General features: G+C 43.7%; 50 protein-coding genes, 2 tRNA genes and 1 riboswitch (2 of these 53 running past the window's edge). Of the genes, 26 read left to right on the top strand and 26 right to left on the bottom strand.

The genetic code is table 11. The features are described 5' to 3' along the window. Positions 1–628 carry the final stretch of a BspA family leucine-rich repeat surface protein gene (locus EO130_RS09290; protein WP_127141235.1) on the top strand. It extends 2,201 nt beyond the left edge of the window, so only the last 628 of its 2,829 coding nucleotides appear in the window; the start codon falls outside the window, past its left edge; its stop codon occupies positions 626–628. A 164-nt stretch (positions 629–792) separates the two neighbouring features. On the opposite strand, the gene EO130_RS09285 is transcribed toward EO130_RS09290, so the two are convergent. Beyond that, on the bottom strand, positions 793–1,563 hold the full coding sequence (locus EO130_RS09285; RefSeq protein WP_127141234.1) for a CDP-alcohol phosphatidyltransferase family protein: 771 nt from the start codon (positions 1,561–1,563) through the stop codon (positions 793–795). Positions 1,564–1,827: 264 nt separating this feature from the next. Here EO130_RS09285 and EO130_RS09280 point away from each other — a divergent pair, with 264 nt between their 5' ends. Then, a complete protein-coding gene (locus EO130_RS09280; protein ID WP_127141233.1) occupies positions 1,828–2,559 on the top strand; it encodes an N-formylglutamate amidohydrolase in 732 nt (243 codons plus the stop codon). Between the two features lie 234 nt (positions 2,560–2,793). Here EO130_RS09280 and EO130_RS09275 read toward each other — a convergent pair. From EO130_RS09275 to mutS, 3 genes are all read right to left on the bottom strand, one after another. Continuing rightward, a tRNA-Leu gene (locus EO130_RS09275) sits at positions 2,794–2,878 on the bottom strand. Between the two features lie 58 nt (positions 2,879–2,936). After that, positions 2,937–3,009 (bottom strand) — tRNA-Gly (locus EO130_RS09270). A gap of 76 nt (positions 3,010–3,085) precedes the next feature. Beyond that, complete coding sequence (gene mutS / locus EO130_RS09265; RefSeq protein ID WP_127141245.1) at positions 3,086–5,668, bottom strand: DNA mismatch repair protein MutS; 2,583 nt, start codon at positions 5,666–5,668, stop codon at positions 3,086–3,088. A gap of 225 nt (positions 5,669–5,893) precedes the next feature. On the opposite strand from mutS, the gene EO130_RS09260 reads away from it, so the two are divergent. After that, positions 5,894–6,433, top strand: a complete 540-nt coding sequence (locus EO130_RS09260) for an RNA methyltransferase (protein WP_127141232.1) — start codon at positions 5,894–5,896, stop codon at positions 6,431–6,433. A 115-nt stretch (positions 6,434–6,548) separates the two neighbouring features. On the opposite strand, the gene folK is transcribed toward EO130_RS09260, so the two are convergent. Further along, on the bottom strand, positions 6,549–7,694 hold the full coding sequence (gene folK, locus EO130_RS09255) for a 2-amino-4-hydroxy-6-hydroxymethyldihydropteridine diphosphokinase (RefSeq protein ID WP_127141231.1): 1,146 nt from the start codon (positions 7,692–7,694) through the stop codon (positions 6,549–6,551). A 69-nt stretch (positions 7,695–7,763) separates the two neighbouring features. Between folK and sppA the strand changes: the two genes are divergently transcribed. Genes sppA through EO130_RS09240 form a run of 3 tightly spaced genes read left to right on the top strand, consistent with a single transcriptional unit; the run spans position 7,764 to position 13,009 of the window. After that, positions 7,764–9,524 carry a signal peptide peptidase SppA gene (gene sppA / locus EO130_RS09250; protein ID WP_127141230.1) on the top strand — a complete coding sequence of 587 codons (1,761 nt, stop codon included), beginning with the start codon at positions 7,764–7,766 and terminating at the stop codon, positions 9,522–9,524. Positions 9,525–9,560: 36 nt separating this feature from the next. Further along, on the top strand, positions 9,561–10,268 hold the full coding sequence (locus EO130_RS09245; protein ID WP_127141229.1) for a queuosine precursor transporter: 708 nt from the start codon (positions 9,561–9,563) through the stop codon (positions 10,266–10,268). Between the two features lie 35 nt (positions 10,269–10,303). After that, entirely contained in the window at positions 10,304–13,009 is a 2,706-nt protein-coding gene (locus tag EO130_RS09240) for an AsmA family protein (RefSeq protein ID WP_127141228.1), read from the top strand. A gap of 59 nt (positions 13,010–13,068) precedes the next feature. Here EO130_RS09240 and EO130_RS09235 read toward each other — a convergent pair whose 3' ends face one another. Both EO130_RS09235 and EO130_RS09230 read right to left on the bottom strand, forming a co-directional pair. Further along, positions 13,069–13,836 carry a DUF6090 family protein gene (locus EO130_RS09235; RefSeq protein WP_127141227.1) on the bottom strand — a complete coding sequence of 256 codons (768 nt, stop codon included), beginning with the start codon at positions 13,834–13,836 and terminating at the stop codon, positions 13,069–13,071. A gap of 15 nt (positions 13,837–13,851) precedes the next feature. Continuing rightward, positions 13,852–14,646, bottom strand: a complete 795-nt coding sequence (locus tag EO130_RS09230; RefSeq protein ID WP_127141226.1) for a DUF2797 domain-containing protein — start codon at positions 14,644–14,646, stop codon at positions 13,852–13,854. 97 nt (positions 14,647–14,743) lie between these two features. On the opposite strand from EO130_RS09230, the gene EO130_RS09225 reads away from it, so the two are divergent. Together EO130_RS09225 and EO130_RS09220 are read left to right on the top strand one after the other, a co-directional pair. After that, on the top strand, positions 14,744–16,258 hold the full coding sequence (locus tag EO130_RS09225) for a GH3 auxin-responsive promoter family protein (protein WP_127141225.1): 1,515 nt from the start codon (positions 14,744–14,746) through the stop codon (positions 16,256–16,258). A 171-nt stretch (positions 16,259–16,429) separates the two neighbouring features. Continuing rightward, entirely contained in the window at positions 16,430–16,969 is a 540-nt protein-coding gene (locus EO130_RS09220; RefSeq protein WP_127141224.1) for an alpha/beta fold hydrolase, read from the top strand. Here EO130_RS09220 and clpX read toward each other — a convergent pair. From clpX to EO130_RS09185, 7 genes are all read right to left on the bottom strand, one after another. After that, positions 16,966–18,201, bottom strand: a complete 1,236-nt coding sequence (gene clpX, locus EO130_RS09215) for an ATP-dependent Clp protease ATP-binding subunit ClpX (protein ID WP_127141223.1) — start codon at positions 18,199–18,201, stop codon at positions 16,966–16,968. The two genes, EO130_RS09220 and clpX, sit on opposite strands and share 4 nt — an antisense overlap. Positions 18,202–18,286: 85 nt before the next feature. Further along, a complete protein-coding gene (clpP, locus tag EO130_RS09210; RefSeq protein WP_127141222.1) occupies positions 18,287–18,967 on the bottom strand; it encodes an ATP-dependent Clp endopeptidase proteolytic subunit ClpP in 681 nt (226 codons plus the stop codon). Positions 18,968–19,057: 90 nt separating this feature from the next. Next, on the bottom strand, positions 19,058–20,380 hold the full coding sequence (tig, locus tag EO130_RS09205) for a trigger factor (RefSeq protein ID WP_127141221.1): 1,323 nt from the start codon (positions 20,378–20,380) through the stop codon (positions 19,058–19,060). A 99-nt stretch (positions 20,381–20,479) separates the two neighbouring features. Continuing rightward, on the bottom strand, positions 20,480–20,824 hold the full coding sequence (locus tag EO130_RS09200) for a phage holin family protein (protein ID WP_127141220.1): 345 nt from the start codon (positions 20,822–20,824) through the stop codon (positions 20,480–20,482). A gap of 78 nt (positions 20,825–20,902) precedes the next feature. Further along, a complete protein-coding gene (locus EO130_RS09195) occupies positions 20,903–22,429 on the bottom strand; it encodes an SGNH/GDSL hydrolase family protein (protein ID WP_127141219.1) in 1,527 nt (508 codons plus the stop codon). Positions 22,430–22,564: 135 nt separating this feature from the next. Next, positions 22,565–23,338: an alpha/beta fold hydrolase gene (locus EO130_RS09190; RefSeq protein WP_127141218.1), complete on the bottom strand. Its 774-nt coding sequence runs from the start codon at positions 23,336–23,338 to the stop codon at positions 22,565–22,567. A gap of 46 nt (positions 23,339–23,384) precedes the next feature. Beyond that, positions 23,385–24,101, bottom strand: coding sequence for a pyridoxine 5'-phosphate synthase (locus EO130_RS09185; RefSeq protein WP_127141217.1), 717 nt, complete (start codon positions 24,099–24,101; stop codon positions 23,385–23,387). Between the two features lie 86 nt (positions 24,102–24,187). Here EO130_RS09185 and EO130_RS09180 point away from each other — a divergent pair, with 86 nt between their 5' ends. The 8 genes from EO130_RS09180 to murI all read left to right on the top strand — a co-directional run bounded on the left by EO130_RS09180 (position 24,188) and on the right by murI (position 32,239). Further along, positions 24,188–24,844 carry a CBS domain-containing protein gene (locus tag EO130_RS09180; RefSeq protein ID WP_127141216.1) on the top strand — a complete coding sequence of 219 codons (657 nt, stop codon included), beginning with the start codon at positions 24,188–24,190 and terminating at the stop codon, positions 24,842–24,844. Between the two features lies 1 nt (position 24,845). Next, positions 24,846–25,727 carry an NAD kinase gene (locus EO130_RS09175; protein WP_127141215.1) on the top strand — a complete coding sequence of 294 codons (882 nt, stop codon included), beginning with the start codon at positions 24,846–24,848 and terminating at the stop codon, positions 25,725–25,727. A gap of 112 nt (positions 25,728–25,839) precedes the next feature. Next, positions 25,840–26,523: a type IX secretion system protein PorG gene (porG, locus tag EO130_RS09170; RefSeq protein WP_127141214.1), complete on the top strand. Its 684-nt coding sequence runs from the start codon at positions 25,840–25,842 to the stop codon at positions 26,521–26,523. 1 nt (position 26,524) lies between these two features. Then, entirely contained in the window at positions 26,525–27,265 is a 741-nt protein-coding gene (locus EO130_RS09165) for an isoprenyl transferase (RefSeq protein ID WP_127141213.1), read from the top strand. Continuing rightward, the gene (bamA, locus tag EO130_RS09160) at positions 27,237–29,900 is read left to right on the top strand and encodes an outer membrane protein assembly factor BamA (RefSeq protein ID WP_127141212.1); all 2,664 of its coding nucleotides are present in this window, start codon (positions 27,237–27,239) and stop codon (positions 29,898–29,900) included. Before EO130_RS09165 ends, bamA begins: the two co-directional genes overlap by 29 nt. Positions 29,901–29,997: 97 nt before the next feature. Beyond that, positions 29,998–30,819: an OmpH/Skp family outer membrane protein gene (locus EO130_RS09155; protein ID WP_127141211.1), complete on the top strand. Its 822-nt coding sequence runs from the start codon at positions 29,998–30,000 to the stop codon at positions 30,817–30,819. A gap of 49 nt (positions 30,820–30,868) precedes the next feature. Then, the gene (locus EO130_RS09150) at positions 30,869–31,378 is read left to right on the top strand and encodes an OmpH/Skp family outer membrane protein (RefSeq protein WP_127141210.1); all 510 of its coding nucleotides are present in this window, start codon (positions 30,869–30,871) and stop codon (positions 31,376–31,378) included. 81 nt (positions 31,379–31,459) lie between these two features. Further along, positions 31,460–32,239, top strand: a complete 780-nt coding sequence (murI, locus tag EO130_RS09145) for a glutamate racemase (RefSeq protein WP_127141209.1) — start codon at positions 31,460–31,462, stop codon at positions 32,237–32,239. A gap of 45 nt (positions 32,240–32,284) precedes the next feature. On the opposite strand, the gene EO130_RS09140 is transcribed toward murI, so the two are convergent. Both EO130_RS09140 and EO130_RS09135 read right to left on the bottom strand, forming a co-directional pair. Next, positions 32,285–32,776: a dihydrofolate reductase gene (locus tag EO130_RS09140; RefSeq protein ID WP_127141208.1), complete on the bottom strand. Its 492-nt coding sequence runs from the start codon at positions 32,774–32,776 to the stop codon at positions 32,285–32,287. Next, positions 32,773–33,165 carry a 2TM domain-containing protein gene (locus EO130_RS09135; RefSeq protein ID WP_127141207.1) on the bottom strand — a complete coding sequence of 131 codons (393 nt, stop codon included), beginning with the start codon at positions 33,163–33,165 and terminating at the stop codon, positions 32,773–32,775. Before EO130_RS09135 ends, EO130_RS09140 begins: the two co-directional genes overlap by 4 nt. 54 nt (positions 33,166–33,219) lie before the next feature. On the opposite strand from EO130_RS09135, the gene EO130_RS09130 reads away from it, so the two are divergent. Further along, on the top strand, positions 33,220–34,314 hold the full coding sequence (locus EO130_RS09130) for an aminotransferase class V-fold PLP-dependent enzyme (RefSeq protein WP_127141206.1): 1,095 nt from the start codon (positions 33,220–33,222) through the stop codon (positions 34,312–34,314). A 141-nt stretch (positions 34,315–34,455) separates the two neighbouring features. Further along, complete coding sequence (locus EO130_RS09125; protein ID WP_127141205.1) at positions 34,456–34,752, top strand: isoamylase early set domain-containing protein; 297 nt, start codon at positions 34,456–34,458, stop codon at positions 34,750–34,752. A 177-nt stretch (positions 34,753–34,929) separates the two neighbouring features. Here EO130_RS09125 and EO130_RS09120 read toward each other — a convergent pair whose 3' ends face one another. Then, on the bottom strand, positions 34,930–35,355 hold the full coding sequence (locus tag EO130_RS09120) for a Dabb family protein (protein ID WP_127141204.1): 426 nt from the start codon (positions 35,353–35,355) through the stop codon (positions 34,930–34,932). A gap of 16 nt (positions 35,356–35,371) precedes the next feature. Further along, positions 35,372–35,590 (bottom strand): helix-turn-helix domain-containing protein, encoded by a 219-nt coding sequence (locus tag EO130_RS09115; protein WP_241244329.1) that lies wholly within the window; start codon positions 35,588–35,590, stop codon positions 35,372–35,374. 111 nt (positions 35,591–35,701) lie between these two features. Here EO130_RS09115 and EO130_RS09110 point away from each other — a divergent pair, with 111 nt between their 5' ends. Continuing rightward, on the top strand, positions 35,702–35,905 hold the full coding sequence (locus tag EO130_RS09110) for a hypothetical protein (protein ID WP_206513142.1): 204 nt from the start codon (positions 35,702–35,704) through the stop codon (positions 35,903–35,905). Positions 35,906–36,054: 149 nt separating this feature from the next. Here the strand turns inward: EO130_RS09110 and EO130_RS09105 are convergent, their stop codons facing one another. The 6 genes from EO130_RS09105 to EO130_RS09080 all read right to left on the bottom strand — a co-directional run bounded on the left by EO130_RS09105 (position 36,055) and on the right by EO130_RS09080 (position 42,066). Next, complete coding sequence (locus tag EO130_RS09105; protein WP_127141202.1) at positions 36,055–36,870, bottom strand: energy transducer TonB; 816 nt, start codon at positions 36,868–36,870, stop codon at positions 36,055–36,057. A 26-nt stretch (positions 36,871–36,896) separates the two neighbouring features. Beyond that, a complete protein-coding gene (locus EO130_RS09100) occupies positions 36,897–37,721 on the bottom strand; it encodes a thymidylate synthase (RefSeq protein ID WP_127141201.1) in 825 nt (274 codons plus the stop codon). Between the two features lie 357 nt (positions 37,722–38,078). Then, entirely contained in the window at positions 38,079–39,539 is a 1,461-nt protein-coding gene (locus EO130_RS09095) for a NupC/NupG family nucleoside CNT transporter (protein ID WP_127141200.1), read from the bottom strand. A gap of 13 nt (positions 39,540–39,552) precedes the next feature. Continuing rightward, positions 39,553–40,185, bottom strand: a complete 633-nt coding sequence (locus tag EO130_RS09090) for a bifunctional nuclease family protein (RefSeq protein ID WP_127141199.1) — start codon at positions 40,183–40,185, stop codon at positions 39,553–39,555. 89 nt (positions 40,186–40,274) lie between these two features. Continuing rightward, positions 40,275–41,243 (bottom strand): electron transfer flavoprotein subunit alpha/FixB family protein, encoded by a 969-nt coding sequence (locus tag EO130_RS09085; RefSeq protein ID WP_127141198.1) that lies wholly within the window; start codon positions 41,241–41,243, stop codon positions 40,275–40,277. A gap of 76 nt (positions 41,244–41,319) precedes the next feature. Then, positions 41,320–42,066 (bottom strand): electron transfer flavoprotein subunit beta/FixA family protein, encoded by a 747-nt coding sequence (locus EO130_RS09080; RefSeq protein WP_127141197.1) that lies wholly within the window; start codon positions 42,064–42,066, stop codon positions 41,320–41,322. 167 nt (positions 42,067–42,233) lie between these two features. Here EO130_RS09080 and EO130_RS09075 point away from each other — a divergent pair, with 167 nt between their 5' ends. From EO130_RS09075 to EO130_RS09060, 4 genes are all read left to right on the top strand, one after another. Continuing rightward, a complete protein-coding gene (locus EO130_RS09075) occupies positions 42,234–43,214 on the top strand; it encodes a pyruvate dehydrogenase complex E1 component subunit beta (protein WP_127141196.1) in 981 nt (326 codons plus the stop codon). A gap of 158 nt (positions 43,215–43,372) precedes the next feature. After that, positions 43,373–45,868, top strand: coding sequence for a DUF5686 family protein (locus tag EO130_RS09070; RefSeq protein ID WP_127141195.1), 2,496 nt, complete (start codon positions 43,373–43,375; stop codon positions 45,866–45,868). 76 nt (positions 45,869–45,944) lie between these two features. Next, a complete protein-coding gene (locus EO130_RS09065; RefSeq protein WP_127141194.1) occupies positions 45,945–46,472 on the top strand; it encodes an inorganic diphosphatase in 528 nt (175 codons plus the stop codon). Positions 46,473–46,588: 116 nt separating this feature from the next. Beyond that, the gene (locus tag EO130_RS09060) at positions 46,589–48,991 is read left to right on the top strand and encodes a sodium-translocating pyrophosphatase (RefSeq protein WP_127141193.1); all 2,403 of its coding nucleotides are present in this window, start codon (positions 46,589–46,591) and stop codon (positions 48,989–48,991) included. Between the two features lie 102 nt (positions 48,992–49,093). Here EO130_RS09060 and EO130_RS09055 read toward each other — a convergent pair whose 3' ends face one another. Both EO130_RS09055 and EO130_RS09050 read right to left on the bottom strand, forming a co-directional pair. Then, positions 49,094–49,810, bottom strand: a complete 717-nt coding sequence (locus EO130_RS09055) for an energy transducer TonB (RefSeq protein WP_127141192.1) — start codon at positions 49,808–49,810, stop codon at positions 49,094–49,096. A gap of 204 nt (positions 49,811–50,014) precedes the next feature. Next, complete coding sequence (locus EO130_RS09050; protein WP_127141191.1) at positions 50,015–50,632, bottom strand: deoxynucleoside kinase; 618 nt, start codon at positions 50,630–50,632, stop codon at positions 50,015–50,017. A 321-nt stretch (positions 50,633–50,953) separates the two neighbouring features. Here EO130_RS09050 and metK point away from each other — a divergent pair, with 321 nt between their 5' ends. The 3 genes from metK to thrA form a co-directional block, all read left to right on the top strand. Next, positions 50,954–52,207: a methionine adenosyltransferase gene (gene metK / locus EO130_RS09045; RefSeq protein ID WP_127141190.1), complete on the top strand. Its 1,254-nt coding sequence runs from the start codon at positions 50,954–50,956 to the stop codon at positions 52,205–52,207. Positions 52,208–52,309: 102 nt separating this feature from the next. Continuing rightward, positions 52,310–54,244 carry a CocE/NonD family hydrolase gene (locus EO130_RS09040; RefSeq protein ID WP_127141189.1) on the top strand — a complete coding sequence of 645 codons (1,935 nt, stop codon included), beginning with the start codon at positions 52,310–52,312 and terminating at the stop codon, positions 54,242–54,244. A 109-nt stretch (positions 54,245–54,353) separates the two neighbouring features. Beyond that, positions 54,354–54,457: riboswitch (SAM riboswitch) on the top strand. A gap of 79 nt (positions 54,458–54,536) precedes the next feature. After that, positions 54,537–57,671: the 5' portion of a bifunctional aspartate kinase/homoserine dehydrogenase I gene (gene thrA, locus EO130_RS09035; protein WP_127141188.1), read on the top strand. 249 nt of this gene lie beyond the right edge of the window; 3,135 of the gene's 3,384 nt are visible here — the first part of the coding sequence; its start codon is at positions 54,537–54,539; the stop codon falls past the right edge of the window.

The raw sequence follows: 57,671 nt of genomic DNA, 5'->3' as shown, positions 1-57,671 counted from the left end.
ATCCCCATTTAATGCAGACATTGGCAACTGGAATGTTAGTAATGTGACCATTATGTCTGCTATGTTTGCAGACTCTCTATTTAACCAGGATATAGGAAATTGGGATACGAGCAGTGTGACCCATATGGATAGTATGTTCAATGGATCCCCATTTAACCAAGACATTGGTAGTTGGGATGTTTCTAATGTTTTTGACATGAGAAGCATGTTCTCTTTAACTTTTTTTAGTCAAGATATTGGGGATTGGGACGTAAGCGGTGTAACTTATATGAGCGGAATGTTCAATGGTTCAACTTTCAACCAGGACATTGGTAATTGGGATGTTGGTAATGTTGTAGATATGTCAGGTATGTTCTCCAACTCCCAATTCAATAAGGACATTGGCAATTGGAACGTGAGTAATGTGACGAACATGGGCAGTATGTTCAATGGTTCAACATTCAACCAAAACATTGGTAATTGGGATGTGAGCAGTGTAATCGATATGTTTTATATGTTCGACTCCACACCGTTCAATCAAGATCTCTCAAATTGGAACGTGGGCAATGTTACGTCTTGCTCTAACTTTAGCTCCAACACCCCCCAATGGACCTTGCCCAAGCCTAATTTTACGAACTGTACGCCTTGAATATTATGAATTTCGCGGTTTTCTGGAAAGGGTATCTACAGAAAGAGCACCAAATTCAAAAGTTGAAACTATGACTTAACTTTAAACTTGGTCAGTTCAGATTTCTTTGAAGACTTACAAGTGGTGCTTATAAAAATATGGTGCTCTGTTTTTATCATACATTTTCATTTCTTGAAAGATAACTTTCTAATACCGATAAAAATAAAAACCATAACCGTATAAACCATAAAGAAAGGCAGAATAATGGCTTTTAAACCTAAAACAAGCATAACCGCAATAATCAGCAATTGAAAACCCAGGCCAAGAGCGGAAACAGCTGTCATCAACCACTTCGGAAGAACTGAAAATTTGGCCGCATCGCTGTCCAGGACATAAATGGCCTTATCAAAAACACTGTAACACAGTCTATACAGCCTGAAAAGGATATTGACATGTTTTTGATTTTCACCTTCTAAGGCTATTGGTGTTTTGGTTTCAAACACACGGCTAGTGGTATCTCCATCAAAAGTGTTTCTCAAAATAACATAGTAGTAATTGTATAGTGTACCTTGTAATTGCAGGCCCAAGAATGCACTCAAATATATCCAAATGGAAACGTCGGTAATATACCAGATGGAAAAAAGAAACAAAGCATTTAATACAATATCTGCTATGGAATCCAAATAACGACCCGTGTAGGATGGTTTTTGTTTTACACGAGCAAGCTCACCATCTGCAGCATCGAGGATAGATTTACAAATTAAAAAGAATGCGGCTAGCCAGAAATAACCTTGAATAATACAATAAAAAGCAATGAGACCTGATGCTATAAATGCAATCGTAACCTGAATAGGAGTTACGGAAGTGTTCTTTAAAGAGTTTACAATAATTTTGGCTATCGGTCTTCCATAGTCTGAAAGGTCTAAAAATTTATGCTCATTCGGTAATTTGGACATTCTAAGAATTTAACACGTTCGAATCATGTAAAAATACTATTAAACTATATCTTACGATGACATATAATTGAAACCCTGTTCGTTCTGTCAATGCACATGGGAATGGATTCACATTATAAGGTTAAGATTGCAGAGGTTAATTTCGCAATTGTTAAAAGCTGTATTGGATAAGTGGCTTCTTTTTTTACGTCAGCTAAACATGTCAAAGGTGGTATTATTAATCACTAAAGTCTTTATTCGAGAAACTTTCAATATTTTGCTGTCATGAAGAAAATGATTCTGCACATCCCCCACTCATCCACCCATATTCCCTTTTACGATGGATTTGTTGAGGACAGGGAGAAAATCGATAATGAGCTTATAAAACTGACGGATTGGTACACGGACGACCTGTTTGCCAATGGAACGGACGACCATATCATAACACCCTTTTCAAGGCTGTTCTGTGACGTGGAACGTTTTACCGATGATGATCTGGAACCCATGTCCAGATTTGGGATGGGGGCACTGTATGAAAAATTCGATGATGGTGCAACCCTGCGAACCGTCACCCCTGGGCTTCGCAAAAGGATTCTAGAGGATTACTATCAGGTGCACCACGATAAGCTCACAGACCTCGTTGAGGAGCACTTGGAGGAGCATAATGGCTGTTTGATCGTGGATTGCCATTCCTTTCCCGAAAAGGCGCTGAAAAGGGCGTTGGACAGGTCTACGATACGCCCAGACTTCAACATAGGGACCGACCCCTTCCACACGCCGAGGGAACTCGTGGACATGGCGGTCAGTTTCTTTGAAGAATCGGGGCACAGTGTGCTGGTCGATAGGCCCTACTCTGGCAGTATGGTTCCCCAGGCCCATTACAGGAAGGACAAAAGGGTCGGCTCCATCATGTTGGAGATCAATAGGGGGCTTTATCTGGACGGGGACAAAAGGACGGAGGGCTATGAACGGACCAGGACAACGGTACAGTCCTTCCTCAACCATATCCGAGGCTAGTCAATGGAATTCAGGTGTGCGGAGAATTTGGGCCATATATAGGTTTTGCGGAGCAGTGCCCAAAAAGAAAGTGGGAATAAAAAAGATAAGGGGGGGTCTGTTTTGATATGATGCGACCGAACTTTTTGAGGTTTTTTGACAGCCTGACCAAAATATTCTGTACAAATACTGTACAAAATAAAACACTTAAAAACTAAAAACCTCTGAAAATCAATTGATTAACAGAGGTTTACGTACTCGAGGCGGGACTTGAACCCGCACGGGCAAAATGCCCACAGGATTTTAAGTCCGGCGTGTCTACCAATTCCACCACTCGAGCAGGACTTGTATGTAAAAAAAAAAACTCCACCCGTGGTGACTGAGCGGAGTCGAAGTCGAGCGAAAAACGGGATTCGAACCCGCGACCTCCACCTTGGCAAGGTGATGCTCTACCAACTGAGCTATTTTCGCATTTTTAAAGAACGCTTCACTTTTCCCAAGCGCGGATGCAAATTTATAATATTTCTATTAAAATAAAAGAATTTTTTTAGGAAGATGCCTTTTTCTTTTTGCTCAACAACCGCTTGATCTCGTTCAGCTTCATCAATGCCTCCACAGGTGTCAGTGTATCAATGTCCAAGTGCAAAATTTCTTCCTTGATCTCTTCCAGTAAGGGGTCGTCCAAATTGAAAAAACTCAATTGCATCTCGTTTTGGGAAGCTTGCAGTTTGTCAGTCATCTCTTCGCTCGAGTGCGATTTTTCCAGTTTTTTAAGGATTTTGTTTGCCTTTTGAATCACCTGTTGCGGCATTCCGGCCATTTTGGCCACATGGATTCCAAAACTATGTTCGCTGCCTCCGGGCACCAATTTCCGTAAAAAAAGCACATTGTCTTCCAATTCCTTGACCGAAACGTTGTAGTTTTTGATACGAGGAAAGGTGTTGGTCATTTCATTGAGCTCATGGTAATGTGTGGCAAACAGTGTTTTTGCTTTGGTAGGGTGCTCGTGCAAGTACTCGGAAATGGCCCAAGCGATTGAAATACCATCGTAGGTACTGGTACCACGACCTATTTCGTCCAAGAGCACCAAACTGCGTTCCGATAGGTTGTTCAAGATGGAGGCGGTCTCGTTCATCTCTACCATAAAGGTCGATTCGCCCATCGAAATATTGTCACTGGCCCCAACGCGGGTAAAAATTTTGTCCACCACGCCCAAACGGGCTTCGGCCGCAGGCACAAAACTTCCCATCTGTGCCAAGAGTACAATCAATGCGGTCTGACGCAAGAGAGCCGATTTACCGCTCATGTTAGGACCCGTGATCATAATGATTTGTTGCTCTTCGCGGTTCAAAAGCACATCGTTGGTCACATAGGCATCACCAATGGGCAATTGCTTTTCGATTACGGGATGCCTACCTTCCTTGATGTCAATAGTGGTTGAATCGTTTACGGTAGGCTCCACATAATGGTTCTCTTTGGCCAACTGCGCAAAGCCACAAAGACAATCCAATTGGGCAATCAGGTGTGCGTTTCGCTGTACGGGGGCAATGTACTCCTGCATCCATACCAATAACTGTTCAAAAAGCTGCTGTTCCAAATGGTAGATGCGTTCCTCGGCACCCAAGATCTTGGACTCATATTCCTTGAGTTCTTCCGTAATGTACCGCTCCGCATTCACCAAGGTTTGTTTGCGAATCCAACCCTCGGGAACCTTGTCCTTGTGGGTGTTCCTCACTTCAATGTAGTAGCCAAATACATTGTTGGACGCTATTTTTAAGGAGGTGATACCCGTTTCCTTGGTTTCCCGTTCCAACATTTTATCCAGATAATCTTTGCCGGAAAACGCAAGGTGGCGCAATTCATCCAATTCTTCCGAGTACCCCTCAGCAATGGTGTTGCCTTTGGCAATGTTCACCGGGGCCTCCTCGTTAAGCAACTCTTTTATTTTTGACCGAAGGGCTTCGCAATCGTCCAAACCATTCCCGATTTGCTTTAGGGACCCGTTGGAGCTGTTTTGTGCCAATTGCTTGATGGGAACCACCGCTTCCAATGAATTTTTGAGTTGGATCACCTCTTTTGGGTTGATTTTTCCCGTGGCCAGTTTGGAAATCAAACGTTCCAGATCGCCCATCTGCTTAATATGGCCCTGAATCCTGTTCAATTGGGACTCCTCACTTTTTAAATGGGCAACCACTTGATGGCGTTGCTGTATCTTTTCCACATGCTTCAACGGCAGGGCCAACCATCTTTTTAAGAGACGTCCGCCCATGGGCGATAGGGTCTTGTCGATTATGTCCAACAAGGTCACCGCATTTTGATGGGAGGAATGATAAAGTTCCAGGTTACGAATGGTGAAACGGTCCATCCATACATATTCCTCCTCGGCAATGCGCTGTATGCTATTGATATGCTGAAGACGGCTGTGTTGGGTCTCGAAGAGATAGTGCAGCACCGCCCCAGAGGCAATGATACCGTGGTTGAGATGGTCTACGCCAAAACCCTTTAGGGTTTTAGTGCCAAAATGTTGGTTCAAGCGCTCCTCGGCATAATCCTCTTGGAAAATCCAATCTTCCAAAAAGAAACTGTGAAAGTGCTTGCCAAAGCATTCCACAAAATCCTTTTTATGGTTTTTGGAAACCAATACTTCATTGGGCGAAAAGTTTTGAAGCAATTTGTCCACCTGTTCCACCGAACCTTCCGAACACAAGTATTCCCCGGTAGAAATATCCAAAAAGGAAACCCCCAACTTGTTGCGCCCAAAATGGACGGCACATAAAAAGTTGTTGTTCTTGGCCGTGAGGATATCGTCGTTTAGGGCAACTCCGGGAGTGACCAATTCGGTTACGCCCCGTTTTACAATGGTTTTCGTTTGTTTAGGGTCTTCCAACTGATCGCAAATGGCCACGCGTTGTCCCGCTTTTACCAATTTGGGTAAGTAGGTATTGAGCGAATGGTGTGGAAACCCGGCCAGTTCGGTCTTGTCTCCTCCATTGTTCCTGTGGGTAAGGATAATGCCCAATATCTTGGCAGCCTTGACCGCATCTTCCCCGAAGGTCTCATAAAAATCCCCAACACGGAACAGCAACAGCGCATCCGGGTGTTTTACCTTAATGGCATTGTACTGCTGCATTAATGGGGTAACCTTCGTATTTTTCTTCTTGGCTGCCAAAGCGATTTAATTCTGTTATTTTTGCCCTGCTCGGGAATCTTTAGTCACATCGGGCGCAGTCGAGATGTTATGATAAATCTTTTGTTTGCGCTCAAGATGACATTAAATGTATCGTTGCAAACGAATATATTGTTTTCAGCAACCATCAAAAATTTTTGTTGATATTTTCACCCCAATGTTTAAAAAATGAACCGAAAACTGGAAAATAGCGAGCTGAACCGATTGGATGTCAGCAGTTTCAAGGAGGCGGAAAAATCGTCCATCATCATCATTTTGGACAATATCCGAAGTTTGAACAATATTGGCTCCGTATTCCGCACGGCCGATGCCTTTTTGGTCCAAAAAATCTATCTCTGTGGCATAACGGCCACACCACCCCACAAGGATATTCGCAAAACGGCCTTGGGTGCTACCGAGAGTGTGGATTGGGAATACAAAAAGGACATTTTGGAGGTGGTGAAGGAGCTCAAGCAACAAGGGGTAAGCATCGTAGCTGTGGAGCAAGCGGAAAATGCCGTCATGCTGAACCATTTTGAAGTTGGCCCCACTGAAACCATAGCCTTAATTTTTGGGAACGAGGTGAAAGGAGTTTCACAGGATGTGGTAAACGCAAGCGATACTGTGTTGGAGATTCCGCAGTTCGGCACCAAACACTCTTTGAATATTTCGGTGAGTGCGGGGGTAGTGGTTTGGGATATTTGGTACAAACAGCATAGGGGGAAATAAAAAAAGGCCCTGAAAACAGGGCCATATGTAAAGTCTGAGTTAGTTAGTTTCTCGAATTGAGGGTGCTAATAAAATAAAACCATTCGTTATATCCAAACATTTTCTAAAAATTCTCTTAAAAGTTTGAGGAAAGGATATGATCTTCCAGCCTTTGTATGATGAATTCATAATCGGCTGGATTGCTCACAAAATCTAGTTCGCCCACATCAAGGATAATACTGTTCTGCGTGGGACTACTTTTGATAAAATCCAAGTACCCCCGATTGATTTTTTCCAAATAGTCCGGTGCTATGTTCTGTTCGTAGGCACGCCCCCTTTTTTTGATATTGGCCAGCAACCGTTCGGTATTTTGGTAGAGGTACAGATAAATTTCGGGCTTTTTGACCTCTTTGTACATAAAGCTAAAAACCTTTCGGTATAGGTTGAACTCCTCCTTTTGCAAGGTGACCTTGGCGAATATCAACGATTTAAAAATATCGTAGTCACTCACCATAAAGTTCTTAAAAAGATCAAACTGGGAAGTATCGTCCATAAACTGTTGGTACCTGTCCGCCAAAAAGGACATTTCCAAAGGAAAGGCATAGCGGGCCTGGTCCTCATAAAATTTGGGTAGAAAAGGATTGTCCGCGAAGCGTTCCAGAACCAATTTGGCGTTAAAATCATCCGAGATCATCTTGGACAGGGTAGTTTTTCCGGCGCCAATATTGCCCTCGATGGCAATGAGCTGTAATTGCGAAAACAGCCCCGACCTGTCCTTGAACAAATTGTACTTGGTCTTGGTAAGTTGGCTTCGGTCACTACATTCCTGCAATAGGTTGCGGGTATCCTTATACAGTACCGGATGGTAAAATTGGGGCGCAATATCGCCCAAAGGCTTCAACACAAAGTTTCGGTGCTGCATGTGCGGATGGGGAACCACCAAATCTTCATTATTGATGACCTCCGTACCATAATAAATGATGTCAATGTCCAACGTTCTTGACCTATAGCCACCACCATCACTACGGACCCTGCCAAAATCCCTTTCAATGTCCAAAATGGTGTCCAATAGTTGCTTGGGCGTTAATGGTGTCAAAACGGATACCACGATATTTAGAAAGGGATCTCCATCAAAACCGACCGCAGGATTTTCGTAAACGGACGAAATGTCCAATAAGGAGCCTGCTTTTTGTTCAATACGGAAAATGGCTTTTTGGAGGTTCGCATGCCGATTTCCCAAATTGCTTCCCAATGAAAGATATACCTTTTGCTTTCTGCCCATAATCGAAGAAACAAAGTAAACAAAACATTCCTACATTGGTTATCTTTGGAACGTATTAAATTTTATTGCATGAAGTTTTTAAGAAACCTACTTGCCTCAATTTTGGGGAGCTTAATGGCGTTTATGATCATTGTTGGCATGTTCTTCATTTTTATGGTCCTTGTGGGCAGTGCCGAAGATGGTGTAGTGGTAAAAAGGAATTCAGTGCTGGAAATCAGTTTTATGGCCCCTATCCTTGATTACACGGGAAAGGATGCCAATGATCCCTTTGCTGGTTTGTGGACGGAGGAGCTTGGATTGGATGAGATACTGCACGCCATAGAAGTAGCGAAGAATGATGAGCATATAGAGGGTATAAGCATTACTACTGGATTTTTGCAGGCTGGAATGGCCCAGGCCAGGGAAATCCGAAACGCCCTAATCGACTTTAAGTCTTCAGGAAAGTTTGTGGTGGCGCACGCCGATGTGTACGCACAGCGCGATTATTACCTAGCCACTGCAGCGGACGAAGTCTATATCAACCCTGTGGGAGCCATGGATTTTAAGGGACTGGCCACGGAAGTGCTTTTTTATAAAGAGCTACAGGAAAAATCAGGGATCAAAATGGAGGTCATACGCCATGGCAAGTATAAAAGTGCTGTTGAGCCTTTTTTATCCGATACCATGAGCGAGGAGAACCGAACACAAATCAAGGAATTGATCACTTCCATTTGGAATGTGATGGTAGATGATATTTCTGAATCCAGAAAGTTATCGCCCCAAGACCTGAACCAAATTGCCGACACCCTCGGCGGCAGAACCCCAGAATATGCCGTTGCCTCAGGGCTGCTGGATGGCGCCTTGTATTTTGACGAATACGAAGACTTGATGAAGGAAAAGATCGGTCTTTCCGAAGACGAAGAAATCGAGTATGTTGGCTTAAGGGACTACATACAAAACACCAACAAAAGAACCATCCGTACAGGGTCGGACAAGATTGCCGTTATTTATGCGCAGGGAGAGATTCTCGGAGGTGAAGGCGGAAAGGATTATATAGGGCAGGGCCTTATTGTGGAAGCCCTGCATAAGGCTTTGGACAACAAAAGTGTCAAGGCCATTGTGCTCCGCGTGGATTCTCCCGGGGGCAGTGCCTTGGTCTCGGATATTATCTGGAGAGAAATGCAATTGGCCAAGGAGGAAAAACCCATTGTGGTTTCCTTTGGAAATATAGCGGCATCGGGTGGTTACTACATTGGCGTTGGAGGGGACAAGATTTTTGCTGAGCCCACCACGATTACAGGTTCCATTGGAGTTTTTGGCACCATTCCCAACATCAACCAGTTGGCGGATAATGTTGGAATCAATGCCGAACAAGTGGGGACCAACAAAAATTCAGTGGACTATTCCTTTTTTGAGCCTATGACCGATACCTTTAGAGCGGCGATTGAGGAAAGCATCGAAGAGACCTATGAAACCTTTTTGGATCGTGTGTCCAAAGGGCGAAACATGACAGTGGAGCAGGTAGACCAAATAGCCCAAGGCAGGGTTTGGAGCGGTGTGGATGCCAAGGCTCTTGGTTTGGTGGATGAATTGGGAAGTTTGGACGATGCCATCGCAGCCGCAGCAGAGATGGCAGGGCTGGAATCCTATGGAGTGCGCAAGTATCCAAATTATAAATCCGATTTTGAACTGTTTATGGAAGACTTTGGTTCCGCAAAGGCCAAGATAGGGGAGTCCATCATACAGGAAGAAATTGGGAGCGAGGCCTACCAAATTTTGAAAGAGTTCAAGCAATTTACCAAACAAGAGGGCATACAGGCCAAAATGCCATTCAGTTTAAACATTCAGTAGGCCCAGGTAAAGGCTCTAAGGACTTTAAAACCTCATATGACACCAAAGGACAAGAAGTTAGCATTTTCCATATATCTGTATCTCGGGGCGTTGTTCATCACCTCACTGGTGGTGTCCAACTTGATTTTCCAAAAATTTTTTTCTTGGGCTCCTTTTGGGGAGGTTACCGTTTTTGGAGCGCCCCTATTTGAGCTGTCCGTGGGAATCTTGCCCTATCCCATCACATTTTTGATCACCGATTTGATTTCCGAAATCTACGGTCAAAAAAAGGCCAATCAAGTGGTTACCGCGGGAATCTTTGCGTCTTTCTTTTCCATGGCCATTATTTTGGTGGCCAACTGTTCCATGGCCATACCCAGCTCGCCGGTGGACGATACTACCTTTACCACGGTTTTTGGGCTGTCTCCACTAGGAGTTTTGGCTTCCATGCTGGCCTATTTGGGCGCACAGTATATCGATATCACCATTTATCATTTTTGGAAGCGTCTTACCAATGGTCGCATGCTTTGGCTGCGAAACAACTTTTCTACTTTTTCCTCCCAATTTATAGACACGTTCACGGTGGTGGGGCTATTGTGCATTTTTGGTGTACTCCCCTGGGACAAGTTTTATGGACTGTTGATCAGTGGTTTTATTTTCAAGGTAATGATTGCCGTTCTTGACACCCCTTTGCTCTATTTTTTCGTATATCTGATGCGAAAAAGATTTAACTTAAATATAGGGGAAGAAATTTCTTTGGATTGATACTTCTCCTTTAATTTGTTGTAAAACACCGAAGTATGAGGAAAAAAGTCCTGAAAATTACCACCATAACCCTACTTGTATTACTAGCGATCATCATTGCCGTTCCGTTGTTTCTTCAAGGTAAGATTGAAGACATCATCAAAACAAAGGTCAACAATAGCATCAATGCCACTTTTGATTTTGAAGAGGCTGATTTGAGTTTTCTCAGAAGCTTCCCAAACGCTAATTTAAAGCTCACTAATTTATCATTGGTCAACAAGGCTCCGTTTGAAGGCGATACCTTGTTTGCCTCATCGGAAATAGCACTTTCCATGTCCATTAAGGAGCTGTTCAAATCTGCCGAGGAGCCTATCGTACTCAGAACGCTTACTGTCGACGGAGCAAAATTGCTAATCAAAGCGGATAAAGAAGGCAATGCCAATTATGATATTGCCAAGGAAAGTGAATCTTCCACGGCAACCACCACAGAAGCATCCGGTGATAATTTTACATTAAACTTGAACTCCTATGCCATTACCAATTCGGAAATCGTGTATTGGGACATGGACAGTGGGATGCGATTGGATATTTTGGAGATGAACCACTCGGGAACAGGCGACCTTTCTTTGGAAAAGTCCGAACTCAAGACCCTTACGGATGCTTTGGTATCCTTTGAAATGGACAGCACCCAGTATTTGAACAGGAACAAAATTAATTTGGATGCCCTTATCGGAATCGATTTGACGGAGAACAAATACACCTTTTTGGAGAACAAGGCCTTGGTAAACCAATTGCCATTGGTTTTCGATGGTTTTGTGAAGGTGAATGAAGACAATCAGGAAGTGGACATCACTTTTGAGACACCTTCTTCCGACTTTAAGAACTTTTTGGCGGTCATCCCGGAAGCCTATGCAGCAAATATCGAAAGCGTACAGACTACGGGAAATTTTGAGGTAAAAGGTCAGTTTAAGGGTGTGGTGGACGATGAGCATATCCCAACCTTCAAGATTGCCATCAACTCTGAAAATGCATCTTTTAAATATCCTGATCTGCCGAAATCCGTTCGCAATGTATACATCGATACCGAAATCAACAACGAGACCGGAATTACGGAGGATACCTATGTGAATATTAACCGTCTGTCTTTCCTGATAGACGAGGACAAATTCAATTTGAACGCCAAGATCAGGGAATTGTTGGGCAACACCAAAGTAAACGCCCATATGGATGGAAGAATCAATTTGGCCAATATTTCGCAAGCCTATCCGCTACCAGAAGATTTTGATCTAAAAGGCATTTTGAATGCGGATATCACCACCGCCTTTGATATGGCATCTTTGGAGAACAAGCAGTACCAGAATACCAAAACAACGGGCAAGGCTTCCCTTTCTGGATTTGAGTATGCCTCAGAGGAACTCAAAAGTCCAGTGATCATCAATACGGCAGCGGTTACTTTTAACCCGGATAAGGTTACTCTGGATTCCTTTAATGGAAAAACAGGAAGCACCGATTTTGAGGCCAAGGGTACCTTGACCAATTTGTTGGGCTTTATGTTCAACGATGAGAATGTTGAGGGTAATTTTACCTTGAATTCCAATCGGTTTGCCTTGAACGACTTTATGATGGAAGAGACTGCAGAAGTTGAACCAGAAAGCGGGGAAACCGAAACTGGGTCCGCCACAACAGGGGAGGAGCGTATAAAAATACCATCGTTTTTGGATTGTACCATCGATGCCGCTGCCAATACCGTGGTTTATGACAACTTGAATCTGAAGAACGTCAAAGGAACCTTGGTCATCAAAGATGAAACGGCCATCGTAAAAAATCTCACTTCCGATCTGTTTGGGGGCACGTTGGGCCTCTCAGGTTCGGTTTCGACCAAACAGGAAACCTCCACCTTTGATATGAATTTGGGCATGAACAATTTTAATATCGGAGAGTCATTCGAAGGCCTGGAACTGTTAAAAACGTTGACCCCATTGGCTACTGCCATTCAAGGAAAGCTCAATTCCGATATTAAGATTTCGGGGAACTTGAAGGACGACTTTACGCCGAACTTGGCCACTATTTCTGGGAATCTGTTGGCAGAATTGCTTTCTCCCAAATTGGATGCGCAAAAAGCTCCCTTGGTTTCGGCTTTGGACAGCAAGCTTAATTTTTTGGATACCAAGGAAATCAATTTAGATGGACTAAAAACTGCATTGACCTTTGATAATGGAACGGTTAAGGTGAAACCTTTCACCCTCAATTATAAGGATATAGCCATTGATGTGAACGGCAGCCACTCCTTTGATAAACAAATGGATTATGCTGCAACCTTGAACGTGCCTGCCAAATATTTGGGTACGGAGGTGAACAAGCTCATCGCACAATTGGACGATCAAAGTTTGGGAGAGGTTACCATTCCCGTTACCGCGAATATTGGCGGTAATTTCACCAATCCATCCGTGAGTACCGACCTATCTTCCAGTGTGAAAACGTTGACCACCAAATTGGTGGAAATGCAAAAGCAAAAATTGATAGGCCAGGGTAAGGAAAAAGCCAAAGATTTATTGTCAGATGTCTTTAAAAAAGATGAATCCGATACCACCAACACCAAAAATGATGGGGTAAAAGAAGCCATTGGCACTCTTTTGGGCGGGAAAAAGGATACCACCGCAACAGATAGTGCAAAAGCTAAACAGGGCGATGAGGTAAAGGATGCTGCCAAATCCATTTTGGGCGGACTCCTCAAGAAAAAGAAAAAGGATACGGTAAATTAAAGCAGGCAGTCGCTCAATCTGACACAGTCCAGATAGTAACGATTTTAAGGTACCCTTTTTTATTCCTTGATTTCGTTGTCGATGGTTTTCAAAATCTCGTCTATACTCTGCATCAAAGGATTGTAATGCAATGTTTCCGTTTTGATGCTGGTGAGGATGAACATGAGCATATTGTTCTCAAACTCTTTCGATTTTAAAAGGTTACGGTTGCTCGTTCGGTCCGAACTAAGGGGAATCTCCAATTCACTGGAAACCCCGGTTAGGTCGTATAGCGTTTTGATGCTGTTTTCTTCACTGCGAAACATATCGAGTATTTTGTCGCGCTCATTGGCCAGCATCATTTCTTGCTTAGCGATATCCTCAATGTTGGAAATCCAATTGGTCAAAAGGATGCGAAGACGTGGGTTTCCGATATCCTTTAAACTTCCCGAATTGATCATTTCCATCAAAAGGGAATTGTTGGGGTTGAATGAAATATCGAAGGCCAAGGCATTGTACAGCAAATTGGCGAGCTCTTGCTCATCGGGCAGGTTTTCTTGGTCAACCATATAGACCATAATTTTCTTGGAATCCTCATAGCTTTGTTTGTTGAAGGTTATGAGTTCTTTCAATTTGGTTTGGCTGGTCTCGAACTCATCGCGAAGTCCGATGAGGTAAATCTGTTCCTTTTCCCGTTTGATGCTTTGTTCATTGGCATTATCGATGGCAAGTGCAATCAAAATCCCGATAACCACCAAAATGATCTCGCCAATGGCATACAGCAAGTAGTTGCTGATCTTTTTATCCGCAATGGATTTCTTTCGTATTCTTCTAAAGACTTTGAGCATAGACACTTGTTCAAATCACTGTATGTTTATCCCCACATAATACCCTTCGCTTCCCCGTACATTAAAGACCGTATTGTCTTCAAAGATGAGGTACTGCCCTTTAATACCTTTGAGCACACCTTTATAACTTGGGGTTTTGTCCAAATTTAGGCTATTTACCTTTTCGGGATATTTTAGTACAGGAAATTCCATATGGGTTTCTTCCCTGTCGTTCAAAAAGTAATCTATGGCCTCATCGGGAATACTGGACTTAAGTTTGTTGCGCCATTCCACTAGGTCTACATCCTCAATATCGTTTTGCAACATCTTTCTCCAACTCGTCTTGTCGCTCACATGGTCTTTGAGTGCCACCTCGGTAATTCCGGCCAAGTATCGATTGGGAACTTCTACAATTTCGATAGCTTCGTGCGCACCCTGGTCTATCCAGCGAGTGGGTACCTGCGATTTACGGGTCACCCCCACTTTAATGCTACTCGAGTTGGCCAAATACACGATATGTGGCTGAAGCTGCATTCTTTTCTCGTACTCTAGATCGCGGTCCTCTTCATCTAAGTGGGCCTTGCTCAACTCCGGCTTCATGATCCAGTCTCCGGCACGCGGGGTTTCAAAAAAGCACGACTTGCAGAATCCTTGTCGATAGATAGGCCGGTCCTCCCCACAGTTCAAACATTGGAATTTGATGAAATCGATCTGCAGCTCCCTATCGAGCCCTTGGTTCATGTTGATAAAATCGTTCTCAAAGACCAAAAAATATTGGATCGGGCTTCCTATTTCCGTTCGCATCTTTCGCAAGACTCCCTCGTATAGCATAGTAAAATGAATGTGTTTATCTTATTTGAAAATCTATGTTAGAAAAGCTATTTTAGCGGTTGTACCAACCTTGTTTCTTTGGTTAAAGATACCTAAAATGCCAATACCATTATTCAATTCGATTGCTTCTTGGTTACTACGGAAGCGCTTTCATCAAATAGAGCTTTTTTTAAAGTATCCGTTGGATGTTCAGGATGAGGTGTTGCGGCAGTTGCTGGATTTTTCCAAAGACACCATGATCGGTAAGCAGTATGGTTTCCAAGACCTCCCCAAATATGAAGAGTTCAGGAATAGGGTGCCCATTGTGACCTACGAGGATATTGCTCCGCTCATCGAACGTACGCGTAGGGGAGAGCAGAACCTGTTTTGGCCTACCTCCATCAAGTGGTTTGCGAAGAGCAGCGGTACCACCAATGCAAAGAGCAAGTTTATCCCAGTGAGCACCGAAGCGTTGGAGGACTGTCATTACAAATCCAGCAAGGATTTACTTTGCCTGTATTTGAACAACAATGAGAATTCCCAATTGTTCACCGGAAAAAGTCTACGATTGGGCGGAAGCAAAGAGTTATACGAGGATAACGGGACCTTCTTTGGTGATCTCTCCGCTATTTTGATAGACAATATGCCGCTTTGGGCCGAATACAGCAGCACTCCCAGCAACAAAGTTTCTTTGATGACCGAATGGGAATCCAAGTTGGAGGCCATTATAGAGGAAAGCATTCGCGAAAACGTGACCAGTTTGGCAGGAGTGCCCTCTTGGATGCTCGTACTATTGAACCAAGTCTTGGAAAAGACGGGGAAGAACCACCTGTTCGAGGTATGGGAAAACTTGGAAGTTTATTTTCATGGCGGGGTAAGCTTTACGCCTTACAAAAATCAGTATAAAAAATTATTGCCCCGGAAAAGGTTCAATTTTTATGAAACTTATAATGCCTCCGAAGGATTTTTTGGGATTCAGGATCAAAATAACTCCGATGAGCTTTTGCTGATGTTGGACTATGGAATTTTTTACGAATTCATCCCTATGGGACCTTCAGGCGAAGGGGACCAAGCCATCCCGTTATGGGAGGTCCAACTAGGGGTCAATTACGCCATGGTCATCACCACCAACGCAGGATTGTGGCGTTATAAAATTGGGGATACCATCAGATTCACTTCAAAGAATCCATATCGCATCAAGATTACGGGTCGCACCAAGCACCACATCAATGTGTTTGGCGAAGAGCTGATCATCGAAAATGCTGAGGAAGCCTTAAAGCAAGTGTGCCTAAAGACCGAAGCCGAGATTATGGATTATACGGCAGCCCCCATTTTTATGACCGATAAGGAAAAAGGAGGTCACGAATGGATCATCGAGTTCAGAAAGCCGCCAGCAGATATTGCCTATTTTACCGAAATGCTGGACAATGCCCTCAAGGCACTGAACTCTGACTACGAGGCCAAACGATACAATAACATTACCCTTATGATGCCCACTGTGCATGTGGCGAGGGAAAACCTGTTCCATCATTGGCTCAAGGCGCATAATAAGTTAGGGGGGCAGCACAAGATTCCCAGGCTTTCCAACGAGCGTGGATGTATTGAAGAGTTACTTCGAATGAACTTCCAATAAGACATTTATCCAAGAAAAATGACGTTGAACGAAAGTTTACGAAAACGTTTTCGTAAATTGGACCCGTTCGTCGTGGAAAGGTTTCTTTTGAACAAATAAAAGCGGATTTCCTGCGTTATTTGATGAAATTCCCACCAACAATCAATTCATAAACACAAAACCATTAAAATCATGGCAGAAAAGCTTGTTATAATTTCGGACATGTGGGGCGCTAAGAAGGGCCTCTGGATTACTTCTTATTTTGGTTACTTGCAACAGTATTACGACATTGAATTTTATGATTGCCAACAATTGGGAAACATCGATGTAGTAATCTCTTCGGAAGAGAATGTGCACAAGGCATTTGTGAACGGGGGTATTGAAACTGCAGTCAGAAATTTGTTGCGAAAAGAAAAGTCACCTGCGCATTATTTGGCTTTCAGTATGGGGGGAACCATTGCCTACAAAGCTGCATTGAAGGGTTTGCCCATGAAATCTTTAACAGCTCTTTCATCTACCAGAATTAGGTTGGAAAAGGAGAAGCCGATTACAGATTTGAATTTAATCTTTGGTGAGCGAGACGAGTTTAGACCGAATGATGATTGGCAACAAGCCGTTGGAGCAGATGTTACCGTGATACCTAATTTTGGCCATCATTTGTATTCTGATGAAAAAATAATCTCGGAAGTTTGTCTGGAGTTGTTGGAAAAGGTAACTAAAAAAGCAGTCTAGGAGACTGCTTTTAGTTTTTTGACGGTTTCGTAAGAGAGTTTTTTCTCGGCATACCCTTTGGTTACCTTAAACTCTGTTTCATCGCTACTGGGCAGGGTGAACATGGCGTCGGTAAAGATTGCCTCGCATAGCGAGCGTAATCCCCGGGCTCCCAATTTGTATTCCACAGCCTTTTCTACGATGTAGTCCAGCGCTTGGTCCGTTATCGAAAACTCGATATCGTCCATGGCAAACAATTTTTCGTACTGTTTGATGATGGCGTTTTTTGGCTCCGTTAAAATGGCGCGCAATGTTTTGGCATCCAATGGATTCATGTGGGTGAGTACCGGCAATCTTCCTATGATTTCAGGGATAAGTCCGAACTCCTTCAAATCCTTCGGGATAATGTATTGCAAGATATTTTCCTGATCCAGATTTTCCTCCGCCTTGGATGCGCTATAGCCCACCGCTTGCATATTTAAGCGTTTGGTGATGATACGCTCGATACCATCAAAGGCACCTCCAGCTACAAAGAGAATGTTCTCGGTATTGACTTCAATGAATTTCTGGTCTGGGTGCTTACGCCCTCCTTTTGGTGGCACATTCACTGTAGTACCTTCCAAAAGCTTCAATAAACCTTGCTGTACCCCTTCTCCGGATACATCCCGGGTAATGGAAGGGTTGTCGCTCTTCCGTGCAATCTTATCGATTTCATCGATAAACACGATTCCGCGCTCAGCTTTTTCCAGATTGTAATCTGCAGCCTGCAGCAAACGGGTAAGAATGCTTTCAACGTCCTCGCCCACATAGCCTGCCTCGGTCAAAACCGTGGCATCAACTATGGCCAAGGGCACGTTCAGCATCTTGGCGATGGTCTTGGCGATAAGGGTTTTACCCGTACCGGTCTGCCCAACCATGATGATGTTACTTTTTTGGATTTCGATATCCTCATCCTTGCCCTTGGGCTGTAACAAACGCTTATAGTGGTTGTACACCGCTACGGACATTACTTTTTTGGTTCGTTCCTGTCCAATAACAAAGGTGTCCAAGAAGTCGTGGATCTCGATAGGTTTTTTCAATACCAGTTCGGAGGAGAGATCTTGGTTTTTGGATTGTTTGGACTCTTCGGCTACTATGCTATGGGCCTGTTCTATGCATCTATCGCAAATATGCGCATCAAGGCCGGCAATCAATAAATTGGTTTCCGGCTTTTTTCTACCACAAAAAGAACATTCCAAATTTTCTTTTGCCATATTTTTTAATCTTCAACCAACAATAACGCAAAAAAAATGGATTTGTTCTGCCTTAAGTGGTTGTTTTTTAATCAATTGGTTTTACTTATGACTTTTCCCTGACCAATATTTCGTCGATCATACCATAATCTTTGGCCTCTGGCGCTTTCATCCAGTAGTCACGGTCACTGTCATCATACACTTTGTCAAATGATTGTCCTGAGTGCTTGGAAATGATCTCGTAAAGCTCATTTTTTATCTTTAGCACTTCTTGGGCTGCAATCTCAATATCACTGGCCTGCCCCTGTGCTCCTGAAAGAGGCTGGTGAATCATGACCCTGGAATGGGGCAATCCACTTCGCTTTCCTTCGTGTCCGGCACATAGCAGTACAGCTGCCATGGATGCGGCTATACCTGTACAAATGGTGGCGACGTCAGGTTTGATGAACTGCATGGTATCGTAGATGCCCAAACCGGCATACACGCTTCCGCCGGGAGAGTTGATGTAAATCTGGATGTCCTTGGAGGCATCGGCGCTTTCCAAGAAAAGCAACTGTGCTTGGACAATATTGGCCACCTGATCGTTGATTCCAGTACCCATAAAAATGATGCGGTCCATCATCAATCTGGAGAAAACGTCCATCGCAACGGCGTTGAGTTGTCGCTCTTCAATGATGTTGGGCGTCATGTTCATGGGGTACATGGTACTCATGAGCTTGTCATAGTACATACTGTTGATACCATGATGTTGGGTAGCGTATTTTTTAAATTCTTTTCCGTAATCCATAGGATTTGACTCGATTTATCTTAAAAAAAAGGTGCCGAAAAACTAGCTTTCCGGCACCGTAAAGATACTTAATTTTCTTTTAGCGAAGCCTTAGCTGTATGCTTCCTTGATGAAGTCGTCATAAGAGACTTCCTTCACCTTGAGGTTGGCCTTTTCTTTGTAAAGGTCCAAAAGCTTTTGGCTCATCAACTGCTCCGAAAGGCGTTTTACCTCGTCTTGGTTGCTCATCACCCTTACGGCAATACCTTCCAATTCCTCTTCTTTCGGGTCCATGTGGCCGTACTGTGCCATTTGTGATTTGATGAATCCTTTGGCAAATTCCTTCAATTCATCAAATTGCACTTGAAGCTCATTTTCTTGAATGATCTTACCCTCGATCAATTGGTAACGAAGTCCTTTTTCGGATTTTTCAAACTCCTCTTTTGCCTCGTCCTCCGTCAATGGGTTTTCACCACTGATCTGTATCCATTTCTTCAAAAATTCCGCAGGAAGATCAAATTTGGTTTCATCGATCAACTTCTCTGTGATGTCGTTCAACAATTTCTGATCGGATTGCTGCTCAAATTGTTTTTCGGAATCCTCCTTGATCTTGTCCTTCAATTCTTTTTCAGACGTTACCTTGCCTTCTCCAAACAATTTGTCGAAAAGCTCTTGGTTCAAGGCTGCTGGTTCTCTCTCGTTGATTTCCTCGATGGTGAAGCTTACGTCTACTTTAAGGCCATCTGCCTTGTCACGGGCAATGCCCAATGCATTGGATAGTAGGTAGTCTTCTTTAAAAAGTCCCTTAGTGGAAAGCGTTACGGTGTCGCCTACTTTTTTACCGGTTAGGGCATCAATGGCTTTTTTGCTCTTGATTTTACCCATTTCGACAGTGGTCTTGTGGTCGATTTCCGCTTCCTCATTGGCGAAGAACCCTGTAATTTCATCGTTCTTGCCTACTTCGTTCTTGGAGATCAACTTGCCATATTGCTTTTGAATACGTTCAACTTGCTCTTCGATCATTTTTTTGTCGGCCACGATTTTATAGTGGGTCACCGGTTTTTTGGTCTTAAGATTCACCTCGAAACTGGGTGCCAATCCCAATTCGAACTCAAAGTCCAAGTTGTCCTTTTCCCAATCAAAATTATCTTGTTGTTTGGGCAGTGGATTGCCCAAAACATCCAATTTTTCTTCGGTCAGATATTTGTTCAGATTGTCTTGGAGCAATTTGTTTACTTCGTCTACCAAAACAGCTTTGCCGTATTGCTTTTTGATAAGTCCCATGGGAACTTGTCCTTTTCTGAAGCCGGGTATGTTGGCCTGCTTTCTATAATCCTTTAGGATTTTCTCTACTTTGTCCTGATAGTCTTCTTTGCTTATGGCAACCTTTACTACTGCATTAAGATCGTCAATCTGCTCTTTGGTTATATTCATTTCCTACCTAATTTGCTTTCTAAAAATGGGATGCAAAAGTAACTCTTTTTTGTGTTGCTGCCAAGTTTTTAAACCATTGACTTTCAAACCATATGAATTCTATTGGTCTTCTTTTAAAATTGAATGCAAAATTGCCTGTAAAATGGCTAGCAACAGGCTAAAGATGACCGCCCACCAGAAGCTTACTACCTGAAAGCCATCGATAAGATTGGCCGTTATCAGAATGATGATGGCATTGATCACCAAAAGGAAGAGCCCTAACGTAAGTATGGTAATGGGCAAGGTTAGAATTACCAATATGGGCTTTACCAAAAAATTGAGAAGACTGAGCACCACTGCCACAATTATGGCGGTTACCATGGAATCTACCCCAACACCTGGCAGTACATAACTGAGTATGACTACGGCCAAGGCATTTAGTAGAAGTCGTAAAATGAGTTTCATAGGTTTGTTTTTAGGTTGTATAAATAAAAAAGGCACCGTGCATTACGGTGCCTTTAAGATAAAGAAAATTATGTTTGTTTAGTCAATATAAAGTCCAGTGTAGTCCAATGGGTTAACACCGGGCAAATTCGAATTGTACTTTGCATTGATCGCTTCAATAAAGGCGTTTGCAATAATGGCGTACCCACGCGGTGCAGGGTGCACGCCATCCAGGGAAAATCCTCCACCTGTTGCAAAGGTGGCATCCACTACGCTTCCGTCCGCTTGTTGGAAACCATTGGTTCTAAGCTGATTTAAAAGTGCATTGGCATCCACAAAGGCCAAATCGTATGCAGCGGCCAAACCGGCTATGGTCTGGTTGTATGCATTTAAAGCGGTCTCTACGGTAGCTTGCTCTTCTGGGGTCAACACCCACTGGTCTGCCAAGGGAACTGCCACACCATTGATGGAAGTTGGGTCATTGGGGTTGGCCAAGGTTCCGATAAAGCTTCTTGAGGTAAGCACCATTAGATCTTCTTCGGTTGCTTGTCTCATATTGATCAATGCCGGATTGAATGCTGTCAAGTCGGTCAAATCCTCATCGATAATCACTACTGCATTGCCTTCGCCTGCAGCAAAAGTGATGGTTCTTTTTTCCAGTTCTTCTTCTGTGATCAGATTCAATTGTTGGAGTTGCGCCAAACCTGCATTGTATGCGCCATACGCTTGTGCGCTGTTCAAAAAGGCGGCAGTCGCTTCATCCAAAGGAATCGGGTTGTGTGGCACTGTGGTGAAATAAGGGATGTCCGTTACATTGGGCAAATTGGCGATCGCGCCGCCTGCACCATTTGCTGTCATGGTTTGCAACATGGCATCCAATGATCCTGCAAATACGTTGGGATCTGTAATATCGTTTCGGGAATAGGTGCTTGGGTCAAGATTTCCGGCTTGGTCCACACCAGTTCCTCCGCCTGTGGCGTAAATCAAAATATCATTGGCACCTGCCCAAAGGGTGAAAAAGGTTGCTCCCTGTGCCGCTGCGTCACCGATTACTGAGGCGGTCTCAGAGGAAGAAAACCTTACAAAATAAGGGTTGGCCGCTCCTATGGCCAAACCAGCCAAGCTGCCATAGCCGGGTGCTAAGAGTTCATAACTTTTGGCTCCTGGAACACCCATATTGTTGAAGGGTCCCGCAAGTTTGTCGGTAATTTCGGTACTTCCTTGCCCTTGAACGGGCACTGGGCTTGGACTTGCTCCCAAAAATGATAAAATTAATCGGTTTCCTATGTCGGGGGATCCGTCCATATTCGCATCGGTTTCCCCATTTATAGTGGCACCACCTAGGTTATCCGCCATAAATGGAATATCAAAGCTTCCACCGCCTGCCAATGCAAAATTGGAGGCTAGCATATTTGGAAAGGATGCTGTTTGGCCATCAATAAATAGGGCGTTGTCCGAGAATCCAGCTGTCAAGGAGTTTCCTATGGCAACATAGTTGGAAAAATCTGCAGTTCCTGATGTGTATTCCACTGGATCGGGACCAGCCGGTTCTGGCACTACGGTGTCCTCTTCACATGCTATCAAGAATAAGCCTAAAAATGGGAGAAAGGCATAAAACTTTTTCATATCAAAAAATCTGTTACAGTTAGTTTATGTTAATTTTTGGTAAGAACCAGAATTAACCAAATCTATATCAAATTTGTCATTCAGACAATTAAATGAATGAAAAAATTATGCATGCATAATAAAAACGGGTGGATTTTATGAATTCAGAAAAGCAAAACTCTTTTCGTAAAACTGCTTGGGGTTTTCTGCATGCAGCCAATGTCCTGCTTTATCAATGGTTTCAATGTTGGCTTTTGGAAAGTGCCTTTTGATTTCGGCAAAGTCGTTCGGCAGGATATATTCGGAGCGATCCCCTCTAAGAAATAGGGTAGGCCCATCATACACTGCAAGGCCAGATATGTTTTCGCCAATCTCTTCCATTTTGTTTTTGAGGACCTCAAAATTGAACCGGAATCCAAGTCTGTCTTTTTTGACCCAGTGTAAGTTTTTGAGCAGGAACTGCCGTATACCCTTTTCCTTTATATGTTTTGATAGTTCTTCATCGGCCTCCCTTCGATCGGAAATTTTGTCAAAATCCAAATGGGAGAGTCCGTTAAAAATAAAATCGTGGTGCGGTGGATAAAATTTTGGTGCGATGTCTGCCACAATCAGTTTGTTCACCCTGTCCGGATGCGAAGTAGCCAGTTGCATGGCCGTTTTACCTCCCATGGAATGCCCTAGTATGTAGGCTGATGGGATGCTGTGATGATTCATGTAGTGAATAACATCATCGCTTAACAAATCGTAATTGAACTTATCGGAATGAAAGCTTTTTCCGTGGTTTCGCTGGTCTATCAAATGTACCTCAAAGCCATTTTCGGAGTATTGGGTGCCCAGGGTTTTCCAATTGTCGGACATACCCAAAAAGCCATGTAGGATAAGTAGTGGTTGTCCTTTTCCCAGTATGTTTGAATGTAATAGTTCGCTCATGTGGTGTTTTTTTTTGATTGAACCGATGCGTGTTCTAGTGGTTTCCTTATTTCAGTCGGTGCAAATACATATTGATGACATTCTCCAAGCCCAAATAAATGGATTCGCAAATCAAAGCGTGACCTATGGAGACCTCTAGCAGATGAGGGATATGTTGCTTGAAGAACTGGATGTTGTCCAAGTTCAAGTCGTGCCCAGCATTGAGTCCCAAACCTACCTTGTGCGCCATTTCGGCAGCCTTAACAAAGGGAGCTATACCACTTTCCTTATTGCCTTTGGCAAATTCATCTGCAAAGCTTTCCGTGTAGAGTTCTACTCGGTCCGTTCCAGTGGCTGCGGCCGCCTCTACCATCTTTTCGTTGGGGTCCACAAAAATGGAAGTCCGTATGCCATGCGCTTTGAACGTTTGTATTACATCGACCAAAAAATATTTGTGTTTGATAGTGTCCCAACCTGCATTGGAGGTAATGGCGTCTTCGGCATCGGGTACCAAGGTCACTTGTGTGGGCTTTACCTCGAGTACCAAATCGATGAACTTGGGGACGGGGTTTCCTTCAATATTGAATTCTGTAGTGACCACCTTTTTTAGATCCCGTGCATCTTGGTATCGGATATGGCGTTCATCGGGCCGTGGGTGAACGGTGATGCCCTGTGCCCCAAAGGATTCGATGTCCTTGGTGGAAGTAATCAGATTGGGCACATTGCCTCCCCTTGAGTTCCTTAACGTGGCCAGTTTATTTATGTTGACGCTCAACTTTGTCATGTAGTTCTCTTTTAGATGGTCAAAAATAAGAATTCGGCATGCCTTTTGCCATTTTAAATTAGTATTTTGCACCTAATACAAGTGTTATGCAGATTCAAGACAGAATAATCAACACAGTTCCCATTTTTGAGGTCGGGGAAACCTTAAAGGATGTCATTACGTTTTTTGAGGAGACCACCTATTCCCATGTAGGGGTAACGGAAAACGGCACTTTTTTGGGGTTGCTGTCGGAAAACGACCTGGCCTGCTTTGAGCCCGAAAAAAAGATAGATGATTTCAGGTTCGAATTGGAAAACTTCTTTGTGACCAAGGAAACTGCTTGGTTGGATGTGCTGGAGATGTTTTCACGGAACGAGGCCAATATTCTGCCCGTGCTGGATGAGGACCAGTTGATTTCCGGTTACTATGATTTGGAGGATGTAGTGGATGTCTTCATCGACACCCCTTTCTTTAAGGAGCCAGGTGCCATATTGATCGTGTCCATCGGTATAAAGGATTACTCGTTTAGTGAAATAGCACAAATTGTAGAGGGCAACAACGCCCGATTATTGGGTGCCTTTATTACGGACGCACAAAATGATCTTGTGGAAATTACGCTAAAAGTAGGTACCCAAAGCTTAAACGAAGTCGCCCAGACTTTTAGGAGATATAACTACACCATTGTATTTGGGAACAGCGACGATCAGTTTATAGAAGATCTTAAGCAACGATCCGACTATCTAGAGAAATATCTTAACGTTTAATATGAAGGTAGCCATTTATGGACAGTCCTTTCAACCTGAAGACCGCCAGTGTGTAGAAGAGCTTTTGGATGAGCTGAAGAAGTTGGATGCTTCTGTTTATGTTGAGGAGGGTTTTAACAAGCTTGTGGGGCAAATTACCAAAGAACAAGTTTTGGGAACATTTACCCAATCCAAAGGATTGGATGCTTCCTTTGACATGTTTGTGAGTTTTGGTGGCGATGGTACCATGTTACGTGCCGTAACCTATATAAAGGATTATGGAATACCTATTGTTGGGGTCAATACGGGACGTTTAGGGTTTCTCTCTACCTTTAAAAAAGCCAATGTCCGCAAGTTGGTGACCGAATTCGAAGCAGGACATTACACCATTGAGGAACGTACCTTGGTCGAGGTGGAGCTCAATTCCGATCTGAACGAATTTAACGGGCTCAATTTTGCATTGAACGAAATTACGGTAAGCCGCAAGGATACCACTTCCATGATCACGGTGGAAACTTGGTTGGATGACGAATATTTGACCTCCTATTGGTCCGATGGGCTTATTGTGTCCACGCCAACAGGGTCCACAGGGTATTCCTTGAGCTGTGGAGGCCCTGTAATTGCTCCAACGGCAAAGTCGTTGGTGCTGACGCCCATAGCGCCTCATAATCTCAACGCACGTCCATTGGTCATTTCGGACAACACCCAGATACGTTTGAAGGTATCAGGCAGGGAAAAGACCCATTTGGTGTCGTTGGATTCCCGTATTGCCGATATCCCCAACGGAAAGGAAATTCGAATAAGAAAGGCAGATTTCACCGTTAAAATGATAGAGTACAAATCCGAAAGCTTCCTTAAAACCTTACGGAACAAATTACTTTGGGGGGAAGATCGCCGCAATTGATCGACCTGCAAACAATAAAAGGAGCGAAAAGCTGTTTTACAAAGGAGAACAATTTTAATTACGAATCTATTGACCTTCCTTTACTCTAAATTCTAGTAACTTTTTGGATAGTATGCGGATAGTTTTGGCTGTTTTTCTATGCTGTGTGATCAAGGTAAGCGCACAAACCTATGAAATAGGTGTGTTTGCCGGGGGCACCAACATGATAGGCGATGTAGGGAAGACCAATTATATCTTGCCTTCGGGGCCGGCTTTTGGCGGTATCTTTAAATGGAACAAAGGAAAACGGTACGCTTGGCGGGGAAGTGTGCTCTACGGAGAATTTACCGCCGATGATTCCAAATCACATATGCCATCGCGCAAACAAAGAGGGTATACGGTAGATAATTCCATTTTGGAGTTTTCCGCTGGACTGGAAATCAACTTTGTGGAATACAACCTCCATCAGCTCGGACCCGCCTTCACACCTTACTTGTACACCGGTATTACTTACTTCAGATACGATTTTAATTATATTGATGCCCTTCAAATGCAGGATATTAACCAAAAAGAAGGTAGTTTTGCAATTCCAATGACGGTTGGGGCTAAGTATCGTTTAAATCAATTCTTGATCCTTGGTGCCGAAATTGGGGCCAGGTATACGTTTACGGACAATTTGGACGCAAGCAACCCTGAAGGTTCCAATTTTGAGCAGTTCCGATTCGGGAATATATTGAGCGACGACTGGTACGTATTTACAGGTATAACATTGACCTATACCTTTGGACGTAAGCCCTGCCAGGATTGTTTTCAATAAAATGCACACACTAGAGGACGTAGACAAAGAGAGACTGCCAAAGCATGTAGCCATCATTATGGACGGTAATGGGAGGTGGGCCAAACAACGGGGCAAAATCCGCATGTTTGGGCACGAGAATGGTGTGGAGTCCGTTAACCAGACCGTGGAAAGCTGCGCTAAGCTCCAGATTCCTTTTTTAACCCTTTACGCTTTTTCAACCGAAAACTGGAACCGCCCCAAAACTGAAATCGATACGTTGATGAAGCTTTTGGTCAATGCCCTTAAAAGAGAGCTCAAGACCTTGAACAAGCACGATATAAGACTTCGGGCCATCGGAAAAATAGATACCTTGCCCTCCAAGGTGCATAAAGAACTCACCGAGGTGATGCAGAAAACCGAAAACAATTCGGGCATGACCCTTACCCTGGCATTGAGCTATGGCTCCCGAGAGGAGATAAAAACAGCGGTTCAGGAGATTGCGACCAAAGTTAAAAATAACATAATTTCCCCCGAAAATATTGATGAAACAGTTATAAATACACATCTTTACGCGCACTTTTTGCCTGATGTAGACCTACTTATACGCACCAGTGGCGAATGTAGGATAAGTAATTTTTTACTTTGGCAGATTGCATACGCCGAATTATATTTTATTGATGTATTTTGGCCCGATTTTAGAGAAAACCATTTGGTAGAGGCCATATTAAGTTACCAAAATAGAGAACGACGATTTGGAAAAACGAGCGAACAACTTAACTAAGGGTATCACAAACCACCTACTTTCAGCCCTTTTTATTCCCCTATTTTTATTTACCTTCCAAGGTATTGCCCAAGAAACCGATTTCGAGAACGGCAAGCAATACATCCTGGGCGGGCTTTCGGTAACCGGACTCCAAAGCTATAACGAGCAAACCGTAAAAAGCTATACGGGCCTGCGTGTAGGACAACCCATTAAGGTACCTGGCGATGAAATCAGTGCTGTAATCAAAAAGTTGTGGAACTTGGACCTCTTCAGCAATGTTGAGATGTACTACACCAAAATTGAGGACGATAAAATCTTTTTGGAGCTGAACATAACGGAGCGACCAACGCTGAACAGTGTTACCGTTTATGGGGTCAAAAAGCGAAAAGTAGAGGACATCATAGAGGATACCGACCTGAAAAAGGGGAAAAAGATTACCGAGAGCTTGATTGCCAATACCAAGAACTACCTTCAGAATAAATATAAAAAACAAGGATACCTTAACGCCAAGGTGAATATCGCTACCTCTGTGGATACCTCGGGCACCAATGTGGAGAACATGGTCATCAACGTGAGCAAGGGCGATAAGGTCAAAATAAGGAAGATCAACTTTGTGGGCAATGAAAAATTGTCCAACAAACGACTGAAAAAATCACTGAAGAATACCAAAAAGAAAAAGTTTTATCGTTTCTGGAAAAAATCCAAATACATTGCTGCAGACTTTGAAGAAGATCTTGACAATTTAGTGGATACCTACGCAGAGCGAGGCTATCGTGATGCAAGGGTGCTTTCGGATACCTTCGTAAAACTGGATGACAAAAACATTGAGCTTACCATAGAGGTAGAGGAAGGTGATAAGTACTATTTTGGGGATATCGACTTTGTGGGCAATTCCGTGTATACCGATAGGCAGTTGAGCCAAGTGCTGGGCATCAAAAAAGGGGATACCTATAATGGAGTATTGCTAAAGGAACGCGTAGCGGACGATTCCGATCCAGATGCGGTAGACCTTACCAACCTCTACCAAAATAACGGGTACCTCTTTTCGACCATTAACCCGGTTGAAGTTTCGGCGGTCAATGACACCATCGATTTCGAAATCCGTATCATCGAAGGTAAGGAGACATTTCTGGACCATGTGACCGTCTCGGGCAACGATAAGACCAACGACCACGTGATTTATAGGGAAATCAGGACCCGTCCAGGCCAAAAGTATAGCAAGTCCAACATTGTAAGGACCATTCGCGAATTGGGACAGTTGGGATTCTTTGATGCCGAGCAGATCGTGCCGGACATCCAAAATCCTAATCCAAATGAAGGTACAGTGGATATCAATTATAGTTTGGTAGAAGCTGGTTCCAGCCAAATCGAACTCCAAGGAGGTTTTGGTGGTGGAGGCTTTATTGGAACCTTGGGACTTTCGTTCAACAACTTTTCTATAAAAAATATTTTCAATAAGGAAGCCTATAAACCAGTTCCCATGGGAGATGGGCAAACCTTTGCTTTGCGCTTGCAGGCCAGTAGGACATTCCGGGTGTACAGTTTGAACTTCTCCGAACCTTGGTTAGGAGGAAAAAAACCGGTTAGGTTCAACTTCTCGCTATCACGTACACAGCAATTTGCTACGCAATTCAACCCGAACGGTAGATTTGATGTGGACAAGTCCAGGGGCTTCGCCATCACGGGAATTACGGCAGGACTTGCAAAACGGGTGCAATGGCCTGATGATTTCTTCACGCTGTCACACTCTGTGAGCTACCAGTTATATGACTTTAACGATTTTGCCAGCGGACTATTCAATTTTGGTAACGGTAGTTCCAATGCGTTGACATATACCTTCGGTCTGTCCAGAAGTTCACAAGGACCCAGTAGAATTTTCCCGACCTCCGGTTCCAACTTTGAATTGACCGCCAAGTTTACCCCACCCTACTCATTGTTCAGCGGAAAGGATTTCGCTGCCTTAAGGGATGATGTCGATGAAGTCAACCGCAGAATACGTGAAATCGGCGAACCGGCCAATACCGAAGAGCAATTGGAATTGAACAGGCTTCGGGACAACCTGGAGTTGTTGGAAGAGGAAAGATTTAAATTGCTGGAATACTACAAAATTAAATTTAGGGGAGATTGGTATACCTCTATCGTGGGCAAACTGGTATTGCGTACCAATGCAGAGTTCGGTTTCCTTGGAGCCTACAACCAAGATATTGGCGACGTTCCCTTTGAGCGTTTTTACGTAGGGGGCGATGGTCTCGGAAACTTTACCTTGGACGGTAGGGACGTTGTTCAGTTAAGAGGTTACGATAACCAATCCCTTACCCCTTATATCACCAACCCGATCACCAATAGGTTGGAGCAAGAAGGAGGTACCATCTACAATAAATACTCTTTGGAACTTCGTTACCCGTTAACGTTGAAACCATCTGCCTCCATTTATGCACTATCATTTTTGGAAGCAGGTAATGCCTTCAACAATTTTAGCAACTATAATCCGTTTGAATTAAAAAGATCTGCCGGAGTGGGGCTACGTATTTTTATGCCGGCATTCGGACTCTTGGGGATTGATTTTGGTTATGGCTTCGATACCGATGCCCGACCAGGATCGGTTGGACCAAGCGGCTGGCAAACACACTTCATCATCGGGCAGCAGTTTTAATACATGGAAAATGTGCTGGGCTTATTGTTAAATAGCTTATTTCTAATTAATTAGTAATTTTGGCACGATATTTTCTATAACAAACGCGGAATCAAAGATGAATACCAAAGTTCTTTTAGCAGTAGCAGTTTTGATGACTTCTCTCTACGGATTCGCCCAACGTGGTGTCCGTATCGGATATGTGGATATGGAATATATCCTCGAAAATGTGGAAGAATATCGGGACGCTACCGAACAATTGAATGCCAAGGCACAAAAGTGGAAGCAGGAAATAGAGCTGAAACAGAGTGTTGTTGAACAGATGAAAAAAGATCTGATGGCCGAAAAGGTGCTGTTGACGGACGAGCTCATTTTGGAGCGCGAAGAGGAAATCCAGTTGCTGGAAAAGGAAATGCTGGACTATCAACAAGATCGTTTTGGACCACAAGGGGATTTGGTGCTGCAAAAACAGCTCTTGATCCAACCGATACAGGACCAAGTTTTCAATGAAGTCCAAAAAATCGGAGCTAATAAAAGATACGATTTTATTTTTGATAAATCCGCAGATGTTGTAATGTTGTACTCCGAAAAAAGGCACGATATCAGTGACTTAGTTTTAAGGGAGATAGGACGTACCAGAAAAATAAGTGCATCCAACAAAAAACAAGAGGAACAGAGCCGTTTGGAACAGTTCCAAGAGGAGGAAGATGACATAAGTGATGCCCTTAGGGAGCGGCAAGAACAAGCTGCCGAAGCCCTTGAAGAGCGGGAAAAGGCCGCCGAGGCAACAAGGGCGCAAAAGTTGCAAGAGCGCGAAGAGCGTAAAAAAGCATACGAAGAACGAAGAAGAAAACTTTTGGAAGAGCGTGAGGCCAAGAGGAAAGAAAAATTGGAAGAACGAAAAAAAGCGCAAGAACAACAAAAGGATTCAATAGGATAGTTTATATTGAAACACTAAATTTAAAGTCAAAAAAGTAACGTTGAGAATCATGAAAAATGTAAAAAGAATTGCGGTAGCCCTCGTATTGTTTGTAGCGGCTACGGGTTTTGTAAATGCGCAGAGCAAGGTTGCCCACATTAATGTACAGCAACTATTGTCTGAAATGCCGGAGATGAAGGCTGCACAAGCTGAATTGAAGAAATTACAGGAAACCTACAGAGCAGACATCCAAAGCTCCATGACCGAGCTTCAGAACAAGTATACCCAATACCAAAACGAAGCTACTTCCAAAACAAGGGAAGAAAACGAGCAAAGAGCTGTAGAGCTTCAAGGTTTTGAGCAAAATATTCAGGAAGCCGAGCAAGCTGCCATGCAAGAAATGCAGAAAAAGCAGCAGGAATTGTTCGCTCCAATCTCTGAAAAGGCAAAAGCGGCCATCGAAAAAGTAGCGGCAGCCCAAGGTTATGATTATGTAATCGATGCCAGCCCAGGATTGGGACTTCTCGTTTCCAAGGGAAAAGACCTATTGCCAGCGGTAAAGCAGGAACTAGGTTTCTAAAAGATTATATTGCAAACAAAAAAACCGCTTTAAAAGAGCGGTTTTTTTATGCCGTAAAAAGTGAAGCACCTATTTTTAGACATGGAAAATCCGATTGGCATTTTTGATTCTGGGGTAGGAGGTACATCCATTTGGAAGGAGGTGGCCAAAACACTGCCCCATGAGCATACCATTTACTTGGCCGATAGTGCCAATGCTCCTTATGGCGAAAAGTCGAAGGAAGAGATTGTAAGACTCAGTATCAAAAATACCGAGTACTTGCTCAAACAAAACTGTAAGATTATTGTAGTGGCATGCAACACCGCCACCACCAACGCCATTGATTACTTACGCTCCCATTACAAGGTCCCTTTTATAGGAATTGAACCTGCCATTAAGCCAGCCGCGCTTCAGACCAAGACCAAAAAGGTTGGTGTGCTGGCCACCAAGGGTACCCTTTCCAGCAGTCTGTTCCACAACACTTCCAAACTCTTTGCCGAAGGTATTACCGTATTGGAGCAGGAAGGAAAAGGATTGGTGGAGCTCATTGAGGCAGGTAAAATCGAATCCGAGGAAATGAGAGACCTGCTCATCGATTTTTTACAGCCCATGCTCAATCAAGATATCGACTGTTTGGTGTTGGGGTGTACCCATTATCCCTATTTGATACCAGTTTTAAAGGATATATTGCCAGGGCACATCAACATTATCGATTCTGGTGAGGCCGTGGCACGCCAGACCAAGGCCGTTTTGGAGCAAAACAGCTTACTTTCCAACTCGGAGGATTCCCCCGAGCACCTCTTTTACAGTAATGCTGATACCGAAGTCCTAAAAACACTGGTAAATACGCCCTCCGCAAAGGTTTCCTATCTTGATTTTTAGTCGGATGAAACCTTCACCCCCTGCGAAAAATAGAAATCCAGAAGCTTATTTCCTTTTATAGGTGAGGTACGTAAAACTGTATTGGTGCCTATCATCCTTTGGATGATGTTCCTCTTTCACCAGTTCCCATTGGTCCGTATCGATTTCGGGAAAAAATGCATCCGCTTCAAACGAACCGTGTACCCTCGTCAGTTCAATATCCGTAGCACGGTCCATGGACTGCTTATAAATCTCACCACCCCCTATAATAAAAGCGGTCTCCTTATCGTCCACCAAAGCAATGGCATCCGCCAAGGAATGTACTATGGTGCAAGGAAACTTGGGTTGATAGTCCTCATCGCGGGTAATGGCAATATGTGTGCGGTTGGGTAATGGTTTGGGGAAACTCTCCAAGGTTTTTCTGCCCATAATGATTTTGTGCCCCGAGGTTAGGCTCTTGAACCGTTTAAAATCATCCGGTAAATGCCATACCAAATCGTTGTCCTTGCCCAAAGCATTGTTTTCGGCCGCAGCCGCAATAATGACCAATCGCTTCATTGATCTTTTTTTTTATTGATTTTGGAAAGTGGAAAGTCTGTTTCTATTTCCTTTTGGATCTCACCGATTCGTTTTTTCTGAAGGTCGACCAAGCGCTCGCGTTGCTCACGTTCCCATTGTTGTCCCATAAACTTTTTGGTCACAAATACATTAAAGGTGTGCAGGGCAATCAAAAAGGTCCAGAAAAGCACTACCCAAAAGGACCAATCATAAGCTTCTCCATACTTTAAGACTTTGTTGGCAAGAATCAGGAAAATACTACCGATCAAAAAAAGCACTAAGTGGTAATAAAGCCTTTTCTTTTGTTTGATGCGTTGATGCGCATGTTCCAAAAGCTCGTGCTGCTCCAAATCTATTTCCGACTTCTTCTTTTTACCAAATGACAACATGGAATGGCTATCTTTAACAACAAAGATAACTGAATTACAGACAAAATTCCCGTCATGCAGAACCTTAGAAAAAAATTCCCCGTGCTCAACCAATGTATTTATGCCAATACCGCCTCGGCAGGTCTTCTGAGCGAAGATTTGATGGAATGGCGCCAAGGACACGACCTCGATTTTCTGATCGGGGGCAGCGAAATGAAGGTTAAAGGATTTGCCCATATGCCCGAGATCAAAAAGGTAGTTGGTCAATTTTTTAATTGCAGACCCGAGAACGTGGCTTTGGTACCTAACTTCAGTTTGGGGTTCAACTTACTGCTTGAGGGACTGCCCAAGGACAAAAAGGTCTTGTTGGTGAATAAGGACTACCCTAGTGTCAATTGGCCTTTCGAGACACGGAATTTTGAGCGGGATTATGTGGATGCCGACGAGCATATGGAAGAAAGTATCCGCGCCAAAGTGAAGGGTGGTGACTTCGACGTTTTGGCGCTCAGTTTGGTGCAATGGGTAAATGGGGTGCGGATAGATCTTGATTTTTTAAAAGATTTGAAAAAGGAGTTTCCCAATTTGATCATCATTGCCGATGGCACCCAATTCTGTGGCATGGAGCCTTTCGACTTTGAGGACTCCGGAATCGATATTCTGGGTGCGAGTGCCTACAAATGGATGTTGGCCGGCTATGGTAACGGATTCTATTTGGTAAAGGAGGCGGTGATGGACCAATTTGAATTACGTGGTATCGGGAACGGTTCTGTGGACAACGATGCCTCCAAGCGAAACAGTATCACCTTTTGTAAATACATGGAGCCCGGCCATTTGGATTCCTTGAATTTCGGTAGTTTGGAATTCGCCGTTCACTTTTTGGACGAGATTGGGCAGGAAAATGTGCAGGCTCAATTACAAAAGTTGTCCCAAAGGGCCATGGAGGCCTTTTCGGAGCTTGACCTTTTAGAGCCTGCTGTGGTCAAACGCAAGCAACATAGTACTATTTTTAGTGTCAAGGGCGATGAGCAGCTTTTTCAAAAATTGACCAATGAGAATGTGGTTGCCTCACTTCGGGGAGATGGTATTCGGTTAAGCTTTCATTTTTACAATACCGTAGAGGAAATAGATGTTATAGCAACACTTCTAAAACGCTGGACATCAACCTCGTAATCGGCAAAAAACCAATAGTTAATTTGATAAAAGTAATCATCAGGTTAGCTCGATTTTATCAAATTGATAAATCGATTCTAACTAATTGTAAATAAATGGTTTTATGCATTGCTTTGTACCGGAATTAAATTTTTGAGTACCATGGCAATTAAAAAACAATACCTAAAGAGCAAGCCTGTTTGCAAAGTAACATTTACAGTTCCAGCAGATGAGGCGAAAACAGTTGCGGTAGTGGGGGATTTCAACAAATGGAACCCTAAAAAGAGCACCTTGAAGAAATTGAAGAACGGCACCTTTAAAGGAACGTTCGAGCTGCCTGTCGAGAACAGCTACGAGTTCAGATATTTGATTGACGGCGCTTACGAGAACGACGGGGAAGCCGATCGTTTCCAGTGGAACGATTACGCCGGAGCCGAGAACGCTGTTCTAGAAGTCTAAAAACATAGTTTCCGCCATTGGTTAGCCCCAAAACCAATGGCGGTTCTTTTTCCAACCGATCTCTTCTTCACCTTGAACTTGTTTCAGGGTTCCAAGAATCTCGGTATCATCTGGCAATATGCTAAAAGCTGCCTTTACAGTCAGACAAGCGAGTTCAGCACAACGCTCCAGAAAGAATCACTTCGCCCAGTAATCTACCACTAGCACATCGGCAATGTGCGGACCGGCAATTTCGGTAAAAGCCACATGGTCTGGATGGGTAAGATAGGTATCGCGGTCCTTTTCACTTTCAAACGTCAACAGGAAGCAATGGGTAAGTTCCTTGTTCAGGTTTTCAGGGCTGTTGTTGAGGCCTTTTTCGTAACCTTTGATTTCTGAAATTTTGGAAGGCAGCGCATCGAATGCTGCTTCTACCTGTGCTATCTCTTCGGCCGACGAAGCCTCGTTAAATTTGAACAATACCACATGCCTTAGTTGAGGTACAGCAGTTTCTTGGTTTGTTTCCACGGTAATTTCCTGTGTTTCGGTGGTTTCTTTTTTCGGCTCTTCGCCACAACTGGCGAATAATAGGGCGGCGAATAGGGTGATGATGGTGGGTTTCATGGCTAATGGTTGATAATTAAAACTTGAACAGCTCTACAAACTCAATTTCAAGAGCAATTGCAATCGTGTAAAGCGTATAGGTGTTTGCGGAAACTTTGTGGTTTTCGATGAGTTCGATATGCTGTTTGTCACGACCGCATAACCTGCCCAACTCAGCTTGAGAAATGTTTTTCTCTTTTCTTAGCTGTTTGATTCGATTTCCGATTTTAACTGATAATTCCTGCTTGGTCAACATTGAAAATATCCTAACAAAGCAAAATTGACCAGATAAAACAGAAGAAACGTCATAATAAAATATGACGATTTAAAAATATCACCTACATTAGGGTCATATTTTAGTATGACCATGGAAGATGCGGCAAAAAATACCACGGTAATAGTTTTTTCTGAATTATTTGAAGATGCTTATGCTTCACCCGACGAATTGGCAAATGTGCTGGATATGGGAATCGAAATGCTTTTTTATGTAGAAGAAGGCTCCTTTTCTAAAGAAGATATTCGAAATGTGGTAACCGCTCTGAGAAAGGTAATCTTGGAGCTTAGAAAATGATGATTTAAAGCCTACTGGTAGTGCAATCCTGCCTTGGTCGACAGACAGGCTTCACCCTCGTTCTGTTATTGAGGCGGTATGGGAGTTGTATCGGTCATGAGCCATGAGACTATCACTAGCAGGTGGGTTTCATGTTGGAAGGATTTGTTTTAGAGTCGAAAGTGCATTGGAATAGAATAAGGAACTTTTACAGGCTCTCCATTGACCATTCCAGGAGACATGTTTGGTAGTAGTTTGATTATTCTCAAAGCCTCTTCCTTTAAAATGTATTCCCCATTTAATCTGATATTTTCAATTTTTCCGTCCCGATTAATATCAAAAATGATGTAAACTGTTCCGGAAATGCCTTTTTCCATGGCCAATTTTGGGTAATTAAAATTAGCCTTGATATGATTCTGCATTTTTTCTTGAAAACAGGTGCGGGCTTGCTGCTCGCTTAATTCTTCGCAACCGGGGAACCTTGGAATCTCATGCACCTCTCCACCCGAATAGACATTTTTATTTTTGATATGCTTGTAAGCTATGGTTTCTCCATTTTTATCGACCAAGAAATCAAAAGAAAATGCATGTATTGAGGCAAGTGGTTTTCTGTTTTGGATTTGACTTATGTCGATGGTATAAAAAACATCTTTGAGGTCCTCGTTGTATTTATTGCCCAGCTTTTTATCCTGAATGGCAACAAAACTTTTTTCAGAAATAATGTCATTGTTGAGTCCGTATACCAGGCGTGCGCCTACTTTTAAGGTGTCTTTATCGTATTTAAGGAATTGTTTTACTCTCTTTTTGTCGGTAATAAAGGCTATCACTTGATTCTTTAAATACTCATAAAAGCATTCACTTTTATTTGAATTGCTCTCGCATGCCGGAATTAGTATCTGTTCTTGGGGAAAGTACTCAAAATCACTTTGTGGAAACACACTCCCAAATGTGAACAGAGTACAAATGATAAAAATAGTTCTGAGCATAGCTAATAATATTTTGATGCTCTACCTTAGACAGCAACCACTCCCTTAATATGCGGATGAGGGTCGTAGTTGAGTAGCTCAAAATCATCAAAGGTAAAGTCAAAAATGTCCTTCACCTCAGGATTCAATTTCATGGTGGGCAAGGGTCGTGGATCACGGCTCAATTGCAGCTCCACCTGCTCCATGTGGTTGTTGTAAATATGGGCATCACCAAAGGTGTGTATAAACTCTCCGGGTTGGTAGCCACATACTTGGGCCATCATTAAGGTGAAAAGGGCATAGGAGGCAATATTGAACGGAACGCCCAAAAAGATGTCCGCACTGCGCTGGTACAATTGACAGGACAATTTTCCATCGGCCACATAAAATTGGAAAAAAGCATGGCAGGGCGGGAGGGCGGCCTTTCCGTTGGCCACGTTCGCTGCAAAAGATACCGAAGTGTCCGGTAACACACTGGGATTCCAGGCTGAAACCAACATTCTTCTGCTGTTCGGGTTGGTTTTCAAGGTGTCGATCACTTCCTTGATCTGATCGATTTCCTCACTGTTCCAATTGCGCCATTGGTGCCCGTATACTGGTCCCAAATCACCGTTTTCATCGGCCCATTCGTTCCAGATACGTACCCCGTTTTCTTGCAAATACGCGATATTGGTATCGCCTTTCAGAAACCACAATAATTCGTGGATAATGGATTTTAGGTGCAATTTTTTGGTGGTTACCATGGGAAAGCCCTCGGCAAGGTCGAACCGCATTTGATAGCCAAAAACGCTCAAGGTTCCTGTTCCGGTGCGGTCGCCTTTTTGGTTGCCGTGCTCCAATACGTGTTTCAGAAGGTCGTGGTACTGTTTCATGCTGTTTGTTCCGTTACAATGTAATTTCGAGTGGTTTTCCGCGAGCGGAAAATGGTATCGAGAAATCTTTTCCGATTAGATTTAAGTCATCTTGACGCCCCTTCGATTTCGCTCAGGGCAATAGCTCTGATGTGACCAAAAATCAATCCTTCGAAATTAATCCAATAGGCAGATTCTTGAAATAGAAATGGGGAAGACTTATAAAGAGTTTATTAACTGGGGCAAAAGGGATTTAGTTGAATGGTCAATGGTTTGATTTGTTTAAAATTCCGAGGTTGAATTTTATGTTCTGATTTTTCTGATTCTTAAAAAAGACCATTGGCCTTCTACCCTTTACCCTTTGTCCTTGTACCTAACCTACCCCAAAATCATCCCGGCGATGGTAGCGGATAACAGCGATGCCAAGGAGCCTCCCAAAACAGCTTTCATCCCAAAGGAGGAGAGTACTTTTCGCTGACCGGGCGCCAAAGAACCAATACCCCCAATCTGAATACCGATGGAGGCGAAGTTGGCAAAGCCACAAAGCATGTAAGTCGCCATGATTACGGATTTGTTGTAGGTAAAATGCACCCCGCTAGTGACGTTTTTAAGGTCTGCCAGCTGAATGTATCCCACAAACTCACTTGCTGCCAATTTTATTCCGAGCAGCTGTCCCATCAGCATAATATCTTCGTTGGCTACGCCAATAAGCCACATGAGTGGAGCGAAAACGGTCCCTAGAATGGCCTCCAAGGAAAATTCTGTGTATGGCGAATTGGCTGCAATCCAGTTGTTGAAAGTGGTGAAATCACCGATCCAACCCAAAATACCATTGATCATGGCAATGAAAGCTACGAATACCAAAAGCATGGCTCCAACATTCAGGGCGAGCTTTAACCCTTCGGTAGTTCCATTGGCAATGGCATCCAATATGTTGTCCCCAATTTTTTCCGAAGACACTTCCACATCGGTATTGACTTCTTCGGTCTGGGGATACAATATTTTTGAAATAACGATGGCTCCGGGGGCTGCCATTACTGATGCGGCCAAAAGGTGCTTGGCAAATACGAGGCGCAACTCCGGGTCATCCCCACCCAAAAATCCGATGTATGCGGCCAACACGGCTCCTGCTACGGTTGCCATTCCACCTATCATCACCAACAGGATTTCGGATTTGTTCATTTTTTCCAGATAGGCCTTGATGAGCAGTGGGGCCTCGGTCTGGCCCAAAAAGATATTCCCCGCCACCGAAAGGCTTTCTGCTCCCGATATGCCCAAGCTTTTGGAAAGCAGCCAGGCCATCCATTTTACTACTACTTGGATAACGCCCAAATAGTAAAGAACGGAGGTCAAGGCAGAGAAAAATATGATGGTAGGCAGCACCTGAAAGGCAAAAATGTACCCAAACGTATCCATGTCCACTACCAATCCTTCAAAGAGAAACTGGCTACCGGCACGGGTAAACTCCAAAATGTTTACAAAAAGGTTACCGACTTGATCAAAGATGTATTGCACAAAAGGGACCTTAAGTACACCAATGGCAATCAAAACTTGCAGCGAAAGCCCTATTCCGACAGTCTTCCATTTAATTGCCCTGCGATTGGAACTGAACAAAAAGGAAATCAAAATAAGCACGGCCATACCCAATGCACCTCGCAACAGTGTATTGAGGGTAAAGCCTTGGTTGGGAACAATCTGGGAGGTTTGCTCAACAGGAATATCCTGGGTGATTGTAGTTCCGATGGCAAGGTTAAGGGAATCTGCGGGCAGTGCATCTTGGCCAATAGCGACCGAACATAGGAATAGTAGTGTCAGTAAACTCAGGGTCTTTTTCGCCATGTAGGGTACTTGTTTATTTACGCTTGGAAATTTCATCCCTTAACTTGGCGGCCTTTTCGTAGTCTTCGCTGGCGACTGCCTTGTCCAATTCGGCATGTAGTTCTTGTAGGGACATTTCGCGGTAACCGTGGGTGTCCGCGCCCGATTCTATTTCAACGGCCTCGCCTTCTTGCAGGATTTCGTCCACCATGATGCTGTCGTCCTCATCCTCCTCTTTTTCTTTGGAAGAGAATTTGAGGAAGATACCCGCTTTGTCCAAAATGGTTTTGTAGGTAAAAATGGGAGCATTGAACCGTAGGGCAAGGGCAATGGCGTCACTGGTGCGCGCATCGATAATTTCCTCCTCCTCGTTATCGCGCTCACAGATAATGCTGGAATAGAACACCCCATCCACCAATTTGTGGATAATGACCTGTTTGACCACAATCTTGAACCTATCTGCAAAATTTTTGAACAGATCGTGCGTCAAAGGTCTGGGCGGTTTGATTTCCTTTTCCAGGGCGATGGCGATGGATTGTGCCTCAAAAGCGCCTATGACTATGGGAAGTTTACGGTCGCCCTCCTCTTCGTTCAAAATAAGGGCGTAAGCGCCATTTTGCGTTTGGCTGTAAGATATTCCCTTTATTTTTAATCGTACTAAACTCATATATCTCCTCCTAAAGCAAAAGGGCTGTTCAAATAAGCGGCCTTGCCAGTTATCCGAACAGCCCCTTGCAATGGGCAAATTAACAAAATTTAAGCGTTTTGGGCTTTAAATTCTTTTAATTTTTCGATGAGTTCAGGTACTACCTCAAAGGCATCACCGACAATTCCGTAGTCGGCTGCCTTAAAGAAAGGTGCTTCTGGATCGTTGTTGATGACCACTTTGACCTTGGAAGCATTGATTCCTGCCAAGTGCTGTATGGCTCCAGAGATGCCTATGGCGATGTAAAGGTTGCTGGCAACCGGCTTTCCGGTTTGCCCTACGTGCTCGCCATGAGGTCGCCATCCCATATCGGAAACAGGCTTGGAACAGGCAGTTGCTGCACCCAAAACGTCTGCTAAATCTTCGATCATGTTCCAGTTTTCAGGACCTTTAAGTCCACGTCCGCCGGAGACCACAATATCAGCGTCGGCAATGGTCGCTTTTCCGACTACGCGGTCCACTTCTACGGATTTTACGGTAAAGGCATTGTCGTCCAAAGATGGGCTGAAATCCTCAACTGAAGCGGATGTATTGTTTTCCACGACACCGAAGGCATTACTGGAAACACCGATAATCTTTATATCGGATGATATTTCGGTCATGGCAAAGCCTTTATTACTGAAAGCGGTACGTTTTACCACAAATGGCGAAGTGCTCTCTGGTGCTGCTACCACGTTGGGTACGTATCCTCCGGACAATTTGGCTGTCAAGATCGGCGCCAAGAACTTGCTGTCCGCACTGGAACTTAATACAACCACCTTGGCATCGGCGGCCTTGGCGGCCTGTGCCAACACCTCGGCATAAGCCTTCGCGTTAAAGGTTGCCAAGGAGTCGTTCGTAACTTTTAAGACCTTCGATACTCCATAGGTTCCCAAAGATGCATCGTCCTCGGCATTGAACGTTACAGCGGTAACTTCGGTGCCCAAGTCTTGAGCCACCTTGTATGCATAAGAGGCTGCTTCGAAGGCATTTTTCTTGAATTTTCCCTTAAGGGATTCGGTATATACTAGTACTGACATATTTTTCTGAAATTTCAATTTTCAAATCCCAAATTCCAAATGTTGGTATTTGGTGCTTTGAATATGAGTTTTGAATTTAAATCACTTTCGCTTCGTTGTGCAATAGTTCCACCAATTCACCAACGTTTCCTGCGTCCACCAGCTTTACGGGTCCTTTGGCAGCAGGTTTTTCAAATTTTTGGTCTTGTGTGGGTTTTTTGGCATCAACGGGCTCGACTACGTTCAATGCTTTTTTACGCGCCATCATAATACCTCTCATGTTGGGAATTCTAAGGTCGCTTTCCTCTACCAATCCTTTTTGTCCACCAATGACCAATGGAAGTGTGGTGCTGATCTTTTCTTTTCCACCATCGATCTCACGAACTGCGGTAGCGGTATTGCCATCAATCTCAAGGCTAATACAGGTGTTCACGAAGTTCATGTCCAATAAAGTGGCCAAAATACCGGGAACCATACCGCCATTGTAGTCGATGGATTCCCTTCCTGCGATGATAAGGTCATATCCCCCTTTTTTGACGACTTCGGCCAATTGTTCTGCCACAAAAAAGCCATCAGTGGGTTCTGCATTTACCCGAATGGCCTCGTCGGCACCAATGGCCAGTGCTTTTCGGATGGTTGGTTCGGTTTGGGGACCGCCAACGGTGACCACGTGTACTGCCGCACCTTGCTTTTCCTTGAACCACATGGCGCGGGTCAGGCCAAATTCATCATTGGGATTAATCACAAATTGAACCCCGTTTGTGTCAAACTTGGTATCGCCTTCCGTAAAATTGATTTTGGAAGTAGTATCCGGTACGTTGCTTATGCAAACTAAGATCTTCATATTAACTATAGGTTTTGGTCCTCAAATATAATTATAAAATCCGAAATTTATTATGCATGCATAATAAATTTTGTTCTTTTTTTGGATTTTGTCCCCGTTAGTTTCGGGTAGTTTTTCCTATTTTTGCTTGCGTTTTTAAGCAGACTATAACTATTTAGTACGATTCAATGAAAACATTACAATTTAGGGAGGCGATAGCTGAGGCTATGTCCGAAGAAATGCGAAGGGATGATACCATTTATTTAATGGGCGAGGAGGTAGCCGAGTACAACGGTGCATATAAGGCTTCCAAAGGAATGCTTGATGAGTTTGGCCCCGAGCGTGTTATCGATACCCCGATTTCGGAGCTTGGCTTTGCCGGTATAGGTGTAGGCTCTGCCATGAACGGCAATAGACCGATCATCGAATTCATGACCTTCAATTTTTCCTTGGTGGGGATTGATCAAATCATAAACAACGCTGCCAAAATCCGTCAGATGTCTGGTGGGCAGTTCAATTGTCCTATCGTTTTTAGGGGCCCTACGGCTTCTGCAGGACAGCTTGCGGCAACCCACTCCCAAGCGTTTGAGAGTTGGTTTGCCAATACTCCTGGCCTAAAGGTGGTGGTTCCGTCGAACCCAGCCGATGCAAAGGGATTGTTGAAATCCGCCATTCGTGACGACGACCCCGTGATTTTTATGGAATCGGAACAAATGTATGGCGATAAAGGAGAGGTGCCCGAAGGTGAGTATACCATTCCATTGGGTGTTGCCGATATTAAAAGGGAGGGAACGGACGTAACCATTGTTTCCTTTGGAAAAATTATCAAGGAGGCCTACAAAGCGGCCGATGAGTTGGAGAAGGAAGGCATTAGCTGCGAAATCATTGATTTGCGCACGGTCCGTCCAATGGACCATGAAACCATTCTTGCATCCGTGAAGAAAACCAATAGAATGGTGATTTTGGAAGAGGCTTGGCCTTTTGGTAACGTGGCTACCGAAATTATCTACCATGTTCAGGATAAGGCCTTCGATTATTTGGACGCCCCAATCGTTAAATTGAACACGGCAGATACTCCTGCACCGTATTCTCCAGTACTTTTGGCTGAGTGGTTGCCCAATCACGAAGATGTTATCAAGGCTGTTAAGAAAGTGTTATATAAGTTATAGAATCATATTTGTGCGTATATTAGCCCTGTCAACCTTGTTGACGGGGCTTTTTTTTAGGGAATATTGTTTTGATTACAAATTAGTTTGAACCAAATTTGACCTAAAGTTTGATGAGGTACAACCATCGTGCTTTTCATCCATGTCCCATACGATTGTCTATGAAGAAAATCCTTTCCGCTTTTTTTCTACTTTTTATTACCTGCCTTAGTGCACAGACCAAAATCGAAGGTGTGGTTACGGATGAGACCGGTGAGCCGATTGCCTTTGCCAACATTATTTTTGTAAACTCTTCCGAAGGAACCATCACGAACGACAATGGTCGCTTTTATATGGAATCGGACGAAACCTACGGAGCTATCAAGGTGTCCTTTATCGGCTATGAGACCAAAGAAGTGGTCTTGGAGCAGAAGGTAAATTATGGGATGGAAATCGTGCTTATGGAATCTGCCGAACAGCTTCAAGAAGTCGTTGTGTACACGGGCAAGCAATCCAAAAAAAACAACCCTGCCATTGATATTCTCCGGAAAATATGGGCAAAAAAGAGGGAGAATGGTGTGCGCAAGTTCAAACAGTACCAATACGATAAGTACGAGAAAATAGAGTTCGACCTCAATACCATCGATAGTGCCTTGATCAAAAGTAAACTGTTCAAGGGACTGGAATTTATGTTCGAGGATTTGGATACCTCTCGAATCACAGGAAAGACGTATTTGCCCATTTTCTTGAACGAAACTTTTTCAAAGGTTTACGGCGATAACGAAATGGAAAGGGAGAAGGAAGATGTACTGGGGAACAAAAATTCTGGTTTTAGTGGTAATCAGGCCATAACTGCCTTTGTGGAAGACCTCTATTCCGATTACAATATCTACGACAACTACCTCAAGTTTTTTGATAAGAGCTTTACCAGTCCCTTATCCAGAACGGGCATCGATGTCTACAACTATGTCCTTTCGGATAGTACCTTTATCGATAACAAATGGTGCTACAATATTATTTACTATCCCAGGAGAAAGAATGAACTCACCTTTAAGGGCGACTTTTGGGTGAACGACACCACCTTCGCCATCAAAAAAATCAATCTGCAGGTCACCAAAAGTGCCAATATTAACTGGGTGAAGGAAATTTATATTGAACAGGATTTTGAGGTGGTCAGTGATTCGGTCTTTTTATTGAAGCGGGATTACATGCTGAGCGACTTCAGCTTTTCCAAAAAAGAAGAGTCCCGAGGCGTGTATGGAAAGCGTACCACCGTTTTTGACAATTATACGTTTAATAATCCCCGTCCCGAAGCATTTTACAAAGCCTTTGCCGACCCTTACGACCCAAGGGTATTCTCGCAGGACAGCATTTTTTGGAAAAATGCGCGACTGGAAAGTCTTAACGATGATGAATCGGGAATCTTTACCTTGCTCGATACCCTCAAGACCGTTCCCAAGTTCCGCACCTATTACGATATTGTGAGTATTTTGGGGTCAGGATATGTGGAAATCGATAAGTGGAACATCGATATCGGAGACATTTATAGCACCTTCGGTTACAATGATGCCGAAGGAATTCGTCTGCGTGCCGGGGCCCGTACGTATTTTGGTCAGAACGATCTTTGGCGTTTGGAAGGATACATGGCCTATGGCTTCAATGATAGAAAGTTCAAACACGGGTTTGGGGGCAAGTTTCTGCTGGATCGAAAAAACCGATTGATAGTTTCAGGGGGCAACCGAAGGGATATTGAACAACTGGGCATTAGTCTGACCAGTACCAATGATGTGATGGGTAGGAGCATAGCCTCATCCTCTTTGGTTACTGTAGGGGCCAACGACCGTTTGACGAACATTAACCTTTCTACACTGAATGTAGAGATGGAGCCTGTAAAAAACTTTAGGATCAACGTGGGTGGATCTTTTCGTACGCTAAGTTCCGCACTGCCCGAAGCTTTCAGTCTGGATTATGTTGACCCAGGCTCGCCTACTGGAATATCGTCCGAAGTGAAACAATTCGATTTGAATACCACCTTGATCTATACTCCAGGAAAACGAACTATCGGCTATGGTGTGGAGCGGGCGGATATCAATGACAATTATAGCACTCTGGTACTTAAATATACCAAAGGTGTTGACGGCTTTCTGGAAAGTGATTTTGACTACGAAAAAATACAGTTCTCCTACCAACAACCGTGGCAAATCGGTGGTTTTGGTAGGTTGACGAGCAGCGTGGAACTGGGCAAGACCTTTGGTGAGGTGCCCTTGTCCCTATTGAGTGTGATACCTGGTAACCAAACCTTGTTTTCACTGTACAACGTGTTTCCCAACCTCGATTTTTATGAATTTGTGACAGATACCTACGCCACTGTGCACTTGGAGCATAATTTTAATGGAAGGTTGTTCTCAAGAATCCCCTTATTGCGAAAGTTCAATCTGAGGGAGATTGTTGGGCTTAGGGGTGCTTGGGGGCAATTGTCCGACGAAAATGTTGCCTTGAGCGCACCCACCAATATTCCATTGATTGCGCCGGATGACCAGATTTATTGGGAATACTCTTTCGGCGTGGGGAACATCTTTAAAATACTCCGTATCGACTTTAACTTTAGGGGGAATTACCTCGATAATCCAGATGCAAGAGCTTTTGGGATAACCGGAACCTTCGGATTTAGCTTTTAATTGGCAGGAAACCCTCAATTTATGCGGTCTATTCCACTTATACTGGTTATTTTTGCGCCATAAATTTATTATTGACATGGCTAAAACACCACGTGTTACCTTCGATGTACTGGTAGAAATACCCAAAGGAAGCAGAAACAAGTACGAATACGATTTTACCCTTAACAAAATTAGATTTGACCGGACCCTATTCTCCTCGATGATGTATCCAGGTGATTACGGATTTATACCGGAGACCCTGGCCTTGGATGGCGACCCGCTTGATGTACTGGTACTTTGTACCGAGCCTACCTATCCTATGGTGGTGGTGGAAGTAAAGCCTGTTGGCGTTTTCCATATGACCGATGAGAAAGGTCCCGATGAAAAAATTATATGTGTTCCCGTTTCCGACCCTATTTGGAGCAAAAGAGACGATATCAGTGAACTGAACCCACACCGATTGAAAGAGATTGAACACTTCTTCCAAGTGTACAAAGATTTGGAAGAGAAAAAAGTTGATACCGGTGGATGGGGAGACGTAAACGAAGCCGTTCAAATTTACCACGAATGTGTAAAACGCTACGAAGAAAGCGACCACAAAAAAAGACGGGCCTATACCATATAGATAACCCAAATATAATTTTTAAAAAATGCGCTTTTAATAATCAAAGGCGCATTTTTTTTATTACTTCGTATTTTACTACTTTAGCGAGCATTAAAAAATTCTAAATGATCTAACCTATGGATTTAATCGTAAAATTTTTGCCCGTATTTGGTGTCTTGGCCCTTCTATATGTGTTCATAAAGAACGTATGGATTTCCAAACAAGAGGTCGGGGACGAAAAAATGGCAAGGATTGCCAAGAACATTGCCGATGGCGCAATGTCATTCTTAAAGGCCGAATATAAAATACTCAGCATCTTCGTGGTCTGTGTGGCCGTTCTATTGTATTTTAAAGGAAGCAATGAAACTGGTTCCAATGGAATGGTGGCCATTTCCTTTATCGTAGGAGCCATTTGCTCCGCCTTGGCAGGATTCATTGGTATGAAGGTAGCGACCAAGGCCAATGTAAGAACTACCAATGCTGCAAGGACATCTTTGGGCAAAGCCCTCGAAGTAGCCTTTGCTGGAGGTGCCGTTATGGGCCTAGGGGTTGTAGGACTTGGTGTTCTAGGCTTGAGCGGACTCTTTATGATTTACAGCGGACAAGGATGGGAAATCGCAGAAGTACTCAATGTACTTTCTGGCTTCTCCCTTGGAGCATCTTCTATTGCGCTTTTTGCCCGTGTGGGCGGAGGTATTTATACCAAGGCTGCCGACGTAGGAGCGGATTTGGTTGGAAAAGTTGAAGCAGGAATTCCAGAGGATCACCCGTTGAACCCTGCTACCATTGCCGATAACGTGGGAGACAACGTAGGTGATGTGGCCGGAATGGGAGCCGATCTTTTTGAATCATACGTAGGGTCCATTATCGGAACCATGGTTTTGGGAGCTGTTTTTGCAGGTCTACCCGAATTTCAAGCGGCTTTTGACGGTCTTGGTGCCGTGTATTTGCCTTTGGCATTGGCAGCGGTGGGAATCATCATGTCCATCATCGGAACCTTTTTTGTTCGAGTGAAAGATGGCGGAAATCCACAAACAGCATTGAATATTGGTGAATTTGGTTCTGCAGGCTTAATGCTGGTAGCTTCCTATTTTATAATCAATGCTATGCTCCCTGAAACATGGGTTGAAGGTGGAAAAGAATTCACTTCCATGGGCGTTTTCTGGGCGACCATTGCAGGTCTCGTGGCCGGATTGTTGGTTGGAAAAGTAACCGAATATTATACAGGAACAGGAACTAAACCTGTGAACTCCATTGTGCGTCAATCCGAGACAGGTTCTGCCACAAACATTATCGCTGGACTTGGCGTGGGAATGATGTCCACCGCCATTCCAATCTTATTGATTGCGGCCGCTATTTTGGTATCGCACTATTTTGCTGGATTGTATGGTATTGCCATTGCAGCAGTAGGAATGTTGGCCAACACAGGAATCCAGTTGGCTGTTGATGCTTACGGACCCATTTCAGATAACGCAGGAGGTATCGCCGAAATGGCCGAACTCCCCAGCGAAGTTCGTGAGAGAACGGATAAATTGGATGCCGTTGGTAACACCACGGCAGCTATCGGTAAAGGTTTTGCTATTGCTTCCGCCGCACTGACGGCATTGGCTCTATTTGCTGCCTTTATGAAAACTGCAGGGGTGCAATCCATCGACGTGTCCAGACCCGATATTATGGCTGGATTATTGATTGGGGGAATGCTTCCTTTTGTATTCTCAGCACTGTCCATGAATGCCGTAGGTAGGGCTGCTATGTCCATGATCGAGGAAGTGCGTCGCCAGTTCAAGGATATTCCAGAACTAAAGGCCGCTTTAGAAGTCATGAGAAAATACGATGCCGATCTCTCCAAAGCGACCAAAGAGGATAGGGAAATTTTTGAGGCCGCAGATGGCAAAGCTGAGTATGAAAAATGTGTGGCCATCTCAACACAGGCATCTATCAAAGAAATGGTATTGCCCGGATTGTTGGCCATAGCCGTACCCGTAGCGGTCGGATTTATTGGAGGAGCCGAAATGCTCGGTGGCTTGTTGGCCGGTGTAACCACAGCAGGTGTATTGATGGCCATCTTCCAGTCCAACGCAGGTGGAGCATGGGACAACGCCAAAAAGACTATCGAAAGTGAAGGCCGTAAAGGTAGCGATGCCCACAAGGCAGCCGTAGTAGGGGATACCGTTGGAGATCCTTTTAAGGATACTTCAGGTCCTTCCCTGAACATTCTACTTAAATTAATGTCCGTAGTGGCATTGGTAATCGCCCCGAGTTTGGTAAGCCTTGCGCCGGCAGACGAAGTGAGCATGTTGAAGGAAGATGGAACCATGATTACCATTACCGAAGAGGGGATGAAAGAATCCAAGATGGTAGAAAAGCAAATTCGTGTAGAGGTGAGCAACACCGCTGACGGAGGGTACAAAGCAGTGGTTACTTCAAGTTCCAATGAAAATGGAGAAACAATGAAGGAAACCAAGGAGTTTACTGCCGATACCAAAGAAGCATTGGATAAAAAAATTGAAGCGTATAAGAGTGCCGAGGCAAAGGATTAGCTCTCGCTTAACCGCAAAGCTGGAAAAACCACGCCAATTGGCGTGGTTTTTTTATTTTTTATAGAAGCTAAGGGAGCGTGGGAAATCTAATAGATCTATTTATTAATTCAATCTAAAGGTGATGGGAATGGAGTAGGGTACTTTAACAGGTGTACCTCTTTGTTTTCCAGGTTGCAGCTTCGGCAATTTGGAGATGATGCGCGCAGCTTCTTTTTCCAGGCTCTCATGTGGACCTCGAAGGCGAACATCGCCAATGCTCCCATCTTTCTGTACCGTAAAAATGACATTTACGCGACCTTCCAGTCCCAATTCTCGGGCGACTTCAGGATACCGGAAGTTCTTACGGATATGCTTTAACATTTGTTCCTGAAAGCATGCCCTTTTTTCCTTTTCGGTCCTTTCGTTTTCGCAACCGGGAAAAATGGGTGCGTTTTCAATCAGGATAAACGGAATCTCATCAGGAATATCATCCTCTACCACATCAATGGATTCAATATCGGAAATTTCCGTGTCCTGATCTACGTCGTTCGCCTCAATAACCGTTTCTTCCACTTTTTCATCATCCTCTGCAATTTCAATTTTTGGGGGACTTTGGATTTTGGGCTGTGGTGGGTCTGGCAGTTTCAACTTCAAGAAAGGGGTTTCCTCGATCAGGTCTTCATTTACTTTTACGGCCCCTACGTCCCAGGTATTCTCCGAGTAATAGGTTTTCCAGTTCAGGGCCAAATAGGCCATTAACAGTACAAATGTCATACCCATAAAAAAGTAGAGCATGCTGTTTCGTTTTACATCAAGGTGCGGATTCTTTTTCGGTTCCATAATTTTCAAAGTTTTGGCCAGGGGGCCAGTTAATAGCAGTGGGACAATCCCAATCCTAAACTAGCTTGAAAAATGACGGAAGTAAATCGGTAATGAGTGTATGGTGCTTTTGATTGAGTGAAATGGAAAAATGGTCTGGATATGGTATCCAAACACTTCCTTGATGGAATTTGGGAAGGCGTTGCTTTGGTCTTTACATATAGATTATTCGAACAATCCGTGAATCTCACCATCGATGCGGTTGATGACCTCCCCTAAGTCTTCAGGATTGTCCACAAAATTGATATTGTCCACATCAAAAATAAGCAGCTTGCCCTTTTCGTACGTATTTATCCATGCCTCGTAACGCTCGTTCAAACGGCTGAGGTAATCAATGGAAATGGAATTTTCATATTCCCGTCCGCGTTTATGGATTTGGTTCACTAGATTGGGAATGGTGCTTCGCAAGTATATTAAAAGATCGGGCGGTTGCACCAAACTTTCCATCAACTCAAAGAGACCTTTGTAATTTTCATAATCCCTATTGGTCATCAAACCCATGGCATGCAGGTTGGGTGCAAAAATATGGGCATCCTCATAGATGGTTCGGTCTTGGATAACGCTCTTACCACTTTCCCTGATTTTTAGGATTTGACGGTACCTACTGTTCAAAAAGTAAATTTGAAGATTAAAGCTCCAACGCTCCATCTGGGTATAAAAGTCATCCAAATAAGGATTATCCACCACATCCTCAAAATGGGCCTCCCACTTGTAATGTTTTGCAAGTAAATTGGTCAACGTCGTTTTTCCGGCCCCAATGTTGCCTGCCACAGCAATATGCATATGATGTGAATATTTTTTAGTTGTTGGTATGAGGGAAATCTAATCGCCGCAATATACAAAGTTAATCCGCTTATCGAAAATAAACTGGTTCAAACGGGCGATGTTGGATTAGGTGCGAACAAAGTTTTAAAATAAGCGGTAAATACGTACTTTTGCCCCTCAAAACGAGGAAAGATTTGACTGATTGCAACCTCGATTGCCCAAAAAGGGCGAGTAAAAATGCTAAAGCAGTTCGCGCTGGCTTCGGTTGGTGCCCCTTCTTCAAGGTTAAGAACTTCTTCGCACTTTGGTCAAATCTTTACATTTTTTAAAAAATTGGAAATGGCGTATTTATTTACATCAGAATCTGTTAGTGAAGGACATCCCGATAAGATTGCAGATCAAATCAGTGATGCTTTATTGGATAATTTTTTGGCCTTTGACCCTGAAAGTAAGGTAGCCTGCGAAACCATGGTGACCACAGGGCAGGTTGTTCTGGCCGGTGAAGTCAAGAGCCATACCTATGTGGACCTACAGAGTATTGCCAGGGAGGTGATCAACAAAATAGGCTACACCAAAGGTGAATACAAGTTTAGTGGAGACTCTTGTGGTGTGATTTCTTTGATTCACGAACAGTCACAGGACATTAACCAAGGTGTGGACCGCGGTACCAAAGAGGAGCAGGGGGCAGGTGATCAAGGTATGATGTTCGGCTACGCTACCACTGAAACGGCCAATTATATGCCTTTGGCGTTGGATATCTCACACAAAATATTGGAGGTTTTGGCCGATTTAAGAAGGGAAGGAACCCGAATTCCTTATTTAAGACCTGATGCCAAAGCCCAGGTGACCATTGAATATTCTGATGACAATGTTCCCCAACGTATCGATACGATCGTGGTTTCAACGCAACATGATGAATTTGATGGGGATGAAGCTATGTTGGCCAAAATCAAGCAGGATATTGTGAATATTTTGATTCCGGAGGTGAAACAACTCATGCCGGAAAGCATCCAGAAACTGTTCAACGACGATATCAAATACCACATCAATCCAACCGGAAAGTTCGTAATCGGAGGACCCCATGGTGATGCGGGTCTTACCGGAAGGAAAATCATTGTGGACACTTACGGCGGTAAAGGGGCCCATGGAGGTGGTGCCTTTAGCGGAAAAGACCCGAGCAAGGTGGATAGGAGTGCGGCCTATGCTGCACGGCACATGGCCAAAAACTTGGTGGCCGCAGGGGTTGCAGGTGAAATTTTGGTGCAAGTGAGCTATGCTATTGGAGTGGTGGAACCAACCTCTATTTTTATAGATACCTACAACTCTTCCAATGTGAAAATGAGTGATGGTGAAATAGCCAAAAAAGCATCTGAACTTTTTGATATGCGTCCATTCGCCATTGAGGAACGCTTGAAACTTCGTAATCCTATTTATTTGGAGACAGCGGCCTATGGGCATATGGGCAAAGAACCTAAAATGGTAAACAAGGTTTTTGAATCCCCCTATAACGGCCGTATTGAAAAGGAAGTGGAACTTTTCACTTGGGAAAAATTGGATATGGTGGATAAGGTAAAGGAAACCTTTGGCCTTTGATCCATCAACATCAATAAAAGAAAAAGGGAGCTTTTGGGCTCCTTTTTTTATTGGCATACTCTCCCGAACTTTAGTAGCTTTAGCCTATCAAAAATTAAACGTATGAGAAGTTCGTTCAGAATCCTGTTCCTTGGAATGTTAGTGTTGTTTGTTGCCGTTGGTTGTAAAAAGACCGTCAAAACGCAAACCGAAACGGTAGATACCTATGTTGCTGATAACTACACCAAAAAAGAGGTTGACATTGAGATGAGGGACGGGGTAAAACTGCACACGACCATTTATTCCCCAAAGGATACTTCCAAAAAGTACCCCATTATCATGCAACGTACCCCCTACAGTTCCAGACCCTACGGCGAAGACAATTTTAGGACGAAAATCGGTCCCAATGAGCATTTGATGAAAGAGGGAAACATTATCGTTTACCAAGATGTAAGAGGACGATGGCTGAGCGAAGGCCATTATGTAAATATGAGGGCCTACATTCCCAATAAAACTTCGAATGATCAAGTGGATGAGAGCACGGATACTTACGATACCATCGAATGGTTGGTAAACAATGTGGAGAACAATAACGGCAATGTGGGTGTTTGGGGGATTTCCTATCCCGGTTATTACGCCACCTACGCTACTGTGGATGCCCATCCAGCCTTAAAGGCCGCTTCACCCCAAGCTTGTATCGGTGACTTCTTTTTTGATGATTTTCACCATAATGGCGCTTATTTGTTGAGCTATTTTAGGGCGACTTCACTCTTTGGTACACCACGACCCAATGGGGATGCGCCCATCGATACGGCATGGTACACCTTACCCAGTTTACCCACGGAAGACCAATATCAGTTCTTTTTGGATGCCGGGCCGCTCAAAAACTTGGATTACTTTTTTGAATATGAAACGGCGGATACCCCAACGATGCGTCCAGAAGGCGTAACCGATGATTTCTTTTGGAACGAACTTAAAGAGCATCCGAACTATGATGAGATGTGGCAGAGTAGGGGATTGATTCAACATTTAAAGAACGTAAAAAGCAGCGTCGCCACTATGGTTGTAGGCGGTTGGTTTGATGCCGAGGACCTCTACGGGCCGTTGGAAACCTATAAGAACATTGAAAAATACAACGAGGACAATTATAACACCATGGTGTTTGGTCCATGGGATCACGGAGCTTGGGCGCGGGACAAGGTGCGAAATACCGTGGGCAACTATTATTTTGGTGACTCGATTTCATTGTTTTACCAAAGGGAAATTGAGACCAAGTTTTTCAATCACTTTTTAAAAGGAGAGGGAGACAAGGATTCAGGTTTACCGGAAGCTTATGTGTTCGATTCAGGTAAAAAGGAATGGAAGAAATATGATACTTGGCCGCCAGAGAATGCCACCAAACAGACCATGTATCTCTCAGACAACCAAGAACTCACCTCAGAACCGAAGGAAATCAAGGGAATCCAGTTTATCAGCGATGTCAAGAAGCCCGTTCCGTACTCCGAAGATGTAAAAACGGTGTTTACCCCACGTAAATACATGACGGACGATCAGCGTTTTGCGGCCCGTCGTTCCGATGTGTTGGTTTTTGAAACCGATGTCATGGACGAAGACTTTACTTTGGCAGGAGATATTATGGCCAAATTGAAAGTGGCAACAACGGGGACTGCTGCCGATTGGATTGTAAAGGTCATTGATGTGCACCCACCGGATGCCGAGACCAATGAGGAAATGCAGGACCACCTGAAACTGAGCAATTACCATTTAATGGTAAGGAGCGAGGTGCTTCGTGGAAGGTTCCGAAACAGCTTTTCCGACCCGGAGCCCTTTACACCCAATCAAAAAACAGATGTAAACATTAAGCTTCAGGATGTGTTCCATACCATCAAAAAGGGACACAAATTGCAGATTCAAGTGCAGAGCACCTGGTTCCCACTGATTGATTTAAATCCACAAACGTATGTGGACAATATCTTTAAGGCGGACGAATCCGATTTCAAGACACAGACCCATACCGTATTTACCGATTCCAATATTGAGTTTACGGTGTTGAAATAGAAAAAAATAAAAGCTATTGGTAAGGTCGATTTTTGAAAATTTCCCAAAAGATTAGGAAAATCGGCCTTTCCATCAGTATATTTGTCCACGAAGTTCAAATATGTATTGTAAGTTATCAAGAAAGGTGGAGGGAATAGACCCTTTGAAGCCTTAGCAACCCTTGACGCTTGTCGAGAAGGTGCTACATTCTATCCCACAGGGAATAGATAACATCACGGGTAGTTTCTGCCATCTTTTCTTATAACCTTATTTTTTAGTAATCATCGGCCCATGGGGCCTATCACCTTTTTGTATGGATTTAAGGCATTTGGCCATATCGGATTTTAAAACAACAAGTGGTTCTGTTCAGGACATACAATTGTCATATCAGGTTTTTGGAAAACCCTTGCACACTGCACCGATTGTTTTGGTGAATCATGCACTCACCGGCAATTCCAATGTGGCAGGAAAAGATGGATGGTGGTCCGATTTGATCGGGGATGGAAAATGTATCGGCACAGAGAAATACACCATTTTGTCATTTAACATTCCGGGCAACGGCTTCGATGGTTTTGTGATTGACAACTACAAGGATTTTGTCGCTGCCGATATTGCAAGGATATTCCTATGGGGATTGGAACAATTAAAGATTGAGAAATTGTTCGTAATTATCGGTGGTTCCCTTGGTGGAGGTATTGCCTGGGAAATGGCAGCCCTCAACCCAAACATCACAGAACATTTGATTCCAGTGGCATCCGATTGGAAATCCACGGATTGGCTAATTGCCAATTGTCAGATTCAGGAACAATTTTTGGTAAATTCCAAACAGCCAGTTCATGACGCGCGCATGCATGCAATGCTATGTTACCGTACACCGGAATCGTTCAAAGAACGATTTAAGCGAAGTACCAATGAAGAGCTACAGGTGTTCAATGTGGAATCTTGGTTGATGCACCACGGTAAAAAGTTGCAGGAGCGTTTTCAATTGTCCGCCTACAAGTTGATGAACCAATTGTTGAAGTCCATCGATATAACCCGAAATGGTGAAGAAGCCTTTAGGGCATTGCAGGAGAGCGATACCAAAATCCATATTGTCGGGGTCAATTCCGATTTATTTTTCACCGCTGAAGAAAACAAGGAAACCTTTAAGCGATTGGCCCAGGCCAATACCAATGTGACCTACGGTGAGGTGCAATCCGTTCATGGACATGATGCCTTTTTGATGGAGTTTGAACAGTTGGAAAAATTGTTGGAGACCGTTTTCCAAAAGAATACGGAGCGTATCAAAATTTTGAAATTTGGCGGGAAATCGTTGGCCAACGGTGAGGGGATAGACCGAGTGTTGAACATCATTCGTAAACGACATGAAGGTGAGGAGCATTTTGCAGTAGTGGTTTCCGCTCGAGGCAAAGCTACGGACCAGCTGGAGAGTTTGTTGGAAAAAGCGGCCAAAGGGGCCGATTTCCAGACAGACCTTAAAAAGTTTGCCGACTATCAAAAGAACAATTTCGATGGCGTGGATCTTGGCGAAGAGCTGGCCACCATTGAGAAAATATTAAATGGAGTCTCCTTAACGGGTGATTACAGCTTAAAGACCAAGGATGAGGTCTTGTCTTTCGGCGAATTGTTATCCGCCAAATATGTAACCGCTGCGCTCAATGCAAAGGGATTAAAGGCAAAGCTTTTTGATTCCAGAGAGTTGATAACCACGGATGATAACTATAGCAATGCAGAGGTGGACCAAGGTGCATCCAAGGAAAATGTGCTTCGCTATTTCCACGAACTGGAAAAGGGAACCATTCCCATCATTACTGGATTTATAGGTTCCAACCGCGATGGTTCCACAACAACCTTGGGCAGAAACGGAAGCAACTATTCCGCTGCCTTGTTGGCCAACTTTTTGGATGCTGGCGAGTTGATCAATTACACCCATGTGGACGGAATTTTTACCGCCAACCCTGATTTGGTACAGGATGCCCGATTAATCGATGTGATTTCCTATGGAGAAGCCAACGAGTTGGCAAACTTCGGGGCAAACATTTTGCACGCCAAAACCATTATCCCCCTTATTGAAAAAAATATACCCTTGCGAATTTGCAACACCTTTAATGATGACAATCAAGGGACATTAATTGGTCCTAAGACCGACAATGGGGGGATCAAATCCCTTTCTGTGCTGGACCATATGGCGCTTATCAATTTGGAGGGTAGGGGACTGCTCGGTAAAGTTGGGGTGGACATGCGGATTTTTAGAGCCTTGGGTCAAAATGGGATTAGCGTTGGTATCGTGTCACAAGGGTCGTCCGAGCGTGGAATTGGTTTAGTGGTCGATGCCTCTAAAGCGGATAAGGCCAAAAAAGTACTCGATTTGGAGTTCGAAACCGATTATTCCTCCCAGGATATCAACCAAATCTCCGTGGTCAAGGATGTTTCGGTGATTTCCATTGTAGGAATGGACCTGAGCAGTTTCCATAAGCCCTTCAACGCCTTGGCCAAAAACCAGATTATTCCGTTGTTGTTCAATAATACCGTTACAGGCAAGAATGTGAGCATGGTGGTCAAAAAGTCCGACTTGAACAAGGCTATCAATGTCATTCACGGACAGATTTTTGGCATCGCCAAGAAAATCAATCTGGCATTGTTCGGACACGGCAATGTTGGAGGAACCCTGATAGGTCAAATATTGGATTCTAAGAAAAATATTGAAGAACGGAAAAGCATTGACCTAAAGGTGTTTGCCGTAGCCAATTCCAAGAAGGTGCTTTTGGATGCTTCGGGAGTGGGTTTGGATTGGAAGGAACGTTTGGAAAAAGAGGGGCAACCCTATCAGCTGGAAGACATTACGGCCTTTGCCAAAAAGCACCACCTGGAAAACCTGATTGCGGTGGACAATACGGCAAGCAAGACTTTTGTGGAACATTACGAACCTTTGATAGCCCATGGTTTTGATTTGGTCTCTTCGAACAAAATCGCCAATACCTTAAGTTTTGAGACATACAGGTCCATTCGACGTTGCTTGGACAAAAATCAAAAGCAATACCTCTACGAAACCAATGTGGGAGCGGGATTACCATTGATAGATACCATCAAGCTATTGCATTTATCGGGGGAAAACATTACACGAATCAAAGGGGTGTTTTCAGGGTCCTTGAGTTATATTTTTAACACCTTTTCTGAGAAGGATGTTTCTTTTTCTGAAATTGTAAGGGAGGCCATGGAAAGTGGCTTTACCGAACCCGACCCAAGGGAAGATTTATCTGGTAATGATGTGGGTCGCAAATTGTTGATCTTGGCCAGAGAGTTAGATCTTCAAAATGAGTTTTCCGATATTGGTGTGCAAAACCTGATTCCTGAAGAGCTTCAAACCTTGGATTTTGACCAGTTTATGGAACGGATAGGCCAGATGGACCGTATCTACAAAGACATCAAAGAAAACCAAGAAAAAGGT

It is taken from the genome of Flagellimonas marinaquae (assembly GCF_003992675.1).
Taxonomy (GTDB): domain Bacteria; phylum Bacteroidota; class Bacteroidia; order Flavobacteriales; family Flavobacteriaceae; genus Flagellimonas; species Flagellimonas marinaquae.
The sequence above is the reverse complement of the archived record's forward strand: the minus strand, read 5'-3'. Positions and strand labels throughout refer to the sequence as shown.

What these genes read in the sequence shown, in the direction of transcription:
- EO130_RS09070 (WP_127141195.1), top strand. Translation starts at nt 43,373, where the DNA reads ATGAAGAAAATCCTTTCCGCTTTTTTTCTACTTTTTATTACCTGCCTT.
- EO130_RS09075 (WP_127141196.1), top strand. Translation starts at nt 42,234, where the DNA reads ATGAAAACATTACAATTTAGGGAGGCGATAGCTGAGGCTATGTCCGAA.
- EO130_RS09095 (WP_127141200.1), bottom strand. Translation starts at nt 39,539, where the DNA reads ATGGCGAAAAAGACCCTGAGTTTACTGACACTACTATTCCTATGTTCG.
- folK (WP_127141231.1), bottom strand. Translation starts at nt 7,694, where the DNA reads ATGGGCAGAAAGCAAAAGGTATATCTTTCATTGGGAAGCAATTTGGGA.
- EO130_RS09175 (WP_127141215.1), top strand. Translation starts at nt 24,846, where the DNA reads ATGAAGGTAGCCATTTATGGACAGTCCTTTCAACCTGAAGACCGCCAG.
- clpX (WP_127141223.1), bottom strand. Translation starts at nt 18,201, where the DNA reads ATGGCAAAAGAAAATTTGGAATGTTCTTTTTGTGGTAGAAAAAAGCCG.
- EO130_RS09190 (WP_127141218.1), bottom strand. Translation starts at nt 23,338, where the DNA reads ATGAGCGAACTATTACATTCAAACATACTGGGAAAAGGACAACCACTA.
- EO130_RS09150 (WP_127141210.1), top strand. Translation starts at nt 30,869, where the DNA reads ATGAAAAATGTAAAAAGAATTGCGGTAGCCCTCGTATTGTTTGTAGCG.
- EO130_RS09080 (WP_127141197.1), bottom strand. Translation starts at nt 42,066, where the DNA reads ATGAAGATCTTAGTTTGCATAAGCAACGTACCGGATACTACTTCCAAA.
- EO130_RS09185 (WP_127141217.1), bottom strand. Translation starts at nt 24,101, where the DNA reads ATGACAAAGTTGAGCGTCAACATAAATAAACTGGCCACGTTAAGGAAC.
- EO130_RS09110 (WP_206513142.1), top strand. Translation starts at nt 35,702, where the DNA reads ATGGAAGATGCGGCAAAAAATACCACGGTAATAGTTTTTTCTGAATTA.
- murI (WP_127141209.1), top strand. Translation starts at nt 31,460, where the DNA reads ATGGAAAATCCGATTGGCATTTTTGATTCTGGGGTAGGAGGTACATCC.
- EO130_RS09130 (WP_127141206.1), top strand. Translation starts at nt 33,220, where the DNA reads ATGCAGAACCTTAGAAAAAAATTCCCCGTGCTCAACCAATGTATTTAT.
- EO130_RS09085 (WP_127141198.1), bottom strand. Translation starts at nt 41,243, where the DNA reads ATGTCAGTACTAGTATATACCGAATCCCTTAAGGGAAAATTCAAGAAA.
- EO130_RS09100 (WP_127141201.1), bottom strand. Translation starts at nt 37,721, where the DNA reads ATGAAACAGTACCACGACCTTCTGAAACACGTATTGGAGCACGGCAAC.
- EO130_RS09120 (WP_127141204.1), bottom strand. Translation starts at nt 35,355, where the DNA reads ATGAAACCCACCATCATCACCCTATTCGCCGCCCTATTATTCGCCAGT.
- EO130_RS09165 (WP_127141213.1), top strand. Translation starts at nt 26,525, where the DNA reads ATGCACACACTAGAGGACGTAGACAAAGAGAGACTGCCAAAGCATGTA.
- EO130_RS09220 (WP_127141224.1), top strand. Translation starts at nt 16,430, where the DNA reads ATGGCAGAAAAGCTTGTTATAATTTCGGACATGTGGGGCGCTAAGAAG.
- mutS (WP_127141245.1), bottom strand. Translation starts at nt 5,668, where the DNA reads ATGCAGCAGTACAATGCCATTAAGGTAAAACACCCGGATGCGCTGTTG.
- EO130_RS09055 (WP_127141192.1), bottom strand. Translation starts at nt 49,810, where the DNA reads ATGGAACCGAAAAAGAATCCGCACCTTGATGTAAAACGAAACAGCATG.
- clpP (WP_127141222.1), bottom strand. Translation starts at nt 18,967, where the DNA reads ATGGATTACGGAAAAGAATTTAAAAAATACGCTACCCAACATCATGGT.
- EO130_RS09115 (WP_241244329.1), bottom strand. Translation starts at nt 35,590, where the DNA reads ATGTTGACCAAGCAGGAATTATCAGTTAAAATCGGAAATCGAATCAAA.
- EO130_RS09280 (WP_127141233.1), top strand. Translation starts at nt 1,828, where the DNA reads ATGAAGAAAATGATTCTGCACATCCCCCACTCATCCACCCATATTCCC.
- EO130_RS09155 (WP_127141211.1), top strand. Translation starts at nt 29,998, where the DNA reads ATGAATACCAAAGTTCTTTTAGCAGTAGCAGTTTTGATGACTTCTCTC.
- sppA (WP_127141230.1), top strand. Translation starts at nt 7,764, where the DNA reads ATGAAGTTTTTAAGAAACCTACTTGCCTCAATTTTGGGGAGCTTAATG.
- EO130_RS09065 (WP_127141194.1), top strand. Translation starts at nt 45,945, where the DNA reads ATGGCTAAAACACCACGTGTTACCTTCGATGTACTGGTAGAAATACCC.
- EO130_RS09125 (WP_127141205.1), top strand. Translation starts at nt 34,456, where the DNA reads ATGGCAATTAAAAAACAATACCTAAAGAGCAAGCCTGTTTGCAAAGTA.
- EO130_RS09135 (WP_127141207.1), bottom strand. Translation starts at nt 33,165, where the DNA reads ATGTTGTCATTTGGTAAAAAGAAGAAGTCGGAAATAGATTTGGAGCAG.
- EO130_RS09180 (WP_127141216.1), top strand. Translation starts at nt 24,188, where the DNA reads ATGCAGATTCAAGACAGAATAATCAACACAGTTCCCATTTTTGAGGTC.
- EO130_RS09195 (WP_127141219.1), bottom strand. Translation starts at nt 22,429, where the DNA reads ATGAAAAAGTTTTATGCCTTTCTCCCATTTTTAGGCTTATTCTTGATA.
- EO130_RS09245 (WP_127141229.1), top strand. Translation starts at nt 9,561, where the DNA reads ATGACACCAAAGGACAAGAAGTTAGCATTTTCCATATATCTGTATCTC.
- EO130_RS09260 (WP_127141232.1), top strand. Translation starts at nt 5,894, where the DNA reads ATGAACCGAAAACTGGAAAATAGCGAGCTGAACCGATTGGATGTCAGC.
- metK (WP_127141190.1), top strand. Translation starts at nt 50,954, where the DNA reads ATGGCGTATTTATTTACATCAGAATCTGTTAGTGAAGGACATCCCGAT.
- tig (WP_127141221.1), bottom strand. Translation starts at nt 20,380, where the DNA reads ATGAATATAACCAAAGAGCAGATTGACGATCTTAATGCAGTAGTAAAG.
- EO130_RS09225 (WP_127141225.1), top strand. Translation starts at nt 14,744, where the DNA reads ATGCCAATACCATTATTCAATTCGATTGCTTCTTGGTTACTACGGAAG.
- EO130_RS09060 (WP_127141193.1), top strand. Translation starts at nt 46,589, where the DNA reads ATGGATTTAATCGTAAAATTTTTGCCCGTATTTGGTGTCTTGGCCCTT.
- EO130_RS09050 (WP_127141191.1), bottom strand. Translation starts at nt 50,632, where the DNA reads ATGCATATTGCTGTGGCAGGCAACATTGGGGCCGGAAAAACGACGTTG.
- EO130_RS09235 (WP_127141227.1), bottom strand. Translation starts at nt 13,836, where the DNA reads ATGCTCAAAGTCTTTAGAAGAATACGAAAGAAATCCATTGCGGATAAA.
- EO130_RS09230 (WP_127141226.1), bottom strand. Translation starts at nt 14,646, where the DNA reads ATGCTATACGAGGGAGTCTTGCGAAAGATGCGAACGGAAATAGGAAGC.
- EO130_RS09105 (WP_127141202.1), bottom strand. Translation starts at nt 36,870, where the DNA reads ATGCTCAGAACTATTTTTATCATTTGTACTCTGTTCACATTTGGGAGT.
- EO130_RS09040 (WP_127141189.1), top strand. Translation starts at nt 52,310, where the DNA reads ATGAGAAGTTCGTTCAGAATCCTGTTCCTTGGAATGTTAGTGTTGTTT.
- porG (WP_127141214.1), top strand. Translation starts at nt 25,840, where the DNA reads ATGCGGATAGTTTTGGCTGTTTTTCTATGCTGTGTGATCAAGGTAAGC.
- EO130_RS09140 (WP_127141208.1), bottom strand. Translation starts at nt 32,776, where the DNA reads ATGAAGCGATTGGTCATTATTGCGGCTGCGGCCGAAAACAATGCTTTG.
- EO130_RS09200 (WP_127141220.1), bottom strand. Translation starts at nt 20,824, where the DNA reads ATGAAACTCATTTTACGACTTCTACTAAATGCCTTGGCCGTAGTCATA.
- EO130_RS09240 (WP_127141228.1), top strand. Translation starts at nt 10,304, where the DNA reads ATGAGGAAAAAAGTCCTGAAAATTACCACCATAACCCTACTTGTATTA.
- EO130_RS09090 (WP_127141199.1), bottom strand. Translation starts at nt 40,185, where the DNA reads ATGAGTTTAGTACGATTAAAAATAAAGGGAATATCTTACAGCCAAACG.
- EO130_RS09285 (WP_127141234.1), bottom strand. Translation starts at nt 1,563, where the DNA reads ATGTCCAAATTACCGAATGAGCATAAATTTTTAGACCTTTCAGACTAT.